The following is a 57,073-nucleotide window of genomic DNA, read 5'->3' on the forward strand; positions in this document are numbered from 1 at the left end:
TTGCGGCGGCTGCTCCGGGACCGGGTCAACGAGCGCTGGATGCGGGCCGGGGTGAGCCTGCTCGACCCGGAGACGACCTGGATCGACGTGACCGCGGTCCTGGACCGGGACGCGGTGGTGGACCAGAACACCCAGTTGCGTGGCGCTTCGGTGGTCGGCAGCGGTGCGGTGGTCGGGCCGGACGTGACGTTGGTCGACACGGTGGTCGGTCCCGGCGCGACGGTGCTGCGCAGCCACGCGGTCGGTGCCGAGGTCGGCCCGGGGGCCAGCGTCGGGCCGTACGCGTACCTGCGGCCGGATGCGCGGTTGGCGGAGAAGGCGAAGGTCGGCACCTTCGTCGAGGTGAAGAACTCGGAGCTGGGCGCGGGCGCCAAGGTGCCGCACCTGTCGTACGTGGGTGACGCGACGATCGGGGCGCGGGCGAACATCGGCGCTGCGACGATCTTCGTGAACTACGACGGGGTGAACAAGCACCGCACGGTGGTCGGCGAGGCGGCGTTCGTGGGCTGCGACACGAACCTGATCGCGCCGGTCGAGGTGGGTGCCGGGGCGTATGTGGCGGCGGGCAGCGCGATCAGCAAGGACGTGCCGCCGGGCGCGCTCGGGGTGACCCGGGCGCCGCAGCGCAGCGTCGAGGGGTGGGTGGCGCGCAGGCGGCCCGGCACGGCTTCGGCGGCGGCGGCCGAGCGGGCCCTCGGGGGCGCGCAGGGTGCGCCTGCTGTGACCTCGGCCGCAAGTGAAGGTGAGGCAATCCACGGCACCGCCGAGTCGGTGGGCGGGGCGTCTGGGTCGGGAGATACTGCAACCGAATAGTCCCCGGCCGACCACCACCGTGGGCCGGGTACCACCGACCAAAACGGGAGCAGACGGGCCCATGGGCAGCATCGTCGCCGAAAACCGCAAAAGCCTGATGCTCTTTTCCGGACGTGGCTTTCCGGAGCTGGCCAAGGAGATCGGTGAGGTGCTCGGCGTCGCGCCGACACCGGCCGACGCGTACGAGTTCGCCAACGGCGAGATCTTCGTACGGTTCAAGGACTCGGTTCGTGGTTCGGACGCCTTCGTGGTGCAGTCCGTCACGCACGGGGTGAACACCTGGGTCATGGAGACCCTGATCATGATCGACGCGTTGAAGCGCGGTTCGGCCAAGCGGATCACTGTCGTCCTGCCGTTCTATCCGTACGCCCGGCAGGACAAGAAGCACCGCGGCCGGGAGCCGATCTCGGCGCGGCTGGTCGCCGACCTGCTCAAGACGGCGGGGGCGAACCGGATCCTCACCGTGGACCTGCACACCGCGCAGATCCAGGGCTTCTTCGACGGGCCGGTGGATCACCTCTTCGCGATGGACATCCTGGCCGAGTACGTGGAGCGCAAGTACGCGGGCCGGCCGATGACCGTGGTCGCGCCGGACTCGGGGCGGGTGCGGGTGGCCGAGCGGTGGACCGACCGCCTGGGTGGCTGCCCGTTGGCGTTCATCCACAAGACGCGGGATCCGTTGAAGCCGAACCAGGTGGTGGCGAACCGGGTGGTCGGCGAGGTCGAGGGTCGGGTCTGCCTGATCGTCGACGACATGATCGACACGGGCGGCACGATCTGCAAGGCGGCGGACATCCTGAAGGAGTCGGGGGCGGCGGACGTGATCGTGGCGTCCACCCATGCCCTGCTCTCCGACCCGGCCACCGAGCGGTTGAAGAACAGCCCGATCAGCGAGGTGGTGGTGACCAACACGCTGCCGCTGCCGCCGGAGAAGCAGCTCGACAAGCTGGCCGTGCTCTCCATCGCGCCGCTGTTGGCGCGGGCGATCCGGGAGGTGTTTGACGACGGCTCGGTGACCACCCTCTTCGGCGGGCTGAGTTGACCGCTGCGCGGGTCTGAGCGCTGTTCCGCGGGTGGGTCGGCCGCTGTGGCCGGCCCGCCCGCGGGCCGCTCCGGAGCGGGGGTGCGCATCTTGACGGGGACTGCTGCAACTCCGCAGAACTGCTCGGGTAGACTGGTGCGGTTGCCACGGCGAGGGTGCCCTGCGGGCCGCTGAGAAGCGCCGCACGGAGGCACCGTGATCGACGCGGTGCTCCGGGCAGTCTTCTGACGCATGAGCCCCTGCGAGCCCCCCGCCCAGCACCGCCAGACGACAAGCTGCCGCAGCGAAGCATCAGGAGTTTCCCCGTGTCCGAGGTAAAGATCAGCGCCGAGCCCCGTACCGAGTTCGGCAAGGGTGGTGCCCGCCGTACCCGCCGGGCCGGCAAGGTGCCCGCCGTGCTGTACGGCCATGGCGAGAAGCCCAAGCACATCGCGTTGCCGGCCCGCGAGTTCGCGGCGGCGATCCGTAACGGTGGCGCCAACCAGCTGTTGGCGATCGAGATCAGCGACGGTACCCAGGCGCTGGCGCTGCCGAAGGCGATCCAGCGTGACCCGATCAAGGACACGTTCGAGCATGTCGACCTGCTGTTGGTGCGCCGGGGCGAGAAGGTCACCGTCGAGGTGCCGGTCCAGCTGACCGGTGAGGCGGGCAAGGACACGCTGATCGTGCACGACCACGACACCCTCTCGGTGATCGCCGAGGCGACCCGGGTGCCGGATCACCTGGAGGCCTCGATCGAGGGCGCCGAGCCGGGTGTCCAGGTCACCGCTGCCGATGTCGAGCTGCCGGCCGGCGTCGAGCTGGCCGTCGACCCGGAGCTGGCGGTCGCCACGGTCACCGCCGCGCCGACCGCCGAGCAGCTTGAGGCGACTCTCCCCGAGGTCGAGGTGGCCGAGGAGGAGATCGAGGCCGGGGTCGGCGAGGAGACCGCCGAGTCGTCCGAGGGCGCCGATGCCGGCGAGCCGGCCGCCGCGGGTGGCGAGGAGAGCGCCGAGGCGAAGGCCGAGGCCTGATCGGTCCGCAGGCTTGTGCGACAGGCGTCCCCGGGTTCCCCGGGGGCGCCTGTCGGCTTAGGGCGACCGGCGATAGGGCGGTGGAGGCGAGGCGGGTCCTGGCCGAGGATGGCAAGGCGGCCGGAGGAGGCCGTGCCGGTGTTGCGTGGCCGGCGACGACAACGCCGCCAGCCGCAGTGCCAGGGCGCGCCGCAGTTCCGCCAGCCCCGTCGCCGGTCGCTCTTGGAGACTGTCGGAAACAGCGCGGCGGCTGCGGCGGGCCCAGAGGACGGCCGGTGGCGGTCCGGGCGGGACGGCGGAAGGGATGACGGTGACGGACGAGACCGGGCCGTGGCTGGTGGTCGGCCTGGGCAATCCGGGTCGGGAGTACGCGGCCAACCGGCACAACGTCGGGTTCATGGTGGGGGACCTGTTGGCCGGTCGGCTGGGCGCGAGGTTCGGCCGGCACCGGCGGGCGGTGGCGGAGGTCGCCGAGGGGCGGCTCGGCTTCGGCGGCCCGCGGCTGGTGCTGGTGAAGCCGTTGACGTACATGAACCTTTCCGGCGGCCCGGTGGCCAGCCTGGCGCAGTTCTACAAGGTGTCGCCGGACCGGGTGATCGCGGTGCACGACGAGCTGGACATCGGCTACGGCCAGCTGCGGGTGAAGTGCGGTGGCGGCGAGGGCGGGCACAACGGTCTGCGGTCGATGTCGAAGTCGCTGGGCACGAAGGACTACGTGCGGGTGCGGTTCGGGGTCGGCCGGCCGCCGGGGCGGCAGGATCCGGCGGACTACGTGCTGTCGGATTTCGGTTCGGTGGAGCGCAAGGAGTTGGACTTCCTGGTGGATCGGGCCGCTGACGTGGTGGAATCCGTGGTCACCCGGGGTGTGGAGCCGACGCAGAACCTTTACCACGGGGGCTGAGGGGCGGGAGTGGGAGCATGAGCAGTCCACCGATGATCGACGGCGCGTTCGCGCGGTGGTTGGCGGATCGGGCCGGTCAGGCGCTGGTGGGCCTGCGGGCCGAGATGGGGTTCGCCGATTCCGGTGCGTTGAAGTCGGCGGGGGACAAGATCTCGCATGACCTGATCCGGACCGAGCTGGCCCGGTGGCGTCCGGGTGACGCGGTGCTCTCCGAGGAGGACGAGGGTTCCCGGCTGGCGTGGGCGGCCGAGGTGAACGCGGCGGCGGTCTCCCGGCTGACCGCGGACCGGGTGTGGATCATCGATCCGTTGGACGGTACGCGGGAGTTCAGCGAGCAGGGGCGTACGGACTGGGCGGTGCATGTGGCGCTCTGGGCGCGTAACGCGTCGACGGCACACGGTCTCGTCGCGGGTGCGGTCGGGCTGCCGGCCCAGCACCGGGTGTTGGGGACGGACCATCCGCCCGCGTACCCGCCGATGACGCCGGAGGCGGCGAGCGTGGCGGGTGCCCGGCGGCTCCGGCTGGCGGCCAGCCGGAGCCGGCCGCCGGTGTTCCTGACCGACCTGGCCGAGGAGGTCGGGGCGCAGTTGGTGCCGATGGGCTCGGCCGGGGCGAAGATCGCCGCGGTCATCACCGGTGAGGTGGACGCGTACATCCACGCCGGTGGGCAGTACGAGTGGGATTCGGCGGCGCCGGTGGCTGTGGCGACGGCCACCGGGCTGCACGCTTCCCGGATCGACGGTTCTGCGCTGAGATACAACGAGGCGGATCCGCGTCTGCCTGATCTGTTGGTGTGCCGCAAGGATCTCGCCAGCCGGTTACTTGCAGCGCTGCACCGGCATTGCGGGTAGCCTGGCGCTACTTTCTGACATCCCCGACCGGAAAGGTCTGGAAAGCCGGATGAGCGAGCGAATCGAGCCCGTGTCATGACCGCCACCGCGGCGTACCAGGTGACCCACCTCGACGCGCTGGAGGCGGAGAGCATCTTCGTGATGCGCGAGGTGGTCGCCGAGATGGAGCGGCCGGTCCTGCTCTTCTCCGGTGGCAAGGACTCGATCGTCATGCTCCGGCTGGCGCAGAAGGCGTTCGCTCCGGCCCAGATCCCCTTCCCGGTGATGCACGTCGACACCGGCCACAACTTTCCCGAGGTGCTGGAGTACCGGGACCGACGGGTCGCCGAGCTGAGTCTTCAGCTGGTGGTGGCCAGCGTGCCGGAGGCCCTGGCCGGCGGGCTGGTCCGGGAGTCGGCGGACGGGATGCGCAACCGGATGCAGACGCCGGTGCTGCTGGACGCGGTGGAGAAGCACCGGTTCGACGCGCTCTTCGGCGGGGCGCGGCGGGACGAGGAGAAGGCGCGGGCCAAGGAGCGGGTGTTCAGTTTCCGCGACGAGTTCGGCCAGTGGGATCCGAAGAACCAGCGGCCGGAGTTGTGGGCGCTCTACAACGGCCGGCACCACCCGGGCGAGTCGATCCGGGTCTTTCCGCTCTCCAACTGGACCGAGCTGGACGTCTGGCACTACATCGCCCGGGAGCGGATCGAGCTTCCGTCGATCTACTACGCGCACCAGCGCGAGGTGGTCGAGCGCGACGGGATGCTCTACGCGGTCAACGAGTTCCTGCCGGCCCGGGCCGGTGAGGAGCGCTTCAAGGCCCAGGTGCGGTACCGCACGGTGGGGGATGCCTCCTGCACGGCGGCGGTCCGTTCGGACGCCGACACGGTCGAGAAGGTCATCGAGGAGGTCGCCGCGACCCGGATCACCGAGCGCGGGGCGACCCGGGGTGACGACCGGGTCAGCGAGGCCGCGATGGAGGACCGCAAGCGGGAGGGCTACTTCTGATGACCACCGAGACGCTCCCGCTGGCCGGGCCGGAGGCCCGGCGGATGGACCTGCTGCGGTTCGCCACCGCCGGCAGCGTGGACGACGGCAAGTCGACCCTGATCGGCCGGCTGCTGTACGACACGAAGTCGCTCTTCACCGACCAGTTGGCCGCGGTGGAGGCGGTCAGCGCGGCGCGGGGCGACGAGTACACCAACCTGGCGCTGCTCACCGACGGTCTGCGGGCCGAGCGGGAGCAGGGCATCACCATCGACGTGGCGTACCGCTACTTCGCCACGCCCCGGCGCAAGTTCATCATCGCCGACACCCCGGGGCACATCCAGTACACCCGGAACATGGTCACCGGCGCCTCTACGGCCGACCTGGCGCTGATCCTGGTGGATGCCCGCAAGGGGCTGGTCGAGCAGTCCCGCCGGCACGCCTTTCTCTGCTCCCTGCTGCGCGTGCCGCACCTGGTGCTCTGCGTCAACAAGATGGATCTGGTCGACTTCTCGCAGGAGGTCTTCGAGCGGATCGCCGACGAGTTCACCGCCTTCGCCGCGAAGCTGGACGTCCCGGATCTGACCGTGGTGCCGATCTCCGCGTTGCAGGGCGACAACATCGTCTCCCGCTCGAAGAACATGCCCTGGTACGAGGGGCCGGCGCTGCTGCACCACCTGGAGCGGGTGCACATCGCCAGTGACCGGAACCTGGTCGACGTCCGTTTCCCGGTGCAGTACGTGATCCGTCCGCAGTCGACCACGGTCACCGACTACCGGGGCTACGCCGGTCAGGTGGCCTCCGGCGTGCTCAAGCCGGGCGACGAGGTGATGGTGCTGCCGTCCGGTTTCACCAGCCGGATCGCCGCGGTGGAGACCGCCGACGGGCCGGTCGGGGAGGCGTTCCCGCCGATGTCGGTGACGGTACGCCTGACCGACGAGATCGACATCTCCCGGGGCGACATGATCTGCCGGCCGAACAACGCGCCGGCGGTCGCGCAGGACATCGAGGCGATGCTCTGCTGGATGGACGAGACCCGCCCGTTGCAGGTCGGTGGCAAGTACGCGATCAAGCACACCACCCGCGCGGCCCGGGCGATCGTCCGTGGCCTGCACTACCGTCTCGACATCAACTCGCTGCACCGTGACGAGTCCGCGACCGAGCTGCGTCTCAACGAGATCGGCCGGGTCCGGCTCCGCACCACGATCCCGCTGCTCGCCGACGAGTACCGCCGCAACCGCACCACCGGTGGCTTCGTCGTCATCGACGAGACCACCAACCGCACCGTTGCCGCCGGCATGATCGTCGAGACCCCCTGAACTCCCCCCTCGACCAGCAGGTGGGGGTGGGTCAGTCGAGCCGGGTGGCGCCGGTGGCGGGGGTGACGGTGGTGTGGGTGGGGGCGGTGAAGGCGCGTTCGGCGTAGGCGGTGGTGACGGCGGCGGCCACGGTGGCGGCCTGGTCCGCCTCGACCAGGGCCAGCACGCAGCCGCCGAAGCCACCGCCGGTCATCCGGGCACCGAGCGCTCCGGCGGCGTGTGCGACCTCGACGGCGGTGTCGACCTCGGGGACGGTGATGGCGAAGTCGTCGCGCATGGAGGCGTGCGAGGCGGTGAGCAGCGGCCCGATCTGCCGGGGCGCTCCGGCGCGCAGCAGGGCGACGGTGTCCAGCACCCGCTGGTTCTCGGTGACCACGTGCCGGACCCGGCGGCGGGTCTCGTCGTCGGGCAGCCGGGCCAGCGCGTCGTCCAGGCCGGTGCTGGGCACGTCGCGCAGCGCGGGCACGCCGAGCAGGCTTGCCGCCTTCTCGCAGGAGGCGCGCCGGGCCGCGTACTCGCCGTCGACGTGCCGGTGCGGGGCGCGGCTGTCGATCACCAGCACGGTTAGGCCGGCGGGGTCCAGGTCGAACGGGATGTGCTCCACCCGCTCGGTGCGGCAGTCGAGGAAGAGGGCGTGGCCGGCCCGGCAGCGGATCGCCGCCGACTGGTCCATGATCCCGGTCGGCGCGCCGACGTAGTGGTTCTCGGCGCGCTGGGCCAGCCGGGGCTGATGCTCGGCGGGCAGGTCCAGCCCGCCGAGGTCGACCAGGGCGGTGAGCACGGCGGCCTCGATCGCGGCGGAGGAGGAGAGACCGGCGCCGAGCGGCACGTCGGAGGCGATGGCCAGCCGGGCCCCGGGCACGGGGTGGCCGGCCGCGCGCAGCGCCCACACCACCCCGGCCACGTACGCGGCCCAGCCGGTGACCCGGCCGGGGGCGGCCACCTCGTCGGCGCCGAAGGCGACCGTCTCGCCGGTCAGCTCCGACCAGACCGTCCAGCGGTCGTGCGGTGCCGGCGCGGCGGCGGCGACGGTGCGCTGGGGCAGGGCGAACGGCAGTACGAAGCCGTCGTTGTAGTCGGTGTGTTCGCCGATCAGGTTGACCCGTCCGGGAGCCGCCCAGCGGCCGGCGGGCGGCTCGGCGTACACCTGTCGGAAGCCGGCGGTGGCGCGGGCGGCGACATCGCGGGGGTCGGTCACGGCCGTGCCAGGATGTGCGTGCGGTAGAACGCCCAGGCGTCGGTGACCATGTCGTGCAGGGTCGGTCTGGCCGGTTGCCAGCCCAACTCGGCGCGGGCCAGCGCGGCGGAGGCGACCAGTTCGGCCGGGTCGCCCTCGCGTCGGGGCGCCACCTCGACCGGCACCGGGTGGCCGGTGACCTCGCGGACCACCTCGACCACCTGCCGGTTGGTGAAGCCGTTGCCGTTGCCGAGGTTGTAGATGCGGTGTTGACCGGCGGTGGCCGCGTCGAGCGCGAGCAGGTGCGCGCGGGCCAGGTCGGCGACGTGGATGTAGTCGCGGACGCAGGTGCCGTCGGGGGTGGGGTAGTCGTCGCCGAAAAGTTGCAGCTTCTCCCGCCGTGCGGCGGCCACCTCCAGGGCGATCGGGATGAGGTGGGTCTCCGGGTCGTGCCGTTCGCCGAGGGCGGTGTCGCCGTCGAGGTACGCCCCGGCGACGTTGAAGTAGCGCAGCGAGACGGCGGCCAGGCCGTGCCCGATCGCCTCGGAGGTGAGGGCCATGTCGACGGCGAGCTTGGTCGCCCCGTAGGTGTTGGTCGGGGCCTTGACGGCGGTCTCCGGGATGGGCAGCTCGGTCGGGTTGCCGTAGACGGCGGCGGTGGAGGAGAAGACCAGACGCGGTACGCCGGCCGCGCGGACCGCGTCGATCAGCGCCAGCGAGCCGATCGTGTTGGTGTGCCAGTACCGCTCCGGCGCGACCATCGACTCCCCGGCGGCGATCAGCGCGGCGAAGTGCAGCACGCCGTCGAAGCCGGCCTGCGGGGTGAGCACCCGGGCCGCGTCGTGGATGCCGGCCTCGACGTGGGTCGCGTCGGGGGCGAGCGCTTCCCGGTGACCGGTGCGCAGGTCGTCCAGGACGACCACCTGGTGGCCGGCGTCGAGCAGCATCCGGGTCACCACGCTGCCGATGAAGCCGGCGCCACCGGTGACGAGCAGTTTCACGTCGGGTCTCCTCCTGCCTGGCCCGTCCGGTCGTGGCCTCCTGGTGATCACCCTACGGTGGCCGCCTGTGCCGGCGCTTTGCTCACGGCCCGACCATTCCAGCATGAACAATCATTTCTGAACAGAGTCGAACACGGCCGGGGTCGGTGACGCTGACTACCATCACTGTCATGCGGGCAGCGCGTCGGCGCAGACCCAGGCGGCGGGGGCCGGATGCGCCCCGCCGCCAGCCGGGGCCGGTGGCCCGAGCCGTCGCCCGGGTGGTGGTCCGGGCGGCCGACGGCGCCCTGCGGCTCGTCACCGACCTGCTCGGCGCGGGCCCGGCCGCCGGCCGGGAGCGGATCAGCGCGGCGGAGCTGCGCGACCTGGTGGCCGCGAACACCGTGCTGGACCCGGTGGGCCGGCGCATCATCGACGAGGTGCTGGTGGCCGGGGCGAGCCTGGTCCGCGAGGTGATGATGCCCCGCACCGAGGTGGTCTTCCTCTCCGCCGCGCTGACCCTCGCCGAGGCGGCACCACTGGTCCGGGTCGGTACGCACACCCGCTACCCGGTGGTCGACGGCACCCACGACGACGTGGTCGGCGTGGTGCACCTGCGCGACCTGCTGCTGCGCCCGGACCGCGACCCGGGCACCACGGTCGGCCAGTTGAGCCGCGAGGTGAAGCGGCTGCCGGCCAGCAAGCGGGTGCTCGCCGCGCTGACCGAGATGCGCCGGGAGGGGCACCATCTGGCGGTGGTGGTCGACGAGTACGGCGGCACCGCCGGGATCGTCACCTGCGAGGACCTGATCGAGGAGTTGGTGGGCGAGATCCACGACGAGTACGCCGACCCGACCGGGCCGGCGTGCGTCGGGCTGCCGGCGGTGGTGGACGGCCGGCTCAACCTCGCCGATTTCGCCGAGCGCACCGGTGTGTCGCTGCCCGGCGGCCCGTACGAGACGGTGGGCGGGTTCGTGATGGCCGCGCTGGGCCGGCTGCCCGCGCCGGGCGACGAGATCCCGGTGCCCGCCGAGCCGGCCGGGGCGTCGGGTGGCGGCTGGCTGCTGCGGGTGCTGACCCTGGAGGGGCGGCGGGTGGCCCGGCTCGCGGTGACCGCCGCCCGCCTGCCCGAACAGCGGCGTGGCGCCGCCGCGCCGGCCGGCCGGGCGCGACCCGCCAGCCCGTCATGACGAACCCGGGGTGGTGCTGACAGAATTGCCGGCATGTCCGACGTACCCGCCCGCCCGCGCGTCTTCTCCGGCATCCAGCCGACGGCCGACTCGTTCCACCTCGGCAACTACCTCGGCGCGGTGCGGCACTGGGTGGCGTTGCAGGAGTCGCACGACGCCTTCTACTGCGTGGTCGACCTGCACGCGATCACCGCCGGGCACGACCCGTCGGTGCTGCGCCAGCGCTCCCGGGTGGCCGCCGCGCAGTTGCTCGCCGTCGGGCTGGACCCGGAGCGCTGCACGCTGTTCGTGCAGTCGCAGGTGCCCGAGCACGCGCAGTTGGCCTGGGTGCTGGGCTGCATCACCGGGTTCGGTGAGGCCAGCCGGATGACCCAGTTCAAGGACAAGTCACAGAAGCAGGGCAACGATCGGGCCAGCGTCGGGCTGTTCACGTACCCGATCCTCCAGGCCGCCGACATCCTGCTCTACCAGGCCAACGCCGTCCCGGTCGGCGAGGACCAGCGCCAGCACCTGGAGCTCTCCCGCGACCTGGCCCAGCGGTTCAACTCGCTGTTCGGGCCGACCTTCACCGTGCCCGCGCCGCACATCGTCAAGGACACCGCGAAGATCACCGACCTGCAGGACCCGACGGCCAAGATGTCGAAGTCGTCCTCGTCGCCGGGGGGCATCGTGGACCTGCTGGAGGATCCGGCCCGCTCGGCCAAGAAGATCCGGTCGGCCGTCACCGACACCGGCCGGGAGATCGTCTTCGACGCGGAGACCAAGCCGGGCATCGCCAACCTGCTCACCATCTACTCCGCGTTGAGCGGGCGCGGCATCGACGACCTGGTCGCCGCGTACGACGGCAGGGGCTACGGCGACCTGAAGAAGGACCTCGGCGAGGTGGTCCGGGAGTTCGTTTCGCCGATCCAGGAGCGCACCCGCTCGTACCTCGACGACCCGGCCCAGCTGGACAAGCTCCTCGCCACCGGCGCGGAGAAGGCCCGCGCGGTGGCGGCGCCGACGCTGCGGGCCGCGTACGAGCGGGTGGGTTTCTTCCCGCCGGTGCGCGGCGAGTAGCCGTCCGCACCGATGACCGGCGACACCGTCCAGATCGGCATCGCGGTGGACATCCCCGAGCCGTGGGGCAGCGAGCTGACCCGGCGTCGACTGGCGGCCGGTGACCCGAACACGGTGCCGGCCCATGTCACCCTGCTCGGGCCGACCGAGATCCCGGGGTCCGCGCTGCCCGTGGTGGAGCGGCACCTCGCCCGGGTCGCCGCCGCGCACCTGCCGTTCACCCTGCATCTGCGGGGCACCGGCACGTTCCGGCCGGTGACCCAGGTGGTCTTCGTCGCGGTGGCCGCCGGGATCAGCGAGTGCGAGCTGCTGGCCGCCGCCATCAACGCCGCCCCCCAGCTCCGTCGGGAGCTGCGCTTTCCCTACCATCCACACGTGACGGTGGCCCAGGACGTCGCGCCGGAGGCCCTCGACCGGGTGTACGAGGACCTGGCCGACTTCTCGGCGATGTTCGAGGTGGAGTGCTTCACGCTCTTCTCGCACAGCGGGCAGACGCGGTGGCAGCCGCGCCGGAACTTCCGGCTGGGCGGCTGACCGCCGGCCCGCCCCGGGTCCCGTGCCCGGGCGCGGCGACCAGCGATCGGCGAGGATGACGACGTGAACCTTCTGGGCCGGGTCGAGGCGGGCATCGACCGCCGGCTGAGCGCCGCGCAGCGCCGTTCACCGGCCTTCGGGCACCTGTGGCGGGCCGGGGTGCTCTACACCGACCTACAGGGTGGCCGGCTGGCCGCCGCGATCGCCTACTACGGGTTCTTCGCGGTCTTCGCGCTCGCCCTGGTCGGGTACGCGGTCTTCGGCGCGATCCTGAAGGACAATCGCGAGGTCAGCGCGGCGGCGGCGGAGTTCCTCCGGGACAATCTGCCGTTCCTCGACCCGGCACAGGTCGCCGAGAGCAGCGGCACGGTCGGCGTGGTCGGCCTGGTCATCCTGGTCCTGACCGGGATCGGCTGGGTGGAGGCCATCCGCTCCTCGCAGCGCCTGTTCCACGGCCTCGACCAGCATCCCGGCAACCTGGTCGTCCGCCGGCTGGTCGACCTCGGCGTGCTGCTCGTGGTCTTCGTGGTGCTCGGCATCTCGGTGGCGGCGGTGGACACGCTGGAGTCGGTGCTGCGCTTCCTGCTGCGCAGCACCGGCTCGGTCGCGCTGACCACGATCAGCGCCCTGCTCAGCGTGCTGGTCAACGCGGTGCTGGCCACGCTGTTGCTGGTCGCGGTGCCCCGGCTGCGGATGAGTCGGGCCCGGCTGCGGCCGGTGGTGCTGCTGGTCGCGGTCGGCATCACCCTGCTCAACACGGTCGGCCGGTTCTGGGTGGGGCGGGTCGAGAACAATCCGGCCTACACGGTGGTGGCCACCGCCGTGGGCCTGCTGGTCTACCTCTATCTGCTCAACCAGTTGCTGCTCTTCGGCGCGGCGCTGGTCGCGACCAGCCGGCGCGGGCGGGTGGTGGACCTGGCGGCCCGGCGCCGGCCCGCCGACCTCGACGTGGAGACCGACCACGGCACCCCGGACGGGACCGGCTGAGCCGTCGCGTTGGGCCGAACCTGCCCCGGGCCCGCCGGGCAGCGACGATGATGGGCCCGTGGGGGCACTCGTGACGTTGGACCTGCCGGGCGACTCGCCGATGCTGGACCTGCCATGGGTCATCACCTTCGGCCCGCTCGGCGACGCCGACGAGTGGGAGCCGGTGGTCTGTGGCCCGTACGAGCGACCGCACGCGTTGGCGCTGGCCGAGGCGCTGGTCGCCGACGAGCAGCTGATGGCGGTCGTGGAGCCGCTGGTGCCGGCGGTCTCGGTGGAGCAGATCCGCGGTGAGATCGCCACCGCCCAACTCGCCGCGCAGGACGAGGCGGTCCGGGTGGACCAGGCCGACCTCTACGGCGACTTCGAGGACACCATCGACGAGGAGGAGATGGCGGCGGCCGAGGCGGCGCAGCGGACCGGGCCGCTGCCGGCGCCGGACGAGACCGAGCTGCGCGCCGGGTTCGCCCGGATCGCGACCCAGCTCACCGCCGGCTGAGCGACCGCCTCCGGCCCCTCGGCGGCCACCGGTGCCCGGAGGATCGCCCCGGGCACCGGCACCATCGCACCCCCCACCACAGGGGGTCGCCTGCCCAGCCGCCCGGCGGCGCGGAGCACGCCGGACGGCCAGGTCGAGAAGGGGTTTACCCGTTCAGCGCGGTTGCAACCAGACGGCCGCGTCGACCGGGAGCAGGTGGCCGCCGTCCTGCTCGGTGAGCGCCTCGCTGGCGACCAGCGGCTGGCCGTACCCGTCGATCGGCACCGGCGCGTCTCCGGTGTTGACCACGCAGGTCAGCACGGCGTCGCCGGTCTCGCGGCGGAAGGCGAGCAGGCCGGGACCGGAGTCGAGCCAGGTGATGCCGTCGGTGCCGGCCAGCGCGGGGTGGGTGTGGCGGATCCGCAGCGCCGCGCGGTACAGCTCCAGGGTGGAGCCGGGCACGCCGGTCTGGGCAGCCGCCGAGAGCGCGCGCCAGCTCGCCGGGGCCGGCAGCCAGCTCAGCTCGCTGCCGGCCGGACCGAAGCCGTACGGGGCCAGCTCGCCGCTCCACGGGATCGGCACCCGGCAGCCGTCCCGGCTCTCGCCGGTACGCAGGAACGCAGGATCCTGGCGCAGCTCGTCGGGCAGGTCGAGCACCTCGGGCAGACCCAGCTCCTCGCCCTGGTAGAGGTAGGCGCAGCCGGGCAGGGCGAGCATCAACAGCGCGGCGGCGCGGGCCCGGCGCAGGCCGACCGGACCGTCGCCGTAGCGGGTGACGTGCCGCTGCCGGTCGTGGTTGGAGAGCACCCAGGTGGTCGGGGCGCCGACGATGGTGGACTCGGCCAGCGCGGTGTCGATCACCTTGCGGAACGAGTCGGCCGACCAGGTGGCGTCGAGGAAGTCGAAGCTGAACGCCTGGTGCAGCTCGTCCGGGCCGATGTAACGGGCCAGCCGCTGCGGGGTCTCGGCCCACGCCTCGGCCACCGCCATCCGGCCGCCGGGGTAGCTGTCCAGGATGGGCCGCCAGGCGCGGTAGATGTCGTGCACCTCGTCCTGGTCGAAGTAGGGCAGCCGGCCCTTGCCGAGCAGTTCGGACTGGCGGCGGCCGGTGGTCATCGAGTTGAAACCGACGTCCGGCAGCCCCTCGGCCTTGATCATGCCGTGGGCCACGTCGATGCGGAACCCGTCGACGCCGCGGTCCAGCCAGAAGCGCAGCACGTCCTCGAACTCGGCGCGTACCCCCGGGTGTCGCCAGTTCAGGTCGGGCTGGGCCGGGTCGAACAGGTGCAGGTACCACTGGCCGTCGGGCACCCGGGTCCAGGCCGGGCCGCCGAAGATGCTCTCCCAGTCGTTGGGGGGCTGCTCGCCGTGCTCGCCCCTGCCCTCGGCGAAGAGGTAGCGCGCCCGCTCGGCTGAGCCGGGGGCGGCGGCCAGCGCGGCCTGGAACCAGGGGTGCTGGTCGGAGGTGTGGTTCGGCACGATGTCCACGATGATCCGCAGGCCCAGCGCGTGGGCATCGATGATCATCGCCTCGAAGTCGCCGAGGGTGCCGAACATCGGGTCGACGTCCCGGTAGTCGGCGACGTCGTAGCCGCCGTCGACCATCGGGGAGGTGTAGAAGGGGGTCAGCCAGAGCGCGTCCACACCGAGGTCACGCAGGTAGGGCAGGCGTTCGCGGATGCCCTGCAGGTCACCGATGCCGTCGCCGTCGGAGTCGGCGAAACTGCGGACGTAGACCTGGTAGACGACGGCGGAGCGCCACCAGTCGGCGTCGGAGGTCAGCGGCGAGGGGATGCTGACGGTCATCGGGCGTTCCCCGTTCTGTGGCGCGGTACGGCGGCACCCGGCGCAGGCAACGGTGGGAGCGCGGGGTGTTCGAGAAGAATGCCGGGCCAGCACTGCAAGAGTCAAGCATTTCTTGCGCAAGAAGGGGTGTCGGTGGTCCCGCCCGGGTCGGCGTCAGGCCGGGACCGGAAGCGCGGGCGGCGCCGGTCGCCGGCCGGGTCCGCCCCGGTCGGCGGGGCCGGCCGGCCGGGCCACCGCGGTCGAGCCGCGTACCACCAGTTCGGGCCGGAAGAGGTATTCCGAGTGCGGGGCGCCGTGCCCGTTGATCTCGTCGACCAGGGCCCGGACCGCGGCCACCGCCATCGCGGCAACCGGCTGGCGCATGGTGGTCAGCGGAGGGTCGGTGAAGGCCATCAGCGGGGAGTCGTCGTAGCCGATCACCGAGAGATCCGTCGGGACGGCGAGGCCGCGCTGCCGGGCCGCCCGGATCGCGCCGAGCGCCATCAGGTCGGAGCCGCAGACGATGCCGGTGGCCCCGCGCTCGATCAGCCGTCCGGCCGCCGCCTCGCCACCCTCCACGCCGAACAGGGTCAGCTCGGTCAGCTCGGCCAGCTCGTCGTCGTCCACCCCGGCGAGCCGGTGCATCGCCGCCTTGTAGCCACTGACCTTGCGCTGCACCGGCACGAACCGGTCCGGGCCGGTGATCAGGCCGATCCGCCGGTGGCCCAGGGCGACCAGGTGGGCCACGGCCAGCTCGGCCGCCTCCCGGTCGTCGCAGGAGACGAAGGGGGCGGGGATGCCCGGCGCGTACCCGTTGATCATGACGATGGGCAGCGGTCGGGAGATCAGCGTCCGGTACCGGTCGTGGTCGGCGGCGGTGTCGGCGTGCAGCCCGGAGACGAAGACGATGCCGGAGACCTGCCGGTCGAGCAGCATCTCGACGTACTCGTCCTCGCGCACGCCGCCGGGGGTCTGGGTGCACAGCACCGGGGTGTACCCGGTGGGGGCCAGGGCCGACTCGATGATCTGGGCGAAGGCGGGAAAGATCGGGTTGTCCAGCTCCGGCACCACCAGGCCGACCAGCCCGGCGCTGCGTTTGCGCAGCCGGGCGGGGCGCTCGTAGCCGAGCACGTCGAGGGCGGTCAGGACGGCCTGCCGGGTCTCGGGTGCCACGCCGGGACGGTCGTTGAGCACCCGCGACACCGTGGCCTCGCTGACGTCGGCCTGCTGGGCGATGTCGGAGAGACGGGCGCGCATGGCGGCACTGTAGCTCACCGACAAGTTCTTGCGGGGCGGGCTAGTAAGAACTTGCAGAACCTGGCTTGTTCGTTGCGGTGATATTCGCAAGGGGTTTCTAGTTCAGAAACTTCTTGCTACTGTCCCCGCCGTTACCCGGCAGGCAATCTAGGAGCGAACATGCGTCGCACAGCCAGGGGGATCGCCGTACTCGCCTCCGCCACCCTCGCCCTCTCCGTCGCCGCGTGCGGCGGCGAGGACCAGGCGGCCGAGGAGCAGCCCAAGGTCGACCCCGCCACCCTCACCGCGGAACTGACCTGGTGGGACACCTCGGACCCGCAGAACGAGGGCCCGGCCTTCCAGGAGTTGATCGCCAAATTCAACCAGACCTATCCGAACGTAAAGATCAACTACCAGTCGGTCCCGTTCGGTGAGGCGCAGAACAAGTTCAAGACTGCCGCGCAGGCCAAGACCGGCGCCCCGGACATCCTGCGGGCCGAGGTGGCCTGGGTGCCCGAGTTCGCCTCGCTGGGCTACCTCTACGCGCTGGACGGCTCCGAGTTGCTGAGCGACTCCGCCGACTTCCTGGAGACCCCGCTCGCCTCCAACACGTACGACGGCAAGACCTACGGCGTCCCGCAGGTCACCGACAGTCTGGCGCTGATGTACAACAAGGAGCTGCTGGGCAAGGCCGGCATCAGCGCGCCGCCGAAGAGCTGGGCCGAGCTGAAGACCGCGTCGCAGGCGGTCAAGGAGAAGACCGGCGCCGAGGGCGTGTACCTCAACCCGGCCGGCTACTTCCTGCTGCCCTTCATGTACGGCGAGGGTGGCGACCTGGTCGACACCGCGGCCAAGAAGATCGTCGTCAACTCCGCGCAGAACGCGGCCGGCCTCAAGATCGCCAAGGATCTGATCGACAGCGGGGCGGCGGCCAAGCCCTCCGCCAACGACTCCTACGGCACCATGATGACCCTCTTCAAGGAGCAGAAGGTCGCCATGATCATCAATGGTCCGTGGGAGGTCAACAACGTCAAGTCGGCGCCGACCTTCGGTGGCCTGGAGAACCTGGGCATCGCCCCGGTGCCGGCCGGCTCGGCCCGGGCCGGCGGCCCGGTCGGCGGCCACAACTACACGATCTGGTCCGGCATGCCGCAGGAGAAGGTCGACGCCGCCGTCGCCTTCGTCAAGCACATGAGCTCCGCCGAGTCGCAGGCCTTCCTGTCGGAGAAGCTCGGCCTGCTGCCGACCCGCAAGTCCGCCTACCAGCTCGACGCGGTCAAGAACAACGCCGTCGTCGCCGCGTTCCAGTCGGTGAACGAGGCCGCCGTGGGTCGCCCGTGGATCCCCGAGGCCGGGCAGTTCTTCGGCCCGCTCGACCAGATGGCCACCGAGGTCCTGATCCAGAGGAAGGACCCGAAGGCCGCGCTGGACACCGTCGCCAGGAAGTACAAGGCCGAGGTCGTACCCGGCTACGGGCTCTGACCCGACCGGTGACCCTTTCGGCACCCGGCAGGCCCGCGACCGTCCGGTCACGCGGCCTGCCGGGCCTCCCCGATGGAGCGCAGCAGATGACCACCGTGACCGCCGATCCGGCGTCGACGCCGTCGACGCCGCCCGGCCGATCCGCTAGCCCCTCCCGGCTGCGCCGCAGCTGGGAAAAACACTGGTACGCCTGGGCCATGGTCCTGCCCGTCGTGATCGTCCTGGCGGTGCTGATCTTCTACCCGCTGTTCCGCGGGATCTGGCTCTCCTTCACCAACCTGACCGAGGCCAACCAGGTCGCCGAGATCTGCACCAGGTCGATCACCGGTGGCGAGGTCTGCAAGGAGAACCCCAACAAGTGGGAGTTCGTCGGCCTCGACAACTACCTGCGGGTCCTCAGTGGCGAGGTCGGCGAGTTCTGGCAGTGGACCGGCACGACGCTGATCTGGACCTTCGCCTGCGTGGCCCTGCACTTCGGTCTCGGCCTCGGCCTGGCGACCATGCTCAACCGCCCGATGCGACTGCGGGGCCTGTACCGGGTGCTGCTCGTGCTGCCCTGGGCGGTGCCGGCCTTCGTCAGCGCGTTCGCCTGGAAGTTCATCTTCAACGAGCGCTTCGGCCTGGCCAACGCGCTGCTCTCCGCCGCCGGCATCGACCCGGTCTCCTGGTTCGCCGACCGGTGGACCTCGTTGTTCACCGCCATCGTCACCAACGTCTGGCTCGGCGTGCCGTTCATGATGGTGGCCCTGCTCGGCGGCATGCAGACCATCCCGTCCGAGCTGTACGAGGCGGCCGAGATCGACGGGGCCTCGGCGTGGCAGCGGTTCCGCAACATCACCCTGCCCGGCCTGCGCCCGGTCAGCATGACGGTGATCCTGCTCGGCACCATCTGGACGTTCAACATGTTCCCGATCATCTTCCTGGTGACCGAGGGGCAGCCGGCGGGCCAGAGCGAGATCCTGGTGACCGGCGCCTACCGGGCGGCCTTCGAGGGCATCCGCAACTACTCGCTGGCCTCCACGTACGGCGTACTGATCCTGTCGATCCTGCTGGTGTTCTCGGTGTTCTACCGGCGGGCCCTGCGTAGGCAAGGCGAGGTGTGGTGATGGGCCAGGCGAGGCAATCCGGTCGCAGCCGGCGCAGCCCGGCCCGGTCCATACTGCTGCACGGCACCCTGATCCTGGCGTCGCTGATCGCGATCGGGCCGATCGCCTGGGTCCTGCTGTCGTCGCTGAAGCCCGGCTACGCGATCCAGAGCAGCGAGCTGACCCTGTTCCGGGACACCACCCTGGCCAACTACCGCTACGTGCTGACCGGGACGAACTTTCCGAGATGGTTCCTCAACTCGGTGATCGTCGCGGCCTTCACCATGGCCATCGGCATCTTCCTCTCGGCCACCACCGGCTACGCGGTCTCCCGGTTCAACTTCCCGGGCCGCCGACCGCTGATGATGGTCTTCCTGGTGACCCAGATGTTCCCGGTGGCCATCCTGATCGTGCCGATCTACACGATCATGGCCCGGCTGGGACTGATCAACACGATGCCCGCGTTGATCATCGCGTACCTGACCATCGCGGTGCCGTTCTGTGCCTGGATGTTGAAGGGCTACTTCGACTCCATCCCGACCTCGCTGGACGAGGCGGCGGCGCTGGACGGGTGCGGGCCGTTCGCCACCTTCTGGAGGGTGGTGCTGCCGCTGGCCCGGCCGGCCGTGGCGGTCACCGCCTTCTACACCTTCCTCACCGCCTGGGGTGAGGTGGCGTACGCGTCGGCCTTCATCCAGACCGACAACCGGTTCACCCTGGCGTACGGGCTCCAGCAGTTCGTGCCGCAGTTCAACCCGCAGTGGGAGTACCTGACGGCCGCCGCCGTCCTGGTCACCGTCCCGGCCGGGCTGGTCTTCTTCTTCGCCCAGAAGCACCTGGTGTCGGGACTGACCGCGGGTGGCACCAAGGGCTGAGCGGGTGCCTCTACTACAAAACGTCGTTGATAGGGCAGGATGGGTCGGGTGGAAGCACTTCGACTCATCCTTCTCTACGCCCACCTGATCGGGTTCGCGCTGCTGCTCGGCGGCGCGATCGCCCAATACCTCACTGGCAAGATCCGGATCAACCCCGCGATGCTCTGGGGCTCGGTGATCCAACTGGTGACCGGCATCGGTCTCTCCGCGCCGCTGCGCGACGGCGACGAGCCGGCGCCGGCAAAGCTTGTTACGAAGCTGGTGCTCGCCCTGCTCATCTTCGTCATGGTCTTCTTCTCCCGGAAGCGGGCCGCGGTCAACCGGGGACACTTCCTCGCGATCGTGGGACTGACCCTGCTCAACGCGGCCGTGGCGATCTTCTGGCGGTGATCGTCGGGCCGGATCGCCCGCTCCAGAAAAAGGACTTTCCGGACGCTTGTTTGCGTGCTCGCCAACACCGTGAGTGATCTGCCCCACCCAAGCATTACGTAGGGGTAACAGGCCTCCAACAGTCCTGCACGATTGTCGTTCGGCAGGTGGGCGCGGGCGTACGCTCTGCGTCCGTAACGTGGGACGCCGGCGGCAAGGCGCAGGCCGGTTCAAGGGCTGCCACCGTGTACCACGCGGTGTGCAATGGGAAGGGAGACGTCTTGCGCTCGGTGCGTGGGATGCGTATCGCCTCGATCATCGCGGCGGGTGGGCTCGTACTGAGCGCCGCCGCGTGTGGCGAGGCCCCGGAGAGCAACAACGCCGACTCCGGCGGCGAGAAGTACACCGCCTGTATGGTCACCGACGTCGGCGGCATCGACGACAAGTCGTTCAACACCTCGGCCTGGAAGGGCCTTGAGAACGCCAAGGCCGCGAACGGCAACATCGACATCAAGTACGTCGCGTCCAAGGCCGAGGCGGACTACGAGCCGAACCTCACCCAGTACGTCAACCAGAAGTGCAACTTCATCCTGGCGGTCGGCGGCCTGATGGGCGACGCCACCAAGAAGGTCGCCGAGGCGAACCCGAACCAGCAGTTCGGCATCGTCGACGCCAAGCCGGGCGTGGCCAACGTCTACCCGATGCAGTTCGACACCGCCCAGGCCGGCTTCCTCGCCGGCTACGTCGCCGCCGGCATGACCCAGAGCGGCAAGGTGGCCACTTACGGGGCGGTGAAGATCCCGCCGGTGACCATCTTCATGGACGGCTTCGTCGACGGCGTCGCCCACTACAACCAGGCCAAGGGCAAGAGCGTCCAGGCCCTCGGGTGGAACAAGGCGACCCAGAACGGCTCCTTCACCAACGACTTCGTCAAGCAGGACGAGGGCAAGAAGGTCAGCGACGCGCTGGTCGCCCAGGGCGCGGACATCGTCATGCCGGTCGCCGGCGGCGCCGGCCTCGGCACCACCGGTGCGGCCAGGGCCTCCGGCGGCAAGTACAACACCATCTGGGTGGACGTCGACGGCTGCGAGAGCACGCCGGACTGCTCGGCGATCATCACCACCGTGGTGAAGAACATCCCGGACGCGGTCAAGGACGCCGTGCTCAAGGCCGCCGGTGGCGAGCAGCTCGCGGCCGAGCCGGGCTTCGTCGGCACGCTGGCCAACAACGGCGTCTCGATCGCCCCGTACCACGACTTCGACAGCAAGGTCCCGGCCGAGCTGAAGTCCGAGGTCGACAAGCTGAAGGCGGACATCGCCGCCGGCACCATCAAGGTCGAGTCGGCCGCCCAGCCGAAGTGACCCTTCGCCGGTCGCCCCCGGTGAGACGATCACCAGGGGCGGCCGGCGAGTCATGCCACACCATGTCCGGCCGCTCCGGCGCGGGGGAGACCCGTCGCGCCGGAGCGGCCGGTCCGCGCCACCGGTCCGGCCGAGACCGCGACCCGCCCGACGGCAGCTACGCTGCACCATCGCTTCGCACTCCAGGAGGTTGCGCTGAGACTCGAACTGCGCGGCATCACCAAGCGGTTCGGTGATCTGGTCGCCAACGACCACATCGACCTGACGGTGGAGCCTGGAGAGATCCATGCCCTGCTCGGCGAGAACGGCGCGGGCAAGTCGACCCTGATGAACGTGCTCTACGGGCTCTACCAGCCCGACGAGGGCGAGATCCTGGTCGACGGAGAGCCGCTGAAGCTGCGCGGCCCCTCCGACGCCATCGCCGCCGGTATCGGCATGGTCCACCAGCACTTCATGCTCGTGCCGGTCTTCACCGTCACCGAGAACATCATGCTCGGCGCCGAGCAGGTCCGGGGCGGCATCGCCGGATTCCTGGACCGGCGGCGGGCCCGGCGCGAGGTCGCCGAGGTCTCCGAGCGGTACAACCTGCGCGTCGACCCGGACGCGGTGATCGAGGACCTGCCGGTCGGGGTCCAGCAGCGGGTGGAGATCGTCAAGGCCCTCACCCGCGACGTCGACCTGCTCATCCTGGACGAGCCCACGGCGGTGCTCACTCCGCAGGAAACCGAGGAGCTGCTCACCGTGATGCGGTCGCTCAAGGCCGCCGGCAAGTCGATCGTCTTCATCACCCACAAGCTCGGCGAGGTCAAGGCGATCGCCGACCGGATCACCGTGATCCGCCGCGGCCGGACCGTGGGCACGGCATCCCCCGAGGCCAGCCGCGACGAGTTGGCCGCGCTGATGGTCGGCCGCACCGTCCGGCTCACCGTGGAGAAGGCCCCGGCCACGCCGGGCGAGCCGGTGCTGGAGGTCTCCGGGCTGGTCGTCGACGACGACCGGCAGGTCCGCGCGGTGGACGGCGTCGACCTGACCGTACGCGCGGGTGAGGTGCTCGGCGTCGCGGGCGTGCAGGGCAACGGCCAGACCGAGCTGATCGAGGCGATCATGGGTCTACGCCCGACCCTGGCCGGCTCGATCACCCTGGACGGGCAGCGGGTCGACGGCTGGTCGACCAAGAAGGTGCTCCGGGCGGGCGTCGGCTACGTGCCGGAGGATCGCAGCGTGGACGGCCTGGTCAAGGAGTTCAGCGTCGCGGAGAACCTGGTGCTGGACATCTACGACCGGCCACCGTTCGGGCGGGGCCTGTCACTGAAGCCGGACGCGATCGCCAGGTCGGCGCAGGAGCGGATCGACCAGTTCGACGTGCGCACCTCGTCGGCGGAGGCGGCGGTCGGCACCCTCTCCGGCGGCAACCAGCAGAAGGTGATCGTGGCCCGGGAGCTGTCCCGGCCACTGAAGCTCTTCATCGCCGCCCAGCCCACCCGGGGCGTGGACGTCGGCTCCATCGAGTTCATCCACAGCCGGGTCATCCGCGAGCGCGACATCGGCACCGCCGTGCTGGTGGTCTCCAGCGAACTCGACGAGGTGATCGGGCTGGCCGACCGGATCGCGGTGATGTACCGCGGGCGGATCATCGGCATCGTCGGCCCGGACACCCCCCGCGAGGAGATCGGCCTGCTGATGGCCGGCATCACCCCCGACACCACGGGCGACTCCCCGGCCCCCGAGGGTCCAGGTAGCGAGGACGAGAAGGCATGACCACTTCTTCCCCCCAGCCGGCCTCCCCGGACAAGGAGCCGGCGAGCGAGGAGCAGGCCGCCCAGAGTGCGCTCGGCAACGCCGAACGCGCGGAGACGGCCACCACGCCCACGGGACCGCAGCAGCCGCGCCCCACGCTCGGGCGGCTCTTCCTGGACAACCTCTGGGCTGCCAACAGCTTTACCGTGACCCTGCTGTCGCTGGTCCTGGCGATGATCGTCGGCGCGGTGCTGATAATCATTTCTGACCCGGACGTGCTGGCCACCTACGCCTATTTCACCGCCCGCCCGGCAGACGCGATCAACGCCAGTTGGACGCTGGTCAGCGAGGCGTACGCGAACCTCTTCAAGGGCAGTGTCTTCGACCCGGCCGCGACCACCCTGCACGCGGCGTTGAGCCCGATCTCCGAGACGCTCACCTACACCGCGCCGCTGGTCTTCACCGGCCTGTCGGTGGCGCTGGCCTTCCGTGGCGGCCTGTTCAACATCGGCGCTCAGGGCCAGGCCACCATGGGTGTCATCCTGGCCGCGCTGGCCGGTTTCCTGCTGCCGCTGCCGCCCGGGCTGCACCTGCTGGTCGCGGTGCTGGCCGGCGCGGTCGGCGGGGCCATCTGGGGCTTCATCCCGGGCATCCTCAAGGCGCGTGCCGGCGCACACGAGGTGATCAACACGATCATGCTCAACTACGTCGCGGTCTACTTCCTGACCTGGCTGATCGTGCAGAACGGGGTGCAGGATCCGAACCGCACCGACGCGATCAGCCGGCCGGTGGACGCCTCCGCGCAGCTGCCCCGCCTCTTCGGCGACAACCTGCGGGCGCACGCCGGCATCCTGCTGGCCGTGCTGGCCACCTGGGCGGTCGCCTGGCTGCTCAACCGCTCCACGCTCGGCTTCGAGCTGCGCGCGGTGGGCGCCAACCCGGACGCCGCCCGCACCGCCGGCATCAGCGTCACCCGGACGTACGTCCTGATCATGGTCTTCGCCGGGGTGCTGGCCGGGCTGGGCGGCTCGCAGATGGTGCTCGGCACCACCGCCGCCGCACTGACCCCGCTGGTGGTCGCCCAGATCGGCTTCGACGGCATCCTGGTCGCCCTGCTCGGCCGGGTGAAACCGTGGGGCGTGGCGCTGGCCGCGCTGCTCTTCGGCGCGTTGCAGGCCGGCGGCAACCGGATGCAGTCGTACTCGGGGATCTCGCTGGAGCTGGTCACCGTGCTCCAGGCCCTGATCGTCATCTTCATCGCCGCGCCGGCCCTGGTGAAGGCGATCTTCCAGCTCCGGGCCGCGCGGGCCGCCCGGTTGCAGACGAGCCTCGCGAAGGGCTGGTGAGGCATGTCCACCATGGCTGTTCCCGACGTCGCGGTCGCACCGGTCGACGAGGGCTTCTGGACCCGTACCCGCAAGGTGGGGCTGGTGCTGCTGGCGCTCGGCCTGCTGGCGGCGGTGCTGTTCGGCGCGCTCGCCACCGGCGAGCAGGCCCGCTTCACGCTCAGCGAGGACGCCGCCGGGGCGGCGTTGGAGATCAACGGCACGGTCGGCGCGATCCTCTTCGGCCTGATCACCATCGCCGTCGGCGCCGCGATGCTCGCCGGCCTGCCGAAGCGCTGGTTCATCCCGGTGCTCGCCGCCGGCCTGGTCGCCTTCGTGCTGTCCTTCCTGTGCTGGCAGGTCTCTGCCGCGCCGACCGGGCAGAACTTCATGCCGCTGGTCAACATCGTGCGGGGCACCTTCCTGCTCGCCCTGCCGCTGATCTTCGGCTCGCTGGCCGGCGTGCTCTGCGAGCGCTCCGGCGTGGTGAACGTGGCCATCGAGGGGCAGCTGCTGATGGGCGCCTTCAGCGGCGCGCTCTTCGGCAGCATCTCCGGCAGCGTCTGGGTGGGCCTGGTCGCCGCGGCGATCGGCGGGTCGTTCATCTCGCTGCTGCTGGCCGTCTTCTCCATCCGCTACCTGGTCGACCAGGTGGTCATGGGCATCGTGCTCAACCTGCTGGCGGTCGGCATCACCGGCTTCCTCTACGAGCGGCTGATGCAGACCGACGCGGCCCGATACAACAGCGCCCCCCGGTTCAGCAACTGGGAGATCCCGCTGCTCTCCGACATCCCGGTGCTCGGCCCGGCGCTGTTCCGGGGCAACATCTTCCTCTACCTCGCGCTGCTGCTGGTGCTGGTGATCCACATCGCGCTGTTCCGCACCCGGTGGGGGCTGCGGACCCGCTCGGTCGGTGAGCACCCGACGGCGGCGGACACCCTCGGCGTGAAGGTGCTCGGGCTGCGCTACCGCAACGTGATCATGGCTGGGGCGGTCGCCGGCATCGGCGGCGCGTCGTACACGCTGGCGCTCTTCTCGTTCACCAAGAACATGATCGGCGGCAAGGGCTTCATCGCCCTGGCCGCACTGATCTTCGGCCGGTGGAGCCCGACCGGGGCGTTGCTCGCCGCGCTCTTCTTCGGCTTCGCCGACCAGCTGGCCACCTACCTCGGCGCGATCAACAGCATCATCCCCGGTCAGTTCCTGGCCATGCTGCCGTACCTGGCGACGATCCTGGCCGTGGCCGGGCTGGTCGGCCGGGTCCGGGCACCGGCCGCCGACGGCAAGCCGTACATCAAGGGCTGATCCAGGGAGCGGACGATGGAGATCGACTGGGAGCGGCTGCGGGCCGCCGCCACCGAGGTGATGCGGCACGCGTACGTGCCGTACTCGAAGTTCCCGGTGGGGGCGGCGGCGCTGGTCGACGACGGCCGGGTGGTGGTCGGCTGCAACGTCGAGAACGCCGCGTACGGCGTGGTGCTCTGCGCCGAGTGCGGGGTGGTCTCCTCGCTGCACGCCACCGGCGGGGGCCGGATCGTCGCGCTGTCCTGTGTGGATGCCACCGGCGAGCCGCTGATGCCGTGCGGGCGCTGCCGGCAGCTGCTCTGGGAGCAGGGTGGGCCGGAGTGCCTGATCGAGGCCAGGGGCGGTCCGCTGCGGATGGCGGAGCTGTTACCGCACGCTTTCGACGTGGCCGACCTCGAAGCGGTCACCGGCGAGCGGCCGGTGCCGGTGGTGCCCGACCGGCTGGCCGCCTGGCGCGGGCGCGGCACCGTCTTCGTGCACCCCGACCTCTCCGCCGGGCAGCAGATCTGGACGGCCTACTGGGAGCGCTCGGCCGGCGACGACGCGGGCGCCGAGACCGGGGTGCTGGAGGAGGGGCCGAGCTGGGACGAGCCGGCGGAGGCGATCACCTGGGGGTTGGCGCGTACGCCCCGGGTCGTGGTGGTGGACGCCTCCGGCACCATCTTCTGGGCTGGTGAGGGTGAGCCGCCCTTGGAGATCCCGGTTCGTTGGTCTTCTTGATCTCGGGTTGCGGGCCGGGGCCGGTCGTGCCTGGCTCGTCGTGGTTGCGGTTGGGGCCGACCGCGCCCGGCTCCGGGCGGTCAGGCTTGATCCCTCCGCCGGGCGCGGCCGGCCCCGGCCCGTGCCGGCTGCGGTTCGCGGCTCGGTCGCGGTAGTGGGTTGGCCCGGAACTCTGCTGGGTGCCGGGCGGCCCGGTCGGCGAGGCTGGCCATCTGTGGGGTGCGGCCGGGGATGGGTACGTGCTGGACGACTAGGAAAGATTGTCTTATGAGTGGGTTTGCGGCTGTTGACGTTATTCGGGCCAAGCGGGACGGGGGGGTGCTCTCCGACGCGCAGATCGACTGGGTGGTGGACGCGTACACCCGGGGGGTGGTGGCCGACGAGCAGATGTCGGCGCTGGCCATGGCGATCCTGCTGAACGGGATGACCGGGCCGGAGATCGCCCGGTGGACGGCCGCGATGATCGCCAGTGGCGAGCGGCTCGACCTGTCGTCCGTGGCCCGGCCGACCGTCGACAAGCACTCGACCGGCGGGGTCGGTGACAAGATCACCCTGCCGCTCACCCCGCTGGTGGCGGCCTGCGGCGCGGCGGTGCCGCAGCTCTCCGGGCGGGGCCTCGGGCACACCGGCGGCACGCTGGACAAGCTGGAGTCGATCCCGGGCTGGCGGGCCGCGCTGAGCAACGAGGAGTTCACCGCCCAACTGCGCGACATCGGCGCGGTCATCTGCGCGGCCGGGTCCGGGCTGGCCCCGGCCGACCGCAAGCTGTACGCGCTGCGCGACGTCACCGGCACCGTCGAGGCGATCCCGCTGATCGCCAGCTCGATCATGAGCAAGAAGATCGCCGAGGGCACCGGCGCGCTGGTGCTCGACGTGAAGGTCGGCACCGGCGCGTTCATGAAGTCGGTCGACGACGCCCGCGAGCTGGCCCGGACCATGGTGGAGCTGGGCGGGGCGCACGGGGTGAAGACGGTCGCCCTGCTCACCGACATGTCGACCCCGCTCGGCCTGGCCATCGGCAACGGGGTCGAGGTCACCGAGTCGGTCGAGGTGCTGGCCGGCGGCGGCCCCGCCGACGTGGTGGAGCTGACCCTGGCGCTGGCCCGGGAGATGCTGGACGCGGCCGGGCTGCCGGAGGCCGATCCCGCCGCCGCGCTGCGCGACGGGCGGGCCATGGACTCCTGGCGGTCGATGATCCGGGCGCAGGGCGGCGACCCGGACGCGCCGATGCCCGTGGCGAACGAGGTCGAGGTGGTGCGGGCCGAGATGGACGGGTACGTGGCGGCGGTCGACGCGTACGCCATCGGGGTGGCCGCGTGGCGGCTCGGCGCCGGGCGGGCCCGCAAGGAGGATCCGGTCAGCGTGCCGGCCGGTGTGGTGCTGCACCGGCGTCCCGGTGACCCGGTGCGGGCCGGGGACCCCCTCTACGAGTTGCGGGCCGAGCGGGCCGAGGTGATCCCGGCGGCGCTGGCGGAGGCGGCCCGGGCGGTGACCATCGCCGCCCGACCAGCGGTTCCGGCATCGCTGGTGATCGAACGCGTGGAATGAGCCAAGCCCCGTGGCCCGACCCCATGGTGCCGGGCCACGCGGGCGGCTATTCTCGCTGGCCAGGGGGGACTGTAGGCGTCGAGCCGTCGTGAGCAGACAGGGATGTTGCTGTGATCGTTCCTGCCCCGGACCCCCGGGAGGTGCGCGAGGCGAGCCTGGACGAGTTGTCCCGGCTACGGCTGCCGCTGCCACCACCGCAGTTCCCGCTGGTCTGGGAGCCCGGCGACGAGATCGAGCTGCGACCGACGGCGGAGATCGAGGCGCGGATCGCGGTGCTGCACCTGATCCTGGCCCGCTGCTTCGGCATGCCGCCGCAGGCGGCGATGAGTTGGCTGCTCGCCTCGCACCTGGTCGAGATGGTCACCCCGCCGGAGTTCCAGTTCGTCACCGGGGCCAAAGGCGACCACCGATCCTTCGTGCTGCACCACGACGCGCTCTTCTCGCTGGCCTGGGCGGTCGGCCTGACCAAGCAGCTCGATCCCTCGATGCCGGTGGACGAGCGGCTGGTGGAGCGCCTGCCGAACATCGCCGACGGGGAGACGTTCCGGCAGTGGCGATCGCGGATTCTGGCCGCGCCGCAGCACCCGGCGGACGCGGCGGCCCTGCTCGACCTGCACTACTGCCTGGACTGGGCGTACCTGGAGGTGGGCCGGGCCGGCCGGACGTTGCCCGGCCTGGTGGACGCCAACGCGATCGGCCAGCGGCGGTGGGCGCTGGAGTGGGCGGTGATCCTGCGCGGGCCGTACCACGACGAACCGCCCGGCTGGGAAGAGGTCGACCTCTCCACCTGACTACCTCGGGCGGTAGACGCCGAGGCGGACCGCCACGGTCACCCGGACCGGCTCGCCCAGGGCGGTGATCCGGGCGGCCAGCCCGGCCGGGTCGGTGTGCCAGGCGCTCGGGCCCATGCCCACCAGAGTCGCCACCTCCGTAGCGGACAGCGTCACCTTCCGCCGGTGCACGGCGGCCGACTCCTCGGTGAAGTGTCCGCCCAGGCTGCCGGTGATCCGGTCCGCCTTGGCCGGGTCGACGCGCAGCAGTCCGAGTGCGTCGACCAACTCGGTGAGGTGGTCGGCGGCCGGGGTCACCACCAGCAGCCGCCCGGCCGGGTCGAGGATCCGGCGGAATTCGGCCCCGTTTCGGGGCGCGAAGACGTTCATCAGCACCGTGGCGGCGGCGTCCGCCACCGGTAGCCGCTGCCAGGTGTCGGCCAGCGCCGCGGTGGCGCGCGGATGGGCTCGCGCGGCCCGCCGCAGGGCGGGCTTGGAGACGTCCAGGGCGAGGCCGACGGTCTCCGGCAGCGCCGTCAGCACCGCCGCGAGGTATCGGCCGGTGCCCGCACCGGCGTCCACCACCAATGGGTACGAGTTGGTAGGTGGCCGGCTGGCCGCGACTTTGAGATGCGCCTCCTTTGCTCTGCTCACCTCGGCGCAACAGGTTCGCCCGGTTTCCGTCGCGTGCGTTGCAGCGGAGCAGAGCGAGCGCGGGAGGACCTGGTGGTGGGCGTCGGTCGCTCGGTCGGTGCGGCCGGCGGTGGACAGGACGCTGCGGACGGTGTCGGCCAACGCGGCGGAGATCATCTCGTAGTGTCCGGCGGCCAGGAAGTCCGCCCGGGCGGCGACCATCTCGGCGGTGTCGCCGCCGTGCGGGGCGCGACCGGCGAGCAGGTTGACGTAGCCCTGCCTGGCGATGTCGAAGCTGTGCCGGCGCGGGCAGCGCAACGACCGGGCCGCATCGGCGGTGACTTCGGCCAGCGGCTCGCCGCAGACGGGGCAGCGCAGCCGGTCGACGACGCGGGGATCCATCATGGCTGCCGCTCGGTCACGCCCCGAGTCTAGTGTCGCCGCACGGTGATCCGGCTCGCGGTGGACCGGGTCTACGGCTGGCATCCGACCGCAGCGGACTAGGGTCGGAGCATGGTCGCGAGTATCCGGTACGAGGACATCGTCAGGGCCCCGAAGGCGCTGCTGCACGACCACCTGGACGGTGGCCTGCGGCCCGCGACGATCGTCGACCTGGCGGCCGAGGTCGGTCACGAACTGCCCACCACCGAGCCGGAGGCGCTGGGTCGCTGGTTCGTGGCGGCGGCCGACTCGGGCTCGCTGGAGCGTTACCTGGAGACCTTCGCGCACACGGTCGCCGTGATGCAGACCGCCTCCGCGCTGCGCCGGGTGGCCCGCGAGTGCGCCCTGGACCTGGCTGCCGACGGGGTGGTCTACGCCGAGGTGCGGTTCGCTCCGGAGCAGCACCTGGAGCAGGACCTGAGCCTGGACGAGGTGGTCGAGGCGGTGCTGGCCGGGTTCGCCGAGGGCAGCGCGCTCGCCGCCGAGGTCGGCACGCCGATCCGGGTCGGCACGCTGCTCACCGCGATGCGACACGCGGCCCGTTCGCAGGAGATCGCCGAGCTGGCCGTGCGGCACCGCGACCACGGCGTGGTGGGCTTCGACATCGCCGGTGCGGAGGCGGGCTTCCCGCCCACCCGCCACCTGGACGCCTTCGAGTACCTGCAACGGGAGAACTTCCACTTCACCATCCACGCCGGTGAGGCGTTCGGGCTGCCCTCCATCTGGCAGGCCATCCAGTGGTGCGGGGCGGACCGCCTCGGTCACGGCGTACGCATCGTCGACGACATCACCCCCGGGCCCGAGCCGGTGCTCGGCCGGCTGGCCGCGTACGTGCGGGACAAGCGGATCCCGCTGGAGCTGTGCCCGTCGTCGAACGTGCAGACCGGCGCCGCCGCGTCGATCGTCGAGCACCCCATCGGGCTGCTGCGCGACCTGCGGTTCCGGGTCACCGTGAACACCGACAACCGGCTGATGAGCGGCACCTCGGTGTCCCGCGAGATGGCCCTGCTCGCCGAGGCGTTCGGCTACGGCTGGCGCGAGGTGCAGTGGTTCACCATCAACGCGATGAAGAGCGCCTTCATCCCGTTCGACGAGCGGCTGCGGATCATCGACGAAGTGATCAAGCCGGCGTACGCGAAGCTGCTGGCCTGACGGCTGGGCGGGGCTGTTCAGCGGCCGGGTGGGGTAGTGGCGAGCAGTCGGGCCACCCGGCGGAGGACCTCCCGGCCGCGCGCCGCCTCCGCCCCCAGGCCGGTCTGTCGACGTAGCACCGCCGGCTCGGCCCGCAGCAGAGTCACGCCGCGGCGCAGCAGCACCCGGGGGCCCTTGCGCTGTTCGGCGAGGTCCCGGGCGAGCCGGCGGAGGAAGGTGGCGCTGCGCGGCCGGCGCAGCGCGTACGCCCCGGCGAGCAGGCCGCGTCGCCGGCATTCCCCGACAATCTCGGCCGCGAATATCCCTTCGGCTACGAAAAGTGGCGAATCGGCGAGCTTGACGGGCCGAGTGGACACTCGGCGATCCTCGTTGATCGCATAGACCGGCACGTCCGCTCGGCCGTGGCGGGCCAGTTGGGCAATGACCTCGACCGCTGCGTCGGCATCCCACGAATCGGGCGACTCCCAGTCGATCTGGCCGTTTCGTCGCGGTAACGATGGGTCATCGCCGTCCTTGTAAAAATCGTCTAAGCAGAGCACTGGAAGGCCAGTTTGCTGCGCTATGTACGACTTTCCAGAGCCGGAAGGGCCGGCAATCAGGACGACTTGGTGCGGCGTTTCCATTACGTTGTGTGACTCCGGACAGACGGAACGCGATCAAATTGCATCAACATCTCATCACACCTTTGGCTGGGGCCAGCCTGGGCTTTCTCTTTCCGGGGCGGCGTGATGGAATCTCGGATGGTCCGACCCGCCGGGTCGGCTGCTGGGCGTTGTCCGGGGGGCAACGCGGAGGCTGCAATCACTAGGGCGGTGACGTGAGCAAACGGCCGAAGACGGCAGGCTCCTTCCTGTCGCGTCTGCGCCGGCCAGCCGGTCGGCTCCGCGACATGCCGATCTGGTCAAAGCTCGGTCTCATCTTGATCGTGCCGACCATCGCCACGGTCGTCGTGGGTACCAGCGGTCTGGTCGACCACCTGGACTCCCTGAACGACGCCAACCGGGCCGGTGACCTCGCCGAACTCATCGGTTTCTCCGGTGAACTGGTGGATGGTCTACAGGACGAGCGGACCGCGGCCGTGCTGCTGCTCGGGTTGCCGCCGCAACAGTCGGGGCAGCCCGAATCGGAGGCGAAGAAGAAGTACGCCGCCCTCTACAACGAGGCTTCGGCCCGGGTTGACGCGGCCAAGGTCCCGTACTCGCGGCAGCGGGTCGAGTTGAGCGGCCTGCCGTCCAGCCTCGCGGGGTTGCTGAGCGAGGTCGACGAGCGGCTGACCGACCTGCCGGGCGCGCGCAGCCAGGTGTTCAACGGTAAGTACAAGATCACCGATGCGCTCCAGTCCTACGACGAACTGATCAACCAGCTCCTCGACCTCCGGGGCTCGGCCAGCCAGCTCGCTGGTGACAACGACCTCAGCGACCGGATGCGGGCGGCGGCCGCCGTGGCGCGCGAGAAGGAGTGGCTCTCCGTGCGCCGCGTGGTGGTGCACCGCGCGCTGATCCTGGGCGACATGAGTTCGACCCTGCGGAAGGACTACATCTCCAGCGAGACCGGCCAGGAGCAGGCGCAGCAGAGCTTCAACGCGGTCGCCACCGAGGCGGAGGCGGATTTCCACTCCCAGACCATCAGCGGCAGTGACCTCCGGCAGGCAACGCTCTACACCCGTCAGGTCAACGCCGACGCCTTCAGCAGCATCTCCTTCACCCCGGAGCAGTGGGACACGGCGCTGGTCGCCAACGGCAAGTTGATCCGGGCGGTCGAGTCGAAGTTCGACACCGACGTGACGGCCCAGGCCGCCGAACTCCGCTCCGACGTGCAGCGGCAGGTGTTCCTGGAGACCGGTCTGCTGCTCTCCATGCTGCTGCTGGCCATCATCCTGGCGTACCTGGTGGCCCGCTCGATGGCCCGATCACTGCGGGAGCTGCGTCAGGGCGCGCTCTCCATCGCCCAGTACGGGCTGCCCCAGGCGGTGGCCCGGCTGCGTGACCCGCAGGTCACCGGGCAGCTCTCCCCGGTGCAGCTGGCCAACCAGATCGCCGAGCCGCTGCCGGTGCGCAGCAAGGACGAGTTCGGCCAGGTGACCGAGGCGTTCAACGCGGTCCACCTGGAGGCGGTCCGCACCGCCGCGGAACAGGCCGCGCTGCGCGCCTCCGTCGCGACCATGTTCGTCAACCTGGCCCGCCGGTCCCAGATCCTGGTCGACCGGCTGATCGGTCACCTCGACCGGCTGGAGCGCGGCGAGGAGGACCCGGACCGGCTCGCCGAGCTGTTCCAGCTCGACCACCTCGCCACCCGGATGCGCCGCAACGACGAGAACCTGCTGGTCCTCGCCGGTGCCGACTCGACCCGCGTGCAGCGGGAGCCGGCGGCGCTGATCGACGTGCTGCGGGCCGCCCAGTCCGAGGTCGAGCACTACACCCGGATCGAGTTCGGGGTGATCGACCGGGACATCGAGGTCGCCGCGCACGCCGTCAACGACTTGGTCCACCTCGTCGCCGAGCTGTTTGACAACGCCACCGCCTTCTCGCCGCCGGATTCGCAGGTGATGGTCGAGGCCCGCCGGGTCGGCGACCGCGCCTCGCTGTACGTCGAGGACCGTGGCATCGGCATCAGCGGCGAGCAGTTGGCCGACCTCAACGAGCGGCTGGCCACGCCGCCGCAGGTGGACGTCGCCGTCTCCCGGATGATGGGTCTGGTCGTGGTCGCCCGCCTGGCGTCCCGACACGGAGTCAAGGTCGAGCTGCGTCCCGGCGGGGACCGTGGCACGGTCGCCGATGTCACGCTGCCCTCGACCGTGCTGGTGCCCCGGGCGCTCTCCGGCCGCGGGCAGCTGCCCGCGGCGCTGCCTCCCGCCAGCAGCCCGTCGTCCGCGCCGAGCCCGGCGTTCGGCGCGCTGGCGGCCTTCGGCAACGGTTCGCCCGCGCCGACCCCGCCGGCCCCGCGTCCCGGTGGGTCGGGCAACCAGGTGACCCTGGGCGGCCGGTCCTTCGACCCGGCCAGCCGCAACGGTGCCGGCACGCCGGCCACCGCGGCGGGCGCGGGCAACCTGCCCGCCTGGTCGGACCTGACCGGCGCCAGCGGCGTCACCGGCGGACACAGCTTCAACCCGCGTTCGTCGAACGGTCAGCCGATCGATCCGCTGCCGCAGCGCCGGGCCACCGACGAACCGACCGTCACCGGTCACCAGCCGGGCATCCCGCGCCAGCTGCCGAGCAGCCCCGAGGCCGGGCCGTACGCGCCGCCCGCGGTGTCGGCGCCGCCGATCCCGCCGATCTCGTCGCCGCCGATCTCCGGCACGCCCTACTCGGCCCCGCCGGTCTCGGCCGCGCCGGTCTCCGCCGCACCGACCTCGACGCCGCCCGGCAGTTCGCTGCCGCATCGGCCGGTCTCTTCGGGCCCCGGCGTCATGTCCACCCCGGGCGCCTCGGCGCCGCCGGCCTGGCCGCCGGTCGCCGGGGAGCAGGCCGCGCCGCCGGTGCCCGAGCGGCTCGCCGCAGCGCTGGACATGACCACCGAACTGCCCCGGGTGCCGCAGTCGGGTGCCCGGACCGCACCGGCGCATCCCCGTCCCACCACGCCCACGCCACAGGCCCAGAACCGGCAGCGGTACGCGGATGAGACAATGGAGCTGCCGATCTTCCGGGAGCTGGAGTCGGCGTGGTTCCGCACCCGTCGTCCCGGCCCCGAGGAGTCGGGCGCTGCCCGGCAACCGGCGGCGACCAGCACCGCCACCCAACAGTTCTCCGCGGTCGAGACCGCGGGTCGACCCGTCCAACAGACCCCGACCGGGACGACAGGTAACCCACCGATGGCAGAGACTCCGACGGCCGCAGGCGCGTCCGGCGGGAACGGCATGGGAACGAGCGGTGCGGCCCGTTCCGGTGCCACCGAGAGCAGGCCCTCGTACCGGACGCCGCAGGAGAGTGTTTGGCAGACCGCAGCCGACGACGGCTGGCGGGCGGCCAGCGCCGCCAGCCAGATGCCGCCCACCGGCACCACCCAGACCGGCCTACCGAAGCGCACCCCAATGGCGCAGCTGGTGCCGGGCGCGGTGGAGAAGCCGACGGCGTCGGTGCAGCGGCGCAACCCGGAATCGGTACGCGGCCTGCTTTCCGCCTACCACCGGGGCGTCCAGCGGGGGCGTAGCCACCCGTCGGACGGCAACCCGACCGGCCCGGAGGAGACTCCGGGCGGGCAGCAGTCCTCGCAGTCTGGCTCAGGCCCGGTGGCCGGGAGCGGGCAGAAGGAGCAAGAACGATGACTACTACGCAGGATCTCGGTTGGCTGCTGGCCAACTTCGCCGACCGGGTGCCCGGTGTCGCACATGCGGTCGCCGTCTCCGCGGACGGCCTGCTCCTGGCGTCGTCACGAGACCTTCCGCGGGACCGGGCGGACCAGCTGGCGGCGATCGCCTCCGGCCTGGTCAGCCTGACCCAGGGCGCGGCCCGCTGCTTCGAGGGAGGCGCCGTGCTGCAAACCGTGGTCGAGATGGACAATGGCTTCCTGTTCCTGATGTCGATTTCCGACGGCTCGTCGTTTGCGGTGCTTGCCGCCCGCAGCTGCGACGTGGGACAGGTTGGTTACGAAATGGCGCTGCTTGTCGATCGCGTCGGTGACGCCCTGACCCCGCAGCCGCGTACGGCTGTCGGGATGATGGGCTGATCGTCGCCGGTTGGCGTAGGCAGGGCAAGAACACTGCAAAGACGGGTAGCACCGGTGCGATCCGGTGCCGGGTACGAAGGAGGTGAGCGGCGACATGACCGATCGTGACGAGCCGACCGGCGCATTGGTTCGTCCATACGCCGTGACCCGCGGACGTACCCGTCCCCGCCTCGACATCGCCCTGGAGGCGCTGGTCGAGACGACGGTGCGCGGTCGGGCCGTTGCCACTGGCAACGGTGGGCAAGGCCGTGAGCACCAGTACATCGCCGCGCTGTGTGACGGACGCGTGCAGTCGCTTGCCGAGATTGCGGCACGAATGCAGCTTCCACTCGGCGTGGCCCGGGTGCTCATCGCCGACATGGCGACGGACGGCCTGGTCGCAGTCCACGAGCCGACCATCCTGGACGACTCGGACGACGCGGTGGGCACTGAATTGCTGGAGAGGGTGCTGAGTGGACTTCGCAGGCTCTGACATGTCGCACCGCCCGCCGACCCCAAGCGGGCGCGTGACGTCGGCGAAGATCGTTATCGCCGGTGGATTCGGCGTCGGTAAGACGACGCTGGTCGGCTCGGTCTCGGAGATCACGCCGCTGACCACCGAGGCCATCATGACCTCCGCCGGGGTCGGCGTCGACGATACCCGGCAGGTGCCGGGCAAGACGACGACCACGGTGGCCATGGACTTCGGTCGTATCTCGATCGATCGTGACCTGATCCTGTACCTCTTCGGTACGCCGGGTCAGACCCGTTTCTGGTTCATGTGGGATGAACTGGTGCGGGGCGCGATCGGCGCGGTCGTGCTGGTGGACACCCGCCGGCTGGCCGACTGCTTCGCGGCGATCGACTTCTTCGAGCACCGGCGGCTGCCGTACCTGGTGGCGATCAACTGCTTCGACGGTATGCAGTACCACGACCCGCAGGACGTTCGGGAGGCGCTCGCCATCTCCTCGCACGTGCCGGTGGTGGCCTGCGACGCCCGGAACCGGGAGTCGACGAAGCACGTGTTGATCTCGCTGGTCGAGTACGTGCTCACCATGCGTCGCACGCGCGCCGTCGCCCCGGCCTGACGATCGCGTCCCAGCGCCTGGTGACGGCCTCCGCCGACACCGGGCGCTGGTTGGCGTCCGCGATTCGTGAACCGGCGTGTGCCGGACACGGCTGCATCCAAGCCGTGCGCCGGCCCGGCCGTGAGCGGGGAACGGCCGTGCCGGCCCGGCCGCGATCCCCGCCGCGCCGGTCGTGCCGGGTCAGCGCCGGTCGTGCCGGGTCAGCTGAGCCGGTTCCAGGCGCCGCCGTCGATCCGGTACACGCCGAGAGAGTGGCGCTCCATGCCGCTGTGCCGGATCGGGGTGAACGAGTACATCCCCGCCATCCCGTCGGTGATCTGGTTCTGTAGGTACGCCCGCAGCCGCCCACGGTCCACGCTGCCGGCCAACCGGGCCGCCGTGGCGATGAGCAACAGGGCGTCCGAGGCGTACGGAGCGAAGCCGTTGTAGGCGCCGTGCCGGCGGATGTACTGCGAGACGAGTTCGCGGTAGGCGCGGGCGGTGGCGCTGCTGTTGGCGATGGTGGAGGCGGCCAGCGACGACGGGTGGACGGCGTACGCGCCCTCCACGGCGAGCGCGTTCTGGCTCTCCAGGGTCTCCTCGGCCACCGCTCCGGCGTCGAAGAAGAGTTCGCCGGTGTGCCCGGCCTTGCGCAGGGCCCGTGCGGCGGCACCGGAGGTCGGCGCGGTCGCCCAGACCACCACCCCGTCCGCCTGGGCCGCGACGGCCTGCTCGGCGGCCCGCCCGGCGTCCCCACCCGCCCTGGGCAGCCGTACGGTGCGGGCGAGACCGACCCCAGCGGTACGCAACGCGCCGGTCATGGCCCGTACGCCGGAGTTGCCGTACAGCCCCTCCTCGGCCAGCAGCACGACCCGCCGCAGCCCCTCGGCCTTGATCAGCTGGGCCAGCCGGCGGGCCACGTCCCCGGCGTCCGGGGTGACCTTGTAGATGAAGGCGCGTTGGGCCAGCGGGACGGTGATCGCGTCGCCGAACGCCAGCGAGACGAACGGCACCCGCAACTCCTGCGCCACCCCGATGACCGCCATCGAGGTCTCCGTCAGCGCGCCGCCGAGCAGGGCGTGCACGTCGTCGCGCTGGCCGAGTTCGGTGGCCTGCCGAGCGGCGATCTTGGGGTCGCTGGCGTTGTCCAGCACCTCCAGCCGGATTGTCCGGCGCAGGTTGCCGACCGCCACCCCCTTCTCGTTGATGGCCTCCGCGCTGATCGCCAGCGCCCGCTCCTGGGCCACGCCCAGGGCCGCGCCCGGCCCGCTCAGTTCCAGCGTCGCGCCGATTGTCAGCTCGTGCCCTGGAGTGGCGCGGGGGACGGCTCCGTCACGCTCTCCGTCGCGCCCACAGGCGCTCAGCAGCATGCTGCCCGCCGCGGCGGCGAGTACGCCACGTCGGGTGAGCACGGATGGGCCGGTTGTCGGTGTTGCCATGAGTCGCCTTCCCGCCCGGCGACCTGCCGCCGGCTGTTCCGCGGGTATGCTCCCGGCCCCGCCGACCCGGCGTCAACCTATCCGGGTGTGGGTAGAAACACGCAGGTGAGCGGCGTTGTAGCCGGCGTCAGGACCGGTAACCGGCCGAGCGGTACTCGTACTCCCGCTCGTCGTCCCGATCGCCGGTGTCCCGGCTGAAGTCCCAGCCGCCGGCGGACTCCCGTCCGGGACGACCGCCGACCGCGAACCCGCCGATCTCCTGCCCCCGGCGCCAGCCGCGGAAGTAGCCGGTGGTGTTCTCCGCCAGGCTGGCGGCGTCCCGCACGATCCGCAGCGGGCGCTCCTCGCGCAGCGGCGAGCCGGGCACGAGGTTGGCCTGCGGCACCCGCTTGGGCAGCCCGGCCGTCGTCTCGGCACCCACCGCCGGGCGGGCCGCCTGCTCGGCGGCCTGCCATCCGGTGTCGGCGGTGGTCGACCAGTCCAGGTCGGCCTCCTCGCCGTGACCGACGAACCAGGCGGACTTGGCCTGGGCGAAGATCAGCAGGTCGCCGTCGCCCTCGTCGGAGACCGGCGGCGGCCGGTGCTCGATCGCCGCTGGCTCCGCTCGGCGCGTCGGCGGCGTGAGGTCCAGGCGCTCGGCCGAACGGCCGCCACGCTCGGGGCCGGCCCGGTCGACGAGGCGCAGCGGCGGCGTCTCCAGGTGCGCCTCGGCGCCGCTGCGCAGCGCCCGGTCGGCCAGCGGCGGCGGCTCGACCAGCCGCAGCACCGGTGGCTCCGGCGGCAGGTCGTCGGCGAGCCACGGCGGGGTCACCCGGCGGTCGGCGGTCAACTCGGCCGGGGGCTCGGGGGCGCTGCGTCGACCCCGGTCCTCGTACGGGCCGGTGACCGGAGTGTGGGCCGGGCTGTCGGCCGGGTTCTCCGGGTTGTTGACCAGTGGCCAGTTCGCCCGGGAACCCGGGGCGGCCGGCTCCTGCGTCGGTCGGGGCGTCGGCACCGGGACGTTGAGGTCGGTGGCGCTGAAGCCGCCGGTCGGCGGTTCACCGCCGGTGGTCTTCGGCCGGGGCGGGATGACGGTGCGCTGGCGTTCGGCCCGCGCGCTGTTGATCGCCGCGGTGGTGAGGGTGGGCCGGAAGGGCTCACCGGCCTCCGCGGGCGGGATCGAGCCGCGCTGGGTCGGCGCGATCGGGGTGATCCCGGGCGGCGGCGGGGGCGGCGTGGAGATCGGCCGGTTGGTCGGCCCGTCGATCCGCGACGGGGTGGGCTCGGGACGCGTCGGTGGTGCCGAGAGGGGCGGACCGGCGATCGCGGCCGGCGCGACCGGAGCCGGTGCGACGGGCGGCGGAGTGACCGGGGCGGGTGCCACCGGCGGCGGGCCGAGCGGTCGCGGCGACGGCGGCGGGGCGCTGCCGGGCATCGGCTCCGGACGGCTGCGGCGTCCACCCGCCGGCTCCACGCCGCCCGGGCGGACCGCACGTAGGCCGGCGGCGGCGCTGGCGGCCGGCAACTCGCTGACCGGCTCGGCGCGCCGGCCGGCGGCCCGGCGACCTGCGGCCGGAGCGGCGGTACGGGCGTGCAGCGCACCGACCAGCGCCTGGCAGCCGGCGTCGCAGGCCCGCACGGCGGCGACCGTCTGCCGGATCGTCTCGGCGGCGGCTGCGGTGAGAGCCCGGTTGACCGTGGACCGGCGAGGGGTTTCGGAGATCGCCACCCGCAGTGCGGTGACCGCCTCGTCGATCGCTTCCGCGTCGCCCGCACCATCGGCCGCGAGCTGGGCGGCGACGGCGTCCGCGGTGACCGCGGCGTCCCGACCACGGCCGGCTGCGTCGGTGAGCATGCTCGGCTCGGGCAGGGCGTCCAGCACGGCCAGCGGGATCGACTCGGCGGGGTCGGGGTAGGCGCGCAGGGCGGCCGGGTAGAGCTCGCGAAGCACCTCGCGCAGCGCGACCGCGGCGGAGTGCCGCCCGCTGGCCAGCGCGGCGTGCGCGGCGAGCACCTGCTTGTAGCCGGCAAGGTCCCGAGGGGCTGGCAGAGTCACGGCCGACAGCGCACCCGCCTGCAACGAGCGGGCCAGGCCGACGGCCCGCCGGACGGCGGGCGGAGACTGCATCTCCTCCAGCGAGTCGTCGTCGGCGAACCGTTCGGCGAAGTCGTCGACCGAGTCGTCGTCGGCGATGGCCAGCGGGCGGCCGGCGGCACTGAGCAGTGAGGTGACCGTGTGATCGTCGCTGTCGGCGGCGATCGCCGCGCCGCTCGGCCCGCCGGAGCGTTCCACGAGCAGCGTGACCAACCGGGCGTAGCCCGCCGGGTCGTCGCCGATCTCACAGACATGCAGCAGACGGCCTGCGTCGTCGACCACAGCGGACGTCAGCGTCGATCCGGCCGAGGCCGATCGGTCGGCCGGATCCGCCGAGGCCAGACCGCAGTACACGCGCACGAGCGCCACGGCGTCGTCCTCCTCCCGGGACACAGGGCTTTTCTCTGCCAGAGACTGATGCTCCCTGGTGCGGGTCAGTCGCGCCAGTCCACGACCGCAGAGATCTTTCCGACAATGGTCCGCCAGCCCAGACTTGCGGTTTGTGCCCCGATTTTCTTCAATCGACGTCGACCCATGAAGCCGCCGATTCCGCCGTTTACCGAAGCCCGTAGTGCCTCGTCGAGATCGTCGAGGCTGGAACCGGCGGAGAGCATGTCGAGTACGGCGGGCAGGCGGAGCGCGTACGCCAGATCGCGGGCGACCTCGCCAGCCTCGATGAGCAGTGTCGGATCCCAGGTGTCGTGTCCGCCGCGGAGGTTTTCCACCACGAGGTCGAGCTCGTAGACATCCTCGTCGAGAGGCGCGATGTCGGCCGGCTCCAACCGTTCGGACAATTCATTCCAACTGTCCAGCTGAGACAGATCGTTGGGTGCGCCGGAGCGGACGAAACTGACCAGGGACTCGGGGGTCTTGAACAGCAGCAGCCGCCCCCGGTGCGTCAGGAAGGCCGGCACCTCCTCGTCGTCGGCCTCGTCGGCCGCCTCCTCGTCGGTCTCCTCCTGCTCGGCCTTGCCCGCTCCGGCGTCGTCGCCGCCCTTGGTCCGCTTCTTCTCCTCGCCGTCGCTCTCGGCGAACTCCCGGGCGACATCCTCGTCGAGGATGACGACGTCCTCGTCCTCGTCGTCCTCGGTCTCGACCGCCTGCCGGCGGGCCAGGAACGGGTCGTCGGCGTCGCGCTCGGCCACGTCGGTCGGGGTCAGCTCGCTGGCGGGCCGGTACGCCCGCAGGGTGAAGCCGGTGCCGGCGGGCAGCGCGATCTCGACCGGATCGATCCGCAGCTCGTCCCAGAGCGCGCGATCCGCGTCGGCCGACGCGGCGGCCTCCGGCTCGTCAGCGGCGTCCGGCTCGGCGGGGCCGGTGATGTCATCGAGCTCGGGCTCGTCGGCGTCCGGCCGTTGGGGCGACTGGCGGGCCACGGTGACCTCCGTGTGCGTCGGGCTGCCCACTCAACGGCACGATGCCGGTGAGTGACTCTGGGCACATACCCTAGTGGGCCGCTCTGGGTAACCGGTGCCGCACCCCGGTGGCGGTGGCCGTTGCCTCACGCGTAGCGTCTCTACGTATGAACGCGCAGGCGCTGCACGGACACCTCGACGCCCTGCTGCTCGCCGTGCTGGAGCGGGGGGCCCTGCATGGGTACGCCATCATCGAGGCGCTGCGGGCCCGCAGCGACGGCCGCCTTGACCTGCCCACCGGCACGGTTTACCCGGCGCTGCGGCGACTGGAGCGGGCCGGGCACGTGGCCAGCGCCTGGAGCACCGTCAACGGGCGGGAACGGCGGACCTACGAGCTGACCGACGCCGGCCGGCGGGCACTGGTCGACCAGCGGTCGGGGTGGCGCGAGTTCAGCGCGACCGTCGGGCGTTTCCTCGACCCGGGCGGCGCACCGGCGACCTCGGGCTGAGCCCGGCCGGTTATCCGGTCACCGCCCGGCGGTGCGCCAGCAGCCAGGTGTGCGCGGCCCGGCCCAGCCAGACCTGGGCCACGGCGACGACGAGCATGCCGATGATCATCGGAGGCCAGGTCAGGGCCGCGTCCCAGAGCCGGATCGACCAGGCGAAGAGCGCCACACCGGCCAGCGCGCCCAACAGGTCATCCCCGACCGGCATGGCCCCACCCTGCCATGACGGGTGGCGTGACGGCGTCCGGGACATCCCGGAGGCGATCCCGGAAGGGTCAGCCGGAGAGCGCGAGATAGCCGTGCTCGGCGGCCTGTTGCAGCACCCACTGGTCCCGGTACCAGCCGGGGGCCGCGACCAGTTCGGCATGCCGGCCGCGCTGGACGACCCGGCCGGCGTCCAGCACCACGATCTCGTCGACCCCGGCGAGACCGCTGAGCCGGTGGGTGATCAGCAGCACCGAGTGCCCGGCCGGGGTGGCGTCCAGCGTCGAGGCGAGCACCTGGTCGGCGGCGACCGGGTCGAGCCCCTCGGTCGGTTCGTCCAGCACCAGCACTCCGGGCGCGGCGAGCAGCGCGCGGGCCAGGGCGAGCCGCTGCCGCTGGCCGCCGGAGAGCTGCCCGCCCTCCTCGCCGACCTCGGTGTCCCAGCCATCCGGCTGGGCGCGTACCCAGTCCGCCAGCCCGGCCGCGGCGGTGGCGGCGGCCAGCGCCTCCTCGTCCGCGTCCGGACGGCCGAGCAGCAGGTTCTCCCGGACCGAGGCGTGGAAGACGTACGCCTCGGCGAGCAGCCCACCGACCGTCCGGGACAGCTCCTCGGGCGGGTACGCCGACACGTCCCGCCCGTCCAGGGTGACCTGGCCGTGCTCCGGGCCTACCGCGCCGGTCAGGACGGCGGCCAGGGTGCTCTTGCCCGCGCCGCTCGGCCCGACGACCGCCACCCGACGTCCCGGCGGCAGGTCGAGGTCGAACCCGTCGAGCGCGGCGGGCGCAGCGGCCCGGTACCGGACGGTCACCCCCTCGAACCGCACCCGGGCGGCACCGCAAATCGCGGCCGGGCGGCCTTCGGGCCGTCCGGTGTCGGGGAGATCGGCCACGAGCTGGGCCACCCGCGCCAGGCCGGAGCGCAGCCCGGTCCACTGCCGGGCGGCGCCGACCAGCGCGAGGGCGATCTCCACCGCGGCCAGGGCGCCGACGGCGAGCACGCCGACCAGCACTCCGTCCACCCCGGCCCGGAGCACCACCAGCACCACCGCGCCGGCGGTCAGCCCGGCCACCAGCACCCCGGCGGCGTCGACGGCGAAACCGAGCGCGGCGAGCCGGCGTTCCCACCGGGCCAGCCGCCGGGCCCGCCGCCCGGCGGCATCCAGCGCCGCACCGGTGGCCCCGAAGGCGGCCAGGTCGGCGGCGCCGTGGGTCAGGTCGACCGCGTCGGCGGCGAGCGCGCCGCGCAGCGGCGCCACCTCGGCGCCGGCCCGCCGGGTCAGCAGGGTGGCCAGCGCCGGCAGGGCCACGCCGGCCACCAGCAGCCCGGCGGCGAGCGCCAGCGCGGCCGGTGGTGAGATCAGCGCGGCCACGCCCACCGCCAGCATGCTCACCAGCCCGGCCGCCGTGGCCGGGACGAGCACCCGCAGCAGCAGGTCCTGCACCGCCTCCACGTCGGAGACCAGCCGGCTCAGCGCGTCGCCGGTGCGCGGCGGCGCGCCGCGCCGGGCGGCCAGGGTGGCGAAGACCCGGGTGCGGACGTCGGTGACGAGGCGGAGCACCGCGTCGTGACCGGCGAGCCGTTCGGTGTAGCGCAGCACGCCCCGGCTGACCGCGAGTGCCCGTACCGCGACGATCGCCACGGTGAGCCGGTCCAGCGGGGGCTGCCCGGCGGCGGCCATCAACAGCCAGGTCGCGGTGGCCATCAGGGCCAGCCCGGCGAACTCGGTGGCCGCGGCGAGCAGCCCCGCGCCGACCAGCCGCCTCAGGTAGGGCCGGGCCAGGCGCAGCACGGTCAGCTCCGGGACGCTGCTGGCATCCGGCACAGCGCTGGGCGCGCTCATCGACCCTCCCCGGCCGGTTGCGGGGTCAACTCGGTCACCCGGCCGTCCTCGATCCGCAGGATGCGGTCGGCATCCTCAAGGAGCGCGGGCCGGTGCGCGACCAGCAGCGCGGTGCGGCCGGCCACCAGCCGGTCGGTTGCCGACAGCACCACCGCCTCGGCGGCGGCGTCGAGGCGCGCGGTCGGCTCGTCGAGCAGGACCACGGGAGCGTCCCGCAGGAACGCCCGGGCGAGCGCCAACCGCTGCCGCTGCCCGCTGGACAGACCGTGCCCGCGCTCGCCGAGCCGGGTGTCCAGCCCGTCGGGCAGCGCGGCGACCACGTCGTCGAGGGCGGCGGCCCGGACCGCGGCGGCGACCGCGCTCGGCGTGGCCTGCGGGCTGCCGAGCCGGATGTTGTCGGTCAGCGACGCGGCGAACAGGTGGGCCCGCTGCGGCACCCAGGCCACCTGCCGACGCCAGCCGTCGAGGTCGGCGTCGGCCAGGTCCACCCCGCCGACGGTGACCCGGCCGGTGGTCGGCGTGACGAAGCCGAGCAGCAGGCCGAGCAGAGTGCTCTTGCCGGCGCCGCTCGGACCGATGATCGCGATCCGCTCGCCGGGCCGGATGGTCAGCGTGACGTCCCGCAGCGCGGTGGTCCGCTCGTACGCGACGGTCACCGACTCGAACCGGATCTCGCCGCGCCCGTCCGGCAGCGCACCGGCGCGACCCGTCGGCGCAGGCGCGGAACCGGAGAGGGTGAGCGCCTCGTCCAGCGCGGTGAGCCCCTCCATGCTGGCGTGGAACCGGCTGCCGGCCGCCCGCAGCGGCAGGTACGCCTCCGGGGTGAGCAGCAGCACCAGCAGCGCGGTCTGGAGGGCCAGCCCGCCGCCGAGCAGCCGGATGCCGACCGGCACCGCGACCAGCGCCACCGACAGGGTGGCCACCAGCTCCAGCACCAGGGCGGAGAGGAAGGCGATCCGGAGGGTCTTCATGGTGGCGACGCGGTGCCCGTCGGCCATCCGGCGTACCGCGTCGGTCTGGGCCCGGGCGCGGCCGAACGCCCGCAGTGTGGGCAGCCCGGCGACCATGTCCAGGAAGTGCCCGCCGAGCCGGGACAGCCGCCGCCACTGGCGTTCGGTGGCGGCCTGGGCCTGCCAGCCGAGCAGCGCGCCGAAGATCGGGATGAGCGGCAGGGTCAGCGCGATGATCACCGCCGAACTCCAGTCGGCGAGGAAGACCCGGCCGAGCACGGCGACCGGCACGGTGACGCTCAGCACAAGCTGGGGGAGGTAACCGGTGAAGTAGGCGTCCAGGGCGTCCAGCCCCCGACCGGCGAGGGTGGCCAACTGCCCGGCCCGCTGGCCGGCGACCCAGCCCGGCCCGTGCCGGGCGACCGCGCCGAGCAGGTCGGCCCGGAGCGTGGCCTTGACCGTGGCGGCCACCCGCGCCGACACCGCGCCCTGCGCCCAGACCAGCACCGACCGGGCCGCGACGGCGGCCAGGAAGCCGGCCAGTGCGGCCCGGTCCAGCCGCCCGGTGAACGCCGTGGCCAGTAGCGCGGCCAGGGCGGTGGCCTGCGCCACGATCAGCCCGGCGGCGAGCACGCCGAGGAGCGCGAGCAGGGCAAGGTCGCGCCGGGCCGCGGGGACCCGGTGCAGCAGCCGCGGGTCGAAGGGACGACGGTTCACCAGTACACCGGTGCTCTGCCGTCAGTGCGTCCCCGGAAAATCCACCAACACATCGCCTGGAAGCCTAGTAGGGCCGGCAGCAGCGGCATCGCCAGCCAGCCCAGCAGGCGCAACGTCGGGGCGCTGGCCGCCGCGTCGGTCACTGTCAGTGACGCGCCGGGTTCGATGGTCGACACCAGCACGTAGGGCCAGAGGGTCGCCCCGACCAGCAGCACCGGCAGCGCCAGCGCGGTGGCGGTCGCGGCGAAGGCCACCCCGGGCCGCCGCCGGCCGAGCGCCGTCCGGGCCATCAGCAGCGCCGCCACCAGCAACCCCGCCAGCAGTACGCCGACCGCCGGGCGCTGTGCGGCGGCGCGTACCCGGTCGGAGAGCAGGCCGACGACGGCGGCCACGCCGACCGCGGTGATCGCGGCGACCACGAGCCGGCGGGCCAGCGGCCGGAGCCGGTCGCCCTCGGCGGCCGGCAGCCGCAGCGTGAGGAAGGTCGCACCGTGCGCCGCGACCAGCGCGACCGGGGCCAGCCCGGTGGCGGCGGCGAACGGGGTGAAGAGGTGGGTCACCCCGGCCACGTGCCCGTCGGCGTGCCGCGGTACGCCCTGGAGCAGCCCGGCGAGCACGACGCCCCAGCCGAGCGCGGCGAGCAGGCTGCCGATCACGATCACCCGGTCCCAGCCGGCGCGGGCCCAGCGGCCCTCGGGGCGGCTGCGCAGCTGCACCCCGGCGGTCACCAGGATCACCCCGGCCAGCGCGGCGACCACGGCCGGGTAGCCGCCGGCCAGCAGCTCGCCCTCCAGCACCGGGAACGCGCCGAACAGGATGCCGACGGCGGCCACCAGCCACACCTCGTTGCCGAGGAAGAACGGCCCGACCGCGTTGAGGGCGGCCCGGCGTCGACCGGCGTCGGCGCCGCGGGCGAGCAACAGGCCTACGCCGTAGTCGTAGCCGCCGAGCACCAGGTAGCCGGCGAAGAAGAGGCCGAGCAGGGCGTACCAGGCGAGTTCCATCTCGGCTCTCCTCAGACGAAGGCGGGCTCGGTACGGGGGTCGTCGGCCGGGGGCTGGGCCGGTGGGCGGCCGAGGGCGGGGTCGGCCGCGCCCCGGGCGGCGTGCCGGGCCACCAGCACCCAGTTGGTGACGGCGAGGGCACCGAGCAGCAGGGTGAAGCCGGTCAGCGAGGCGGCCATCAGCCAGGGGCTGATCGGCGAGACCGCCTGCTCCACCGGCAGCAGGCCGTACGCCACCCAGGGCTGGCGGCCGACCTCGCGGGCGACCCAGCCGAGGATCAGCGCCACGAAGGGCAGCGGCAGGGCGAGCATGAGCAGCCAGAGCGGGAACCGGAGTCGGATGATCCAGTCCCGCCAGAGCAGCGGCACCAGCAGCCAGAGCAGACCGAGGCCGAAGCCGATGAGGATCATGAAGCCGAGGCCGACGTTGGCCAGCGCGGGTGGCAGGTAGTCGCCGGGGCCGAACCGGGCGGTCCACTCGGCGACCAGCGCCTCCGCCGCCGGGCTGTGGTCGGCGAACTTTGTCGGTTGCCGGTCGCCCACCGGCCCGAACTGGGCGAGGCCGAACCCCTGCACGAAGGTGATCGCCACTGCGGCGGTGACCACCCCGATCCGCAGCGAGGTGCGGAACAGCGCGAGGTCGGGGGTGCGCCGGATCAGGTGCCAGGCGCTGACCGCGGCCATCAGCAGTCCGCCGGTGAGCAGGGCGGCCGACACCACGTGGCCGAGCGCCATCCACAGGGCCGGGTTGGTCAGCAGCGCCGAGAAGTCGGTCAGGTGGGCGATGCCGTCGCGGACCTGGTAGCCGACCGGGTTCTGCAACCAGGAGTTGGCCACCATGATCCAGAACGCCGAGGCGTACGCGGTGAGCATGACCCCGTACAGCAGCGCGAGGTGTACGCCGCGGCGCAGCCGGTGCCAGCCGAAGATCCACATGCCGAGGAAGGTCGACTCCAGGAAGAAGGCGACCAGCGTCTCGATCGCCAGCGGAGCGTCGAAGACGTTGCCGACATAGCGCGACAACTCGCTCCAGTTCAGGCCGAACTGGAACTCCATCACGATGCCGGTGGCGATGCCGAGCACGTAGTTGATCACGTAGAGCTGGCCCCAGAACCGGGTCAGCCGCTCGAACCGCGGGTTGCCGGTGACCACCCAGGCGGTCTGCAACCCGACCAGCAGGGTGACCAGGCCGAGGGTGACGGCCACGAAGAGGAAGTGGACCGAGGCGGTGGCGGCGAACTGTAGGCGGGCGAGGAGCAGGGTGTCCATGGCCGGCCCTCCTGGGACGGGGATCGATGCAGATAGGAAGCCTACACGTAGGAACACTACCTATATGGCCGTGCCTGGGCGGAGGCCGACAGGATCAGGGACAGCTCAGGGTGGCCGGTTCGGGAGTGGCCGGTTCCGGGGCGGTGATTTCGGGGGTGGCCGGCTCCGGGGCGGTGGGTTCCAGGGCGGTGATTTCGGGGTGACGGTGCGGCCGGTTCCGGAGGCGGTGGGTTCGGGGTGGTCGGCTGCGGTGGGTTCGGGGTGGTCAGCTCAGGAAGAGCGAGATGGGCAGGGCGGCCACGGTGGTCGTCACGGCCAGGGCGACAGCGCCGAGCAGCCGGGGTGGACGCTCGGCGACCAGCAGCCGCTGCACCCGTACGTCGAGATCCCGATCGCCGATGCCGAGCGCGCCGGCCGGCGTGACCCGGTTGCCGGCGGCGGCGAACCGGCGCAGCGCACCGGCCAGCGGCGCCTCGGCGTGCAGCTCGCGTGCCTTGTCGTCGGCGCGCATCTCGACCAGCAGCGAGACCCGCTCGTGCGCCTCGCGGACCCAGCGCAGCCAGGGCAGCGCCCGGCAGAGCGCGGTGAACGGCAGCAGCACCAGGTCGTGCCGCTCCTGGGCGTGCGCCCGCTCGTGGGTGAGCACCGCCTCAAGCTCGGCCCGGTCGAGCAGGCTCAACGTGCCGGCGCTGACCACCACCCGGGGCTTCACCCCCGGCAGGCAGTACGCCGCCGCGCTCGGGTGGTCGAGCACCAGCGCCCCGGGCACGGTGGGATCCCGTCGAGCCACCAGGGTGAGCAGCTCCCGGTGCCGGCGCTGGGCGCGTACCGTGCCGTGGATGCTGCGTACCGTCGTGGTGAGCAGCACCGCCCCGACGCCGAGACCGACGCCGACCAGCCCCAGGTGCATCGCGCCGACGCCCACCGGCAGCGTGCTGTGCCGCAGGTCGTTCGCCAGCGCGAGCAGGGCGCTTCCGGTGCCCCGCCGGTAGGGCGCAAGTCCGAGCGCGATCGGCAGGCCCACCGCGGAGAGGCCGGCCGCCAGGCCGACCGCCTGCCAGCAGAGGATCGCCACCCGGGGGCTGCGCCACGTCCAGGTGGATCGGGCCAGCACCTGCGCGATCAGCCAGCACGCCAGCATCGAGCCGGCGAAGTGCAGGGCGTGGGCCACGGCGGCGTCCCTACCGCTCCGCAGCCTCGTCGGCCCGCCCCGGGCGGGTCGCCCGGTCGGCCGGCGGCGCATCGACCCGATCGGTCAAGGCGGCACCGTCACCCGGCCCGTCCGCCGAGGCCATCCCGGCCTCGGCCGCCAGCGCGGCACGGAGTACGTCCGCCTCGGTGCCGGTGACCGAGCGGGCGAACCGGACCAGTGCCGCGTCCCGGCTCCCGCCCAGGTCGAGCGCGTCGAGCATGATCTGGGCGATGTACGCCTCCCGGCTGGCGGCGGCCCGGTAACGCCAGGCCCGGCCCTCCCGCTCGCGCCGCACCATGTCCTTTCCCGCGAGCCGGTCCAGCACCGTCATCACCGTCGTGTACGCCAACTCGCGCCCCGCCAACGCGTCAGCGACCTCGCGCACCGTAACCCCATCGGACGCGGCGGGAACCGTGTCCCACAGCACGTCCATCACCGCCCGCTCAAGATCCCCCAGCCGAGTCACCCCCAAATCCTACCCCCCGTAGTAGACCCCCCAACCCCCACTCCCGCCCCCACCCGTTCCCCGGCCCCCACCCGTTCCCCGGCCCCCACCCGTTCCCCGGCCCTCACCCGTTCCCCGGCCCTCACCCCGTTTCCCGGCCCTCACCCCGTTTCCCGGCCCTCACCCCGTTTCCCGGCCCTCACCCCGTAGCCGGCTCCCACCCCCACCCCCTCTCACCCGCCACTCCCCAACCCCAACCCCAACCCCAACCCCGCCACCGCCCACCCCGCCTCCGCCCCCCTTTCCCGCCCCCACCCCGCAACTTCAGGGATAGTGCGGCCTCCTCATCCACCCGACCCAGCAACTTCTCGGAAGTTGCCCGGATCTTGAACGAGGAGCTGGGCGCGGGGCACGCCGAGAACGGCCCGACGGGACCCGAACGGGTCAGAGCGGGCCAGGGTCAGGGTGGGCCGGGGTCAGAGCGAGCCAGGGCCAGGAAAGGCGGGGCAGGCAGGGCCAACGGCAGAAACGGGCAGGATCAGGAAGGTCAGGACCAGGAAGGTCAGGACCAGGAAGGTCAGGACCAGGAAGGTCAGGACCAGGAAGGCCAGGACCAGGAAGGCCAGGACCAGGAGGGGCGGAGTCAGGAGGGGCGGGGGCAGCCAGGGTGGGGGGGCAGGCAGGGTGGAACCGGGCGGAGTCCGAAGTAGACACGCACCGGGGAACCCGACGCTGGGCAGCAGCCCTGAAGCCGTAACCCACGGTCGAACCCCGCCCATGTCAGGGTTTCCGGGGGAGCCCACTCGCGCAGGGATCAAGCCTGACCGCCCGGAGCGAGTGGGCTCCCCCGGAAACCCCCAAGAGCGAGCCGGAAAAACCCCCAAGAGCGAAGAGACTCAAACCCCCCTCGGATGCCACACGGTCTTCGTCTCCAGCAGCCACGTCATCCGGCCCAGGCCAGGATCCGCCAACCAGTCGTGATCAGCAGGCCGGCGCACCCGCTTGAGGTTCTCCGCGGCCTTGGCCTCCAGGTCGGCCGCCAACTCGGCGTCGGTCACCCCGGTCAGGTCGATCGCGTTGACGTCCATGTGCCCGGCCAGCGTCGGCACGGTCTCCGACAGGCGGCCGGTCAGGATGTTGACCACTCCGCCGGGCAGGTCGGAGGTGGCCAGCACCTCGGCCAGGGTCACCGCGGCCAGCGGTGCCGCCGGGGAGGCGGCCACCACCACGGTGTTGCCGGTGACGATCGCCGGGGCGATCACGCTGACCAGGCCGAGCAGCGCCGGAGCCTCGGGAGCCGCCACGGCCACCACGCCGGTCGGCTCGGGTGCGGAGAGGTTGAAGTAGGGCCCGGCCACCGGGTTCGCGCCGCCGTACACCTGGGACAGCTTGTCGGCCCAGCCGGCGTACCAGACCCAGCGGTCGGTCGCGACGTCGACCTCGTCGCCGGGCACGCCGAGCGCGACGAACTGCTCGCGCCGGCCCTCCAGCATCTCGGCCACCCGGTAGAGGATCTGACCCCGGTTGTACGCGGTCGCGCCGGCCCACCCCTTCACGGCCGCACGGGCGGCCAGCACGGCGTCCCGGGCGTCCTTCCGGGAGGCCAGCGACACGTTGGAGTCCTGCACGATGTACGACCGTCCCGACTCGCTACGCGGGAACTTCCCGCCGATGAAGAGTTTGTACGTCTTGCGTACCGCGACCCGCTCAGACATTGAGGTACGCCTCCAGCCCGTGCCGGCCGCCCTCGCGACCGTAGCCCGACTCCTTGTAGCCGCCGAACGGCGAGGTGGGGTCGAACTTGTTGAACGTGTTCGCCCAGACCACACCGGCGCGCAGCCGGTCGGCCAGCCACAGGATGCGGGAACCCTTCTCGGTCCAGATCCCGGCCGACAGCCCGTACGGCGTGTTGTTGGCCTTCTCCACGGCCTCGGCCGGGGTGCGGAAGGTGAGCACGGAGAGCACCGGGCCGAAGATCTCCTCCCGGGCGATCCGGTGCGCCTGGGTGACCCCGGTGAAGATGGTGGGCGCGAACCAGAAGCCCCGCTCGGGCAGCTCGCACGGCGGCGACCACGGCTGCGCGCCCTCGGCGGCACCGGCGGCGGTCAGCTCCCGGATCCGGGCGAGCTGGGCGGCCGAGTTGATCGCGCCGATGTCGGTGTTCTTGTCCAGCGGATCGCCGACCCGCAGCTGGGCCATCCGGCGCTTGAGCGACTCCAGCACCGTCTCGGCGACCGACTCCTGGACCAGCAGCCGGGAGCCGGCGCAGCAGACGTGCCCCTGGTTGAAGAAGATGCCGTTGACGATGCCCTCGACGGCCTGGTCGACCGGGGCGTCGTCGAAGACGATGTTGGCCGCCTTGCCGCCCAGCTCCAGGGTGAGCTTCTTGCGGCTGCCGGCGACCGCGCGGGCGATGGCCCGGCCGACGTCGGTGGAGCCGGTGAAGGCGACCTTGTCCACGCCCGGGTGCTCGACCAGGGCCCGGCCGGTCTCACCGGCGCCGGTGACGATGTTGACCACGCCGGCCGGCAGGTCGGCCTGCTGGCAGATCTCGGCGAAGAGCAGCGCGGTCAGCGGCGTGGTCTCGGCCGGCTTCAGCACCACCGTGTTGCCGGCGGCCAGCGCTGGCGCGATCTTCCAGGCCAGCATCAGCAGCGGGAAGTTCCACGGGATGACCTGCCCGGCCACGCCGAGAGGCTGCGGATCCGCGCCGAACCCGGCGTGCGGGAGCTTGTCGGCCCAGCCGGCGTAGTAGAAAAAGTGCGCGGCGACCAGCGGCAGGTCGACGTCCCGGGATTCCTTGATCGGCTTGCCGTTGTCCAGCGACTCCAGCACCGCCAGTTCGCGGGACCGCTCCTGGATGAGCCGGGCGATCCGGAACAGGTACTTGGCCCGGTCCCGGCCGGGCATCCGGCCCCAGACCTTCTGGTACGCCTTCCGGGCGGCGCGGACCGCGCGGTCCACGTCCGCGCTGCCACCCTCGGCGATCTCGGCGAGCGCCTCCTCGGAGGCCGGGTTGATCGACTTGAAGCTGCCGCCGTCGGCCGGGTCGACGAACTTGCCGTTGATGAACAGCCCGTAGGAGGTCTTGATGTCCACCACCGAGCGCGACTCGGGGGCGGGTGCGTATTCGAACATCGCGTTCAGTCCAGGGTGAAGTAGTCGGGGCCGGCGTAGACGCCGGTCGTCAGCTTGGTGCGCTGCATCAGCAGGTCGTTGAGGAGGCTGGAGGCACCGAAGCGGAACCAGTCCGGGTCCAGCCAGTCCGGCCCGACGGTCTCGTTGACCATGACCAGGTATTTGATCGCGTCCTTGGTGGTCTTGATACCGCCGGCCGGCTTGACGCCGACCTGCCGCCCGGTGGCGGTCCGGAAGTCGCGGACCGCCTCCAACATGACCAGGGTCACCGGCAGGGTGGCGGCGACCGGGACCTTGCCGGTGGAGGTCTTGATGAAGTCGCCGCCGGCCAGCATCGCCAACCAGGAGGCCCGGCGCACGTTGTCGTAGGTGGCCAGCTCGCCGGTCTCCAGGATCACCTTGAGGTGGGCGTCCCCGCAGGCTTCCTTGGTGGCGACGATCTCGTCGTACACCTCTGAGTAGCGGCCGGCCAGGAACGCGCCCCGGTTGATCACCATGTCGATCTCGTCGGCGCCGGCCGCGACGGCCGCGCGGGTGTCGGCGAGCTTGACCTCCAGCGGCGCCTGCCCGGATGGAAACGCGGTGGCAACGCTGGCCAGGTGAACGCCGGACCCGCGCAGCACCTCGGCCACGTACGGGACCATCGAGGGGTAGACGCAGACCGCGCCGACGTGTGGACAGGACGGATCGGCCGGGTCCGGTCGTAGGGCCTTGGCGGCGAGCGCCCGCACCTTGCCGGGGGTGTCCGCGCCTTCCAGCGTCGTCAGGTCGACCATGCGGATCGCGAGGTCGATCGCCTGGGCCTTGGCGGTGGTCTTGATGGATCGGGTGCCGAGTTGGGCTGCCCGCTGCTCCGCGCCGACCTGGTCCACGCCCGGTAGGCCGTGCAGGAAGGTCCGCAGAGCGGTTTCGGATCGTCCCAGCTCGGAGAGGTCCGACCGGGCCGACGTCGCTGTCGCCGTCATGCCCGGAAGTCTACGCAGGGCGGTGACGAGTGATCTTGGCCACTGCGGGCGGCCGGAGCGCTCGCGGGTGAGCGATGTCGCTGCTCCGGGCCGCGACCCGCGCGCCGGCATCCGCGCGGGGTAAGTTGAGCGACCGTGGACGTACTCGTCATTGACCACCCGCTCGCCCAGTCTCGGCTGACCGCAATGCGGGACGAACGGACCGATTCCGCATCGTTCCGGGCCGCACTGCACGAACTCACCACCATGCTGGTGTACGAGGCCGCGCGCTCCTTCCCGGTCGAGACGTACCCGGTGCAGACCCCGGTGACGGCCACCGAGGGCACCCGGCTGGCCAACCCGCCGCTGCTGGTGCCGGTGCTGCGGGCCGGCCTCGGCATGGCCGACGCCGCGCTGGCGCTGCTGCCGGAGTCGTCGATGGGCTTCGTCGGGCTGGCCCGCGACGAGGAGACGTTCGAGCCGCGCGCCTACATGGAGTCGCTGCCCCGGGACCTGAACGGCCTGCCGGTGCTGGTCCTCGACCCGATGCTGGCCACCGGCGGCTCGCTGGAGCACTGCTGCCGGCTGCTGGCCGAGCGCGGCTGCACCGACATCACCGTGCTCTGCGTGCTCGCCGCGCCGGCCGGCATCGAGCGGCTGAAGCGGTCCGGCCTGCCGCTGCGCCTGGTGACCGCCGCCATCGACGAGGGCCTCAACGACAGCATGTTCATCGTGCCCGGCCTCGGTGACGCGGGCGACCGGCAGTTCGGCGGCATGCCCCGCTTCTGATCCGCGCCGGCCGTCGGCTGTCGGCTCGTAGTCGTCGCGGGTGGCGGGTTTGTCCTGCGGGTGGTGGTGCCGAGGGGCTACCGTTCCGGGCCATGACTGGTGTTCCGCTCGCCGAGGAACTGCTCCTGCTCGCGTACGACGACGAGACCGGCAAGGCGACGATGCCTCGGATCAGCCTCGACCTGGGCATGGCCGCCGCGGTGTTGATCGAGCTGGCCCTGGCCGGGCGGATCGCGTACGCCGAGGGCACGCTGACGGTGGTCGACCCGACGCCGACGGGCGAGCCGGTCACCGACGACGTGCTGGCCCGGATCGCGGCGGACACGCCGCACAGCCCCTCCTCCTGGGTGCAGCGGCTCCGGCACGGCCTGCGCGACAAGGTCCTCGGCGACCTGTGCGAGCACGGCGTCGTCCGCGACGTCGACGAGACGGAGCTGGGTTTCATCCACGTACACCGCTATCCGGTGCTGGATCCGTCGGTGGAGGCGGAGACCCGCCAGCGGCTTGCCGCCGCGCTCACCGGCGCCGCCCCGGACGAGCGGACCGCCGCCCTGGCGACGCTGGTCGCCGTACTTCGGATGGAGGCGGCGCTCGGCGTCACCGGTGCGGCAGCGGTCGAGGCCCATCGCCGGCTTGAAGAGATCGCCACCGGTGCCGGCTTCTCCGGCGAGGTCGGCCTGGAGACCTCGGTGGTCCGTCCCTCGGTCGGCCTGGTGGTGGCCGCCCTCGGCCGCGCCGTCCAGGCCGCGCTCGGCCCGCGCCGCTGACCCGCCCGCCTCCCGCTTACCGCGTGCCCGGCCAGGCGGCGCTGGGTGGGCGGGCGTCAGTGGGGGAGTCGGTCGGTGCGGACGGCGCTGACGAAGGCGGACCAGGCGGCGGAAGCGACGGTCAGGGCCGGTGCGGTACTTGCTGTCGCGTACGGCGATGCCGGAGTCCAGCCCCTTCGAGCCCCGCTCATAGGCGGCGATCTCCGGAGGCTGGTCGAGGTAGAGCACGCCGGCGAGCCCTTCGACGTGGACCGTCGGCCGCTCCGGCCGGGCCGGCGGTGTTAATAGGGGGCCCTTCCTCTACCCCAGGCGTTAAGAAGGGGCCCTTCCTTACACGCCGAGGGCGTGCGCTGTTTCGGCGCGGAGCGTTGTTGCGGCGAGCGCCGCGCGGGTGCGGGCCGCGGCGACGTTGCCGTCGTCGACCGGTTCCACCACTTCCAGGTACGCCTTGAGCTTCGGCTCGGTGCCGGAGGGGCGGATCACCACCCGGGCACTCTCGGTGCGCAGGATCACCACGTCCGCCTCGGGGAGCAGGTCCTGTGCCGCGGTGACCGGCTGGCCGAGCAGGGTGCCCGGAGTGGCGGCCCGGATCCGAGCCATCGCGTCGGCGATCAGCCGCAGGTCGTCGACGCGTACCGAGAGCTGGTCGGTGTGGTGCACGCCGAACTCGGCGGCCAGCTCGTCCAGCCGGTCGGTGAGGGTGCGGCCCTGCGCCTTGAGGGCGGCGGCCAGCTCGGCCACGGTCAGCGCGGCGGTGATGCCGTCCTTGTCCCGGACGTGCTCCGGGGCGATGCAGTAGCCGAGCGCCTCCTCGTAGCCGAAGACCAGCGGTTCGGCTCCGCCGCCCGCCCGCACGATCCACTTGAACCCGGTCAGCGTCTCGTCGTACGGCAGCCCCCGCGCGGCGCACATCGCCCGCAGCAGCGACGACGAGACGATGGTGGTGGCGTAGAGCCCGGTCACCCCGCGCCGCATCAGGTGGTCGGCGAGCAGCGCACCCACCTCGTCCCCGCGCAGCATCCGCCAGCCCGGTCCGCCGTCACCATCCGTCAGGCCGGCTCCGCCGTCAGCATCCGTTATGCCGGCTCCGCCGTCAGCGCCGGACCCGGCTCGGGCGTGTGGCGTGTCGGCACCGGTGGCCGTGTCCCGGACGGCGACCGCGCAGCGGTCGGCGTCCGGGTCGTTGGCGATGGCGAGGTCCGCGCCGGTGGCGTCGGCGAGCGCGACGAGCCGGTCCACCGCGCCCGGCTCCTCCGGGTTGGGGAAGCTCACGGTCGGGAAGTCCGGGTCCGGTTCGGCCTGGTCGGGCACCACGCCGGGGACCGGGAAGCCGGCCGCCGCGAAGGCCGCCGTGAGCACCGCCGCACCGACGCCGTGCAGCGGGGTGTACGCCACGGTCAGGTCCCGGGGGCCGCCCGGCGAGCAGACCTGCACCGCCCGAGCCACGTACGCGGCGACCAGGTCGTCGCCGAGCAGCTGCCCGGCGGGGCCGAGCGGCACCTCGGCCAGCGGGCCGACCGCCCGGATGGCCGCCTCGATGCCGGTGTCGGCCGGCGGCACGATCTGTGCCCCGGCGCCCAGCTCCCCGCCCAACTCGGCGC

General features: G+C 72.2%; 50 protein-coding genes and 2 pseudogenes (2 of these 52 cut by a window edge). 31 read left to right on the forward strand and 21 right to left on the reverse strand.

From position 1 onward, the window contains the following. The 7 genes from glmU to ACQPYA_RS04630 form a co-directional block, all read left to right on the forward strand. Positions 1–813: the 3' portion of a bifunctional UDP-N-acetylglucosamine diphosphorylase/glucosamine-1-phosphate N-acetyltransferase GlmU gene (gene glmU / locus ACQPYA_RS04600; protein ID WP_433533375.1), read on the forward strand. 666 nt of this gene lie to the left of the window's left edge; 813 of the gene's 1,479 nt are visible here — the last part of the coding sequence; its start codon lies beyond the left edge, outside the window; the stop codon is at positions 811–813. A gap of 61 nt (positions 814–874) precedes the next feature. Next, positions 875–1,855 carry a ribose-phosphate diphosphokinase gene (locus ACQPYA_RS04605; RefSeq protein ID WP_433531397.1) on the forward strand — a complete coding sequence of 327 codons (981 nt, stop codon included), beginning with the start codon at positions 875–877 and terminating at the stop codon, positions 1,853–1,855. 305 nt (positions 1,856–2,160) lie between these two features. Beyond that, positions 2,161–2,868 (forward strand): 50S ribosomal protein L25/general stress protein Ctc, encoded by a 708-nt coding sequence (locus tag ACQPYA_RS04610; protein ID WP_433531398.1) that lies wholly within the window; start codon positions 2,161–2,163, stop codon positions 2,866–2,868. A 310-nt stretch (positions 2,869–3,178) separates the two neighbouring features. Beyond that, on the forward strand, positions 3,179–3,769 hold the full coding sequence (pth, locus tag ACQPYA_RS04615) for an aminoacyl-tRNA hydrolase (protein ID WP_433531399.1): 591 nt from the start codon (positions 3,179–3,181) through the stop codon (positions 3,767–3,769). Positions 3,770–3,786: 17 nt separating this feature from the next. Further along, positions 3,787–4,620, forward strand: coding sequence for an inositol monophosphatase family protein (locus ACQPYA_RS04620; protein WP_433531400.1), 834 nt, complete (start codon positions 3,787–3,789; stop codon positions 4,618–4,620). Positions 4,621–4,695: 75 nt separating this feature from the next. Continuing rightward, entirely contained in the window at positions 4,696–5,607 is a 912-nt protein-coding gene (cysD, locus tag ACQPYA_RS04625) for a sulfate adenylyltransferase subunit CysD (protein ID WP_433531401.1), read from the forward strand. Further along, positions 5,607–6,905, forward strand: a complete 1,299-nt coding sequence (locus ACQPYA_RS04630) for a sulfate adenylyltransferase subunit 1 (RefSeq protein WP_433531402.1) — start codon at positions 5,607–5,609, stop codon at positions 6,903–6,905. The genes cysD and ACQPYA_RS04630 overlap by 1 nt, the downstream gene beginning before the upstream one ends. A 31-nt stretch (positions 6,906–6,936) precedes the next feature. Here ACQPYA_RS04630 and galK read toward each other — a convergent pair whose 3' ends face one another. Next, positions 6,937–8,103, reverse strand: coding sequence for a galactokinase (gene galK / locus ACQPYA_RS04635; RefSeq protein WP_433531403.1), 1,167 nt, complete (start codon positions 8,101–8,103; stop codon positions 6,937–6,939). After that, on the reverse strand, positions 8,100–9,083 hold the full coding sequence (gene galE, locus ACQPYA_RS04640) for a UDP-glucose 4-epimerase GalE (RefSeq protein WP_433531404.1): 984 nt from the start codon (positions 9,081–9,083) through the stop codon (positions 8,100–8,102). Before galE ends, galK begins: the two co-directional genes overlap by 4 nt. 170 nt (positions 9,084–9,253) lie before the next feature. On the opposite strand from galE, the gene ACQPYA_RS04645 reads away from it, so the two are divergent. From ACQPYA_RS04645 to ACQPYA_RS04665, 5 genes are all read left to right on the forward strand, one after another. Beyond that, positions 9,254–10,252: a hemolysin family protein gene (locus ACQPYA_RS04645; protein WP_433531405.1), complete on the forward strand. Its 999-nt coding sequence runs from the start codon at positions 9,254–9,256 to the stop codon at positions 10,250–10,252. Positions 10,253–10,285: 33 nt separating this feature from the next. Next, entirely contained in the window at positions 10,286–11,311 is a 1,026-nt protein-coding gene (gene trpS / locus ACQPYA_RS04650; RefSeq protein ID WP_433531406.1) for a tryptophan--tRNA ligase, read from the forward strand. 12 nt (positions 11,312–11,323) lie between these two features. Continuing rightward, on the forward strand, positions 11,324–11,845 hold the full coding sequence (locus ACQPYA_RS04655) for a 2'-5' RNA ligase family protein (RefSeq protein ID WP_433531407.1): 522 nt from the start codon (positions 11,324–11,326) through the stop codon (positions 11,843–11,845). A 63-nt stretch (positions 11,846–11,908) separates the two neighbouring features. Then, the gene (locus tag ACQPYA_RS04660; RefSeq protein WP_433531408.1) at positions 11,909–12,832 is read left to right on the forward strand and encodes a YhjD/YihY/BrkB family envelope integrity protein; all 924 of its coding nucleotides are present in this window, start codon (positions 11,909–11,911) and stop codon (positions 12,830–12,832) included. A gap of 58 nt (positions 12,833–12,890) precedes the next feature. Next, entirely contained in the window at positions 12,891–13,328 is a 438-nt protein-coding gene (locus ACQPYA_RS04665; RefSeq protein ID WP_433531409.1) for a hypothetical protein, read from the forward strand. Positions 13,329–13,481: 153 nt separating this feature from the next. On the opposite strand, the gene ACQPYA_RS04670 is transcribed toward ACQPYA_RS04665, so the two are convergent. Further along, a complete protein-coding gene (locus tag ACQPYA_RS04670; protein ID WP_433531410.1) occupies positions 13,482–15,113 on the reverse strand; it encodes a glycoside hydrolase family 13 protein in 1,632 nt (543 codons plus the stop codon). A gap of 153 nt (positions 15,114–15,266) precedes the next feature. Then, on the reverse strand, positions 15,267–16,349 hold the full coding sequence (locus ACQPYA_RS04675; RefSeq protein WP_433531411.1) for a LacI family DNA-binding transcriptional regulator: 1,083 nt from the start codon (positions 16,347–16,349) through the stop codon (positions 15,267–15,269). Positions 16,350–16,508: 159 nt separating this feature from the next. Between ACQPYA_RS04675 and ACQPYA_RS04680 the strand changes: the two genes are divergently transcribed. From ACQPYA_RS04680 to ACQPYA_RS04730, 11 genes are all read left to right on the forward strand, one after another. Next, entirely contained in the window at positions 16,509–17,810 is a 1,302-nt protein-coding gene (locus tag ACQPYA_RS04680) for an extracellular solute-binding protein (RefSeq protein WP_433531412.1), read from the forward strand. 86 nt (positions 17,811–17,896) lie between these two features. Beyond that, entirely contained in the window at positions 17,897–18,916 is a 1,020-nt protein-coding gene (locus tag ACQPYA_RS04685; protein WP_433531413.1) for a carbohydrate ABC transporter permease, read from the forward strand. Further along, the gene (locus tag ACQPYA_RS04690; RefSeq protein ID WP_433531414.1) at positions 18,916–19,770 is read left to right on the forward strand and encodes a sugar ABC transporter permease; all 855 of its coding nucleotides are present in this window, start codon (positions 18,916–18,918) and stop codon (positions 19,768–19,770) included. Before ACQPYA_RS04685 ends, ACQPYA_RS04690 begins: the two co-directional genes overlap by 1 nt. 48 nt (positions 19,771–19,818) lie before the next feature. Continuing rightward, a complete protein-coding gene (locus ACQPYA_RS04695; protein ID WP_433531415.1) occupies positions 19,819–20,160 on the forward strand; it encodes a hypothetical protein in 342 nt (113 codons plus the stop codon). A 278-nt stretch (positions 20,161–20,438) separates the two neighbouring features. Then, the gene (locus tag ACQPYA_RS04700) at positions 20,439–21,500 is read left to right on the forward strand and encodes a BMP family lipoprotein (RefSeq protein WP_433531416.1); all 1,062 of its coding nucleotides are present in this window, start codon (positions 20,439–20,441) and stop codon (positions 21,498–21,500) included. A gap of 255 nt (positions 21,501–21,755) precedes the next feature. Then, on the forward strand, positions 21,756–23,258 hold the full coding sequence (locus ACQPYA_RS04705) for an ABC transporter ATP-binding protein (protein ID WP_433533376.1): 1,503 nt from the start codon (positions 21,756–21,758) through the stop codon (positions 23,256–23,258). Next, positions 23,255–24,583 carry an ABC transporter permease gene (locus tag ACQPYA_RS04710; protein ID WP_433531417.1) on the forward strand — a complete coding sequence of 443 codons (1,329 nt, stop codon included), beginning with the start codon at positions 23,255–23,257 and terminating at the stop codon, positions 24,581–24,583. The genes ACQPYA_RS04705 and ACQPYA_RS04710 overlap by 4 nt, the downstream gene beginning before the upstream one ends. A 3-nt stretch (positions 24,584–24,586) precedes the next feature. Beyond that, on the forward strand, positions 24,587–25,867 hold the full coding sequence (locus ACQPYA_RS04715; protein WP_433531418.1) for an ABC transporter permease: 1,281 nt from the start codon (positions 24,587–24,589) through the stop codon (positions 25,865–25,867). A 15-nt stretch (positions 25,868–25,882) separates the two neighbouring features. After that, entirely contained in the window at positions 25,883–26,587 is a 705-nt protein-coding gene (locus ACQPYA_RS04720; protein ID WP_433531419.1) for a cytidine deaminase, read from the forward strand. 267 nt (positions 26,588–26,854) lie between these two features. Continuing rightward, positions 26,855–28,135 (forward strand): thymidine phosphorylase, encoded by a 1,281-nt coding sequence (locus ACQPYA_RS04725; protein WP_433531420.1) that lies wholly within the window; start codon positions 26,855–26,857, stop codon positions 28,133–28,135. A 110-nt stretch (positions 28,136–28,245) separates the two neighbouring features. Then, positions 28,246–28,926 (forward strand): DUF4272 domain-containing protein, encoded by a 681-nt coding sequence (locus ACQPYA_RS04730; protein ID WP_433531421.1) that lies wholly within the window; start codon positions 28,246–28,248, stop codon positions 28,924–28,926. On the opposite strand, the gene ACQPYA_RS04735 is transcribed toward ACQPYA_RS04730, so the two are convergent. Then, the gene (locus ACQPYA_RS04735; RefSeq protein WP_433533377.1) at positions 28,927–29,940 is read right to left on the reverse strand and encodes a putative RNA methyltransferase; all 1,014 of its coding nucleotides are present in this window, start codon (positions 29,938–29,940) and stop codon (positions 28,927–28,929) included. A 111-nt stretch (positions 29,941–30,051) separates the two neighbouring features. Between ACQPYA_RS04735 and ACQPYA_RS04740 the strand changes: the two genes are divergently transcribed. Next, complete coding sequence (locus ACQPYA_RS04740; RefSeq protein ID WP_433531422.1) at positions 30,052–31,131, forward strand: adenosine deaminase; 1,080 nt, start codon at positions 30,052–30,054, stop codon at positions 31,129–31,131. A gap of 17 nt (positions 31,132–31,148) precedes the next feature. On the opposite strand, the gene ACQPYA_RS04745 is transcribed toward ACQPYA_RS04740, so the two are convergent. Then, on the reverse strand, positions 31,149–31,754 hold the full coding sequence (locus ACQPYA_RS04745; protein WP_433531423.1) for a uridine kinase family protein: 606 nt from the start codon (positions 31,752–31,754) through the stop codon (positions 31,149–31,151). Between the two features lie 194 nt (positions 31,755–31,948). Between ACQPYA_RS04745 and ACQPYA_RS04750 the strand changes: the two genes are divergently transcribed. The 4 genes from ACQPYA_RS04750 (at position 31,949) to ACQPYA_RS04765 (ending at position 36,860) form a co-directional block, all read left to right on the forward strand. Further along, on the forward strand, positions 31,949–35,392 hold the full coding sequence (locus ACQPYA_RS04750; protein ID WP_433531424.1) for a nitrate- and nitrite sensing domain-containing protein: 3,444 nt from the start codon (positions 31,949–31,951) through the stop codon (positions 35,390–35,392). Next, positions 35,389–35,793 carry a roadblock/LC7 domain-containing protein gene (locus tag ACQPYA_RS04755; protein ID WP_013283992.1) on the forward strand — a complete coding sequence of 135 codons (405 nt, stop codon included), beginning with the start codon at positions 35,389–35,391 and terminating at the stop codon, positions 35,791–35,793. The genes ACQPYA_RS04750 and ACQPYA_RS04755 overlap by 4 nt, the downstream gene beginning before the upstream one ends. A gap of 94 nt (positions 35,794–35,887) precedes the next feature. Then, complete coding sequence (locus ACQPYA_RS04760; RefSeq protein ID WP_433533378.1) at positions 35,888–36,265, forward strand: DUF742 domain-containing protein; 378 nt, start codon at positions 35,888–35,890, stop codon at positions 36,263–36,265. Between the two features lies 1 nt (position 36,266). After that, complete coding sequence (locus ACQPYA_RS04765) at positions 36,267–36,860, forward strand: GTP-binding protein (RefSeq protein ID WP_111216744.1); 594 nt, start codon at positions 36,267–36,269, stop codon at positions 36,858–36,860. Between the two features lie 200 nt (positions 36,861–37,060). On the opposite strand, the gene ACQPYA_RS04770 is transcribed toward ACQPYA_RS04765, so the two are convergent. The 4 genes and pseudogenes from ACQPYA_RS04770 to ACQPYA_RS04785 all read right to left on the reverse strand — a co-directional run bounded on the left by ACQPYA_RS04770 (position 37,061) and on the right by ACQPYA_RS04785 (position 41,758). Then, complete coding sequence (locus ACQPYA_RS04770) at positions 37,061–38,278, reverse strand: ABC transporter substrate-binding protein (RefSeq protein ID WP_433531425.1); 1,218 nt, start codon at positions 38,276–38,278, stop codon at positions 37,061–37,063. Between the two features lie 127 nt (positions 38,279–38,405). Continuing rightward, a pseudogene (locus tag ACQPYA_RS04775) lies at positions 38,406–39,092 on the reverse strand (transposase); the annotation flags it as partial. A 77-nt stretch (positions 39,093–39,169) separates the two neighbouring features. Then, positions 39,170–40,745 (reverse strand): annotated as a pseudogene (locus ACQPYA_RS04780) (transposase); the annotation flags it as partial. Positions 40,746–40,786: 41 nt separating this feature from the next. After that, positions 40,787–41,758, reverse strand: coding sequence for a DNA primase (locus tag ACQPYA_RS04785; protein WP_433531426.1), 972 nt, complete (start codon positions 41,756–41,758; stop codon positions 40,787–40,789). A gap of 116 nt (positions 41,759–41,874) precedes the next feature. Here ACQPYA_RS04785 and ACQPYA_RS04790 point away from each other — a divergent pair, with 116 nt between their 5' ends. Beyond that, a complete protein-coding gene (locus tag ACQPYA_RS04790) occupies positions 41,875–42,216 on the forward strand; it encodes a PadR family transcriptional regulator (RefSeq protein WP_433531427.1) in 342 nt (113 codons plus the stop codon). A gap of 10 nt (positions 42,217–42,226) precedes the next feature. On the opposite strand, the gene ACQPYA_RS04795 is transcribed toward ACQPYA_RS04790, so the two are convergent. The 10 genes from ACQPYA_RS04795 to deoC all read right to left on the reverse strand — a co-directional run bounded on the left by ACQPYA_RS04795 (position 42,227) and on the right by deoC (position 53,937). After that, complete coding sequence (locus ACQPYA_RS04795; protein ID WP_433531428.1) at positions 42,227–42,421, reverse strand: hypothetical protein; 195 nt, start codon at positions 42,419–42,421, stop codon at positions 42,227–42,229. Between the two features lie 67 nt (positions 42,422–42,488). Further along, positions 42,489–44,258, reverse strand: coding sequence for a thiol reductant ABC exporter subunit CydC (cydC, locus tag ACQPYA_RS04800; RefSeq protein WP_433531429.1), 1,770 nt, complete (start codon positions 44,256–44,258; stop codon positions 42,489–42,491). Beyond that, positions 44,255–45,925 carry a thiol reductant ABC exporter subunit CydD gene (gene cydD / locus ACQPYA_RS04805; protein WP_433531430.1) on the reverse strand — a complete coding sequence of 557 codons (1,671 nt, stop codon included), beginning with the start codon at positions 45,923–45,925 and terminating at the stop codon, positions 44,255–44,257. The genes cydC and cydD overlap by 4 nt, the downstream gene beginning before the upstream one ends. After that, entirely contained in the window at positions 45,922–46,929 is a 1,008-nt protein-coding gene (locus tag ACQPYA_RS04810; RefSeq protein WP_433531431.1) for a cytochrome d ubiquinol oxidase subunit II, read from the reverse strand. Before ACQPYA_RS04810 ends, cydD begins: the two co-directional genes overlap by 4 nt. 11 nt (positions 46,930–46,940) lie before the next feature. After that, on the reverse strand, positions 46,941–48,197 hold the full coding sequence (locus ACQPYA_RS04815) for a cytochrome ubiquinol oxidase subunit I (protein ID WP_433531432.1): 1,257 nt from the start codon (positions 48,195–48,197) through the stop codon (positions 46,941–46,943). A gap of 265 nt (positions 48,198–48,462) precedes the next feature. Beyond that, positions 48,463–49,368 carry a M56 family metallopeptidase gene (locus ACQPYA_RS04820; protein WP_433531433.1) on the reverse strand — a complete coding sequence of 302 codons (906 nt, stop codon included), beginning with the start codon at positions 49,366–49,368 and terminating at the stop codon, positions 48,463–48,465. Between the two features lie 10 nt (positions 49,369–49,378). Beyond that, on the reverse strand, positions 49,379–49,855 hold the full coding sequence (locus ACQPYA_RS04825) for a BlaI/MecI/CopY family transcriptional regulator (protein WP_433531434.1): 477 nt from the start codon (positions 49,853–49,855) through the stop codon (positions 49,379–49,381). 875 nt (positions 49,856–50,730) lie between these two features. Further along, positions 50,731–51,549 carry an aldehyde dehydrogenase family protein gene (locus ACQPYA_RS04830; protein ID WP_433531435.1) on the reverse strand — a complete coding sequence of 273 codons (819 nt, stop codon included), beginning with the start codon at positions 51,547–51,549 and terminating at the stop codon, positions 50,731–50,733. Continuing rightward, positions 51,542–52,972 carry an aldehyde dehydrogenase family protein gene (locus ACQPYA_RS04835; RefSeq protein ID WP_433531436.1) on the reverse strand — a complete coding sequence of 477 codons (1,431 nt, stop codon included), beginning with the start codon at positions 52,970–52,972 and terminating at the stop codon, positions 51,542–51,544. Before ACQPYA_RS04835 ends, ACQPYA_RS04830 begins: the two co-directional genes overlap by 8 nt. A gap of 5 nt (positions 52,973–52,977) precedes the next feature. Further along, positions 52,978–53,937 carry a deoxyribose-phosphate aldolase gene (gene deoC / locus ACQPYA_RS04840; RefSeq protein WP_433531437.1) on the reverse strand — a complete coding sequence of 320 codons (960 nt, stop codon included), beginning with the start codon at positions 53,935–53,937 and terminating at the stop codon, positions 52,978–52,980. A gap of 135 nt (positions 53,938–54,072) precedes the next feature. On the opposite strand from deoC, the gene upp reads away from it, so the two are divergent. Beyond that, a complete protein-coding gene (gene upp / locus ACQPYA_RS04845) occupies positions 54,073–54,705 on the forward strand; it encodes a uracil phosphoribosyltransferase (protein WP_433531438.1) in 633 nt (210 codons plus the stop codon). A 92-nt stretch (positions 54,706–54,797) separates the two neighbouring features. Next, entirely contained in the window at positions 54,798–55,472 is a 675-nt protein-coding gene (locus ACQPYA_RS04850) for a GOLPH3/VPS74 family protein (RefSeq protein ID WP_433531439.1), read from the forward strand. Positions 55,473–55,802: 330 nt separating this feature from the next. On the opposite strand, the gene ACQPYA_RS04855 is transcribed toward ACQPYA_RS04850, so the two are convergent. Continuing rightward, a protein-coding gene (locus tag ACQPYA_RS04855) for a phospho-sugar mutase (RefSeq protein ID WP_433531440.1) crosses the window boundary here: on the reverse strand, positions 55,803–57,073 show its 3' portion. The gene runs 502 nt beyond the window's last position; the window shows 1,271 of its 1,773 coding nt (coding positions 503–1,773); its start codon lies off the right edge, out of view; it ends in the stop codon at positions 55,803–55,805.

It is taken from the genome of Micromonospora sp. CA-263727 (assembly GCF_050942455.1).
Classification (GTDB): Bacteria; Actinomycetota; Actinomycetes; order Mycobacteriales; family Micromonosporaceae; genus Micromonospora.

Coding starts and splice junctions, on each gene's coding strand:
- ACQPYA_RS04735 (WP_433533377.1), bottom strand. CDS start 29,940: ATGGATCCCCGCGTCGTCGACCGGCTGCGCTGCCCCGTCTGCGGCGAG.
- ACQPYA_RS04700 (WP_433531416.1), top strand. CDS start 20,439: ATGCGTATCGCCTCGATCATCGCGGCGGGTGGGCTCGTACTGAGCGCC.
- cydC (WP_433531429.1), bottom strand. CDS start 44,258: ATGAGCGCGCCCAGCGCTGTGCCGGATGCCAGCAGCGTCCCGGAGCTG.
- cysD (WP_433531401.1), top strand. CDS start 4,696: ATGACCGCCACCGCGGCGTACCAGGTGACCCACCTCGACGCGCTGGAG.
- ACQPYA_RS04810 (WP_433531431.1), bottom strand. CDS start 46,929: ATGGAACTCGCCTGGTACGCCCTGCTCGGCCTCTTCTTCGCCGGCTAC.
- ACQPYA_RS04725 (WP_433531420.1), top strand. CDS start 26,855: ATGAGTGGGTTTGCGGCTGTTGACGTTATTCGGGCCAAGCGGGACGGG.
- ACQPYA_RS04790 (WP_433531427.1), top strand. CDS start 41,875: ATGAACGCGCAGGCGCTGCACGGACACCTCGACGCCCTGCTGCTCGCC.
- ACQPYA_RS04620 (WP_433531400.1), top strand. CDS start 3,787: ATGAGCAGTCCACCGATGATCGACGGCGCGTTCGCGCGGTGGTTGGCG.
- ACQPYA_RS04740 (WP_433531422.1), top strand. CDS start 30,052: ATGGTCGCGAGTATCCGGTACGAGGACATCGTCAGGGCCCCGAAGGCG.
- ACQPYA_RS04680 (WP_433531412.1), top strand. CDS start 16,509: ATGCGTCGCACAGCCAGGGGGATCGCCGTACTCGCCTCCGCCACCCTC.
- ACQPYA_RS04830 (WP_433531435.1), bottom strand. CDS start 51,549: ATGTCTGAGCGGGTCGCGGTACGCAAGACGTACAAACTCTTCATCGGC.
- deoC (WP_433531437.1), bottom strand. CDS start 53,937: ATGACGGCGACAGCGACGTCGGCCCGGTCGGACCTCTCCGAGCTGGGA.
- ACQPYA_RS04690 (WP_433531414.1), top strand. CDS start 18,916: ATGGGCCAGGCGAGGCAATCCGGTCGCAGCCGGCGCAGCCCGGCCCGG.
- ACQPYA_RS04670 (WP_433531410.1), bottom strand. CDS start 15,113: ATGACCGTCAGCATCCCCTCGCCGCTGACCTCCGACGCCGACTGGTGG.
- ACQPYA_RS04710 (WP_433531417.1), top strand. CDS start 23,255: ATGACCACTTCTTCCCCCCAGCCGGCCTCCCCGGACAAGGAGCCGGCG.
- ACQPYA_RS04850 (WP_433531439.1), top strand. CDS start 54,798: ATGACTGGTGTTCCGCTCGCCGAGGAACTGCTCCTGCTCGCGTACGAC.
- ACQPYA_RS04645 (WP_433531405.1), top strand. CDS start 9,254: ATGCGGGCAGCGCGTCGGCGCAGACCCAGGCGGCGGGGGCCGGATGCG.
- ACQPYA_RS04715 (WP_433531418.1), top strand. CDS start 24,587: ATGTCCACCATGGCTGTTCCCGACGTCGCGGTCGCACCGGTCGACGAG.
- ACQPYA_RS04720 (WP_433531419.1), top strand. CDS start 25,883: ATGGAGATCGACTGGGAGCGGCTGCGGGCCGCCGCCACCGAGGTGATG.
- ACQPYA_RS04655 (WP_433531407.1), top strand. CDS start 11,324: ATGACCGGCGACACCGTCCAGATCGGCATCGCGGTGGACATCCCCGAG.
- ACQPYA_RS04795 (WP_433531428.1), bottom strand. CDS start 42,421: ATGCCGGTCGGGGATGACCTGTTGGGCGCGCTGGCCGGTGTGGCGCTC.
- ACQPYA_RS04745 (WP_433531423.1), bottom strand. CDS start 31,754: ATGGAAACGCCGCACCAAGTCGTCCTGATTGCCGGCCCTTCCGGCTCT.
- ACQPYA_RS04605 (WP_433531397.1), top strand. CDS start 875: ATGGGCAGCATCGTCGCCGAAAACCGCAAAAGCCTGATGCTCTTTTCC.
- ACQPYA_RS04630 (WP_433531402.1), top strand. CDS start 5,607: ATGACCACCGAGACGCTCCCGCTGGCCGGGCCGGAGGCCCGGCGGATG.
- ACQPYA_RS04685 (WP_433531413.1), top strand. CDS start 17,897: ATGACCACCGTGACCGCCGATCCGGCGTCGACGCCGTCGACGCCGCCC.
- ACQPYA_RS04675 (WP_433531411.1), bottom strand. CDS start 16,349: ATGCGCGCCCGTCTCTCCGACATCGCCCAGCAGGCCGACGTCAGCGAG.
- ACQPYA_RS04760 (WP_433533378.1), top strand. CDS start 35,888: ATGACCGATCGTGACGAGCCGACCGGCGCATTGGTTCGTCCATACGCC.
- ACQPYA_RS04765 (WP_111216744.1), top strand. CDS start 36,267: ATGTCGCACCGCCCGCCGACCCCAAGCGGGCGCGTGACGTCGGCGAAG.
- ACQPYA_RS04835 (WP_433531436.1), bottom strand. CDS start 52,972: ATGTTCGAATACGCACCCGCCCCCGAGTCGCGCTCGGTGGTGGACATC.
- ACQPYA_RS04770 (WP_433531425.1), bottom strand. CDS start 38,278: ATGGCAACACCGACAACCGGCCCATCCGTGCTCACCCGACGTGGCGTA.
- ACQPYA_RS04755 (WP_013283992.1), top strand. CDS start 35,389: ATGACTACTACGCAGGATCTCGGTTGGCTGCTGGCCAACTTCGCCGAC.
- trpS (WP_433531406.1), top strand. CDS start 10,286: ATGTCCGACGTACCCGCCCGCCCGCGCGTCTTCTCCGGCATCCAGCCG.
- ACQPYA_RS04815 (WP_433531432.1), bottom strand. CDS start 48,197: ATGGACACCCTGCTCCTCGCCCGCCTACAGTTCGCCGCCACCGCCTCG.